Genomic DNA, 55770 nt, shown 5'->3' with positions numbered 1-55770 from the left:
GCGATGAACACCACGATGCGCTCCGAGCCGATGCGGTTGGACAGGTCGATGACGAACAGCTTGAACACGGTGAGCGCGAGCAGCCCGGCGCCCAGCATCCACGCCGGACGCAGCGCCCGCCGGTGCGCCCCGACCATCAGCACCACGGCAATGAGCGTCCACAGGATCGAGTACCCGGCCTGCACAAGGAAGGAGTCGAACAGCGCCTGGGCATCCCAGGCGACACCGGCGAAGTGATGCGCGATGCGCAGCCACACGGTATTGACCGCGATGAAGGCGAGCGCCGCCAGCACCAGCATCACCGCCCGGCCGCGCGCCGCGGCGGCAACGGCCAGGCTGCTGGCCCGGATGCGCGCCAGCCAGGCCGCGCAGGCGGCCAGCCCCAGCGCCACCGCGAGGTCCGTGGGGTTGAGCAGGGGGATGTAGGGCAGCGGCCGGGCGTTGCCATCCGAATGCAGCGCGACCAGCAGCGATCCGAGCGCCACCACCGCCGCCAGCGGCGCCGCCGCCAGCCACAGGTAGGCGCGCGCGAAGCGCTCCAGCGGCCAGTGCGCCTGCGGCTCGCGGAACCAGGCCTTGCGCGAAAGCAGCAGCAGCACCAGGATCGCGGCGACCAGCAGGATCACGCTGGCCCAGGCGGTCTGCCACAGCTGCCCGCGGTCCACCGCGAACACGAGCAGGTTGCCTGCCAGCAGCACGAGCAGCCACGCGCCGCCCGCATGCACCCCGGTCCACCAGCCGGCGGGCGCGCCCCGGTCCAGGCGCCGCAGCATGACGAGGTGCAGCGCCAGTGCGAGCGGCCAGGCGATCCAGCCGCCGGACTCGAACACGTGGTTCATCACCAGCGCGCCGGCGATCGCAGCGGCGAACATCACCGGCAGCCCAGCCCAGGCCGGCGTGGCCGCGATGGGCCACGGCTGGCGGCGCGCGGCGAGCCCGAGGTGGTGAAGCGCGAAGGCGCTGACCATCCAGGCCAGCATCGACAAGTGAAGGCGCGCCCCCGCGCCGAACACGGGCACGGGCAGGCCCTGCGGATCGATGGTGAAGCGCCGGATCTCGCCCTGCAGCGCGAACTGCCACCAGAGGAAGCCGATCCAGAACAACCCGGGCGACAGCCGCGACTCGAACGCCATCAGCGCAGCGTCCATGCCCGGGCGCGGCACGGCGGCGGGCACGCGCGACTGCCAGGCGAGGAACAGGGCCGCGGCCGCCAGCATGGTGCCGCCGATGAACGCCGGATGCGCGAGCGGCCAGGCCGCGCTGCGCTCCCAGGCCTGCGACTGCAGGAAGGCGAAGGCCGCCAGCGCCTGCAGCAGCAGGCCCGCCGCTCGCGCCAGCCAGCGGCCCTGCCGCCGGCCCATCCAGAACACGCCGGCGCCTTCCACCGCCCAGACCGCGGAGGTCCAGCGCGCATCGAGCGCCAGCGGCACGGCCAGCGTGGTGAAGCCCAGCCCGAGGGCGAAGAAACATTCCGCCAGCCACTGGCGCACGGTGGGGTCGGCGCGGCGCGAGCGCAGCAGCCACCCGGTGAGGGCGAGGTAGAGCGCGCCGAGTGCCAGCGCGGAAAGCGCCGCCCCGAATTCGTAGTCGCGCACCAGCGCCGCCTGCAAGCCGAAACCGATCAGCGGCAGGCCGAAGATCATGGTCGCGTCCACCGCACGCGTGCTGGCGAGCGAATGGCGCAGCGCATACAGCAGCGAAGCGGCCAGGTACACCGCGTAGAAGGCGATCAGGAAAGGCTCGGTGCTGGCGAAGTCCTGCGGCTGGTAGCGCAGCACGCCCCAGGCCGTGGCGACCGCGAAGGTCGCGATGAAGCCGAGCAGGTTCAAGGCGCGCCACGCCCGCGCCCAGGCCACGCCCGCGATCGCCACGCCCAGCACCAGGTAGTAGGAGAACAGCGCCACATGGCTGCCCTGGCCGGTGGAGACCAGGATGGGGGCGGCGAAGGCGCCGGCGAAGCCGGTGAAGGCCAGCGCCTGCGCGTTCTGGGCGACCGCGATCACGGCCGAGAACGCGCAGATCAGCGCGAGCGCCGCGAAGGCGGCGCCGGACGGCAGGTACTGATAGAGGCGGAAGGCGGCGAACACCGTCAGGTAGAGCACGGCAATGCCCGCGCCCTGCAGCGTCATGGCGTAGCCGGAGCGGAAGCCGGTCTTGCGCCGCAGCCGGAAGCCCGCGCCGAACAGCGCGATACCGGCCGCGCCGATGGCGGCCAGGCGCAGCTGCGGCGGCAGCAGCGCGTTGTCGATCGCGAACTTGGCGAGGAAGGCCAGGCCCACGAACAGGATCAGCACACCGACGCGCACCACGGTGTTGCCGCCCAGCAGCCAGTCGCGGGCCTTGCCGGCCAGCACGGTGACCAGGTCGGGCCGGGCCGGCAGGGCCGGTTTCGCAGCGGCGGCCGGCGCTTCGCGCGGCAGCGGCGGCGCTTCGGGGGAGGTGTCGGCGAACTCGGGCTCGGGGCCCGCGGCGGGTGGCGCGGTGGCGGCGGGCACGACGGGCTGGGGAGGCGTCACCGCACCTGCCGCCTGCGTTTGCGGCAACGGGGGTGGTGCCGCCAGCGCGCGGCCGTCCAGTGCCTTGCGCAGCTCCTTGCGGATCGCGTTGCGCAAGGTGAGGCCCGCAATGGCGCCGGCGAGGGCGCCGATGAACAGGTGTTCGGTCCAGTCGCCGCCCCGCATGAACAGGGCAAACAGGACCGCGCCGCAAACCGCTCCCCAGATCACCATGGTGATTCCCTTTCGCCCTGGATGGGCGTGATCGTTCTATCGCGGCCCCGCAGGCGGCCGCCGACTGGTCGGGGAAAGTATAGAGAAGTGCTACCGGCAGTAGCGCCGGCGGCCGGGCGTCATTCGCACAGGCGGCGGATCTCCGCGGGGATGGGCACGGCCCGGATACCGCCGCCCTCGCGGTGCGCGGCGAAGATGCGCACCTCGTCGCACTCCATGATGAGCTCGTCGCCCCTGGTCACCCGGTAGCGCTGGACGAAGCTCTTGCCGCGCCACTCCGCGATGCCCACATGGAACGACAGCAGGTCGCCGTAGGTGGCGGACTGGATGAAGCGCGCCTGCGTGTCCACCAGGGGCGTGCCGATCACGCCCAGGGTCTTTTCGGTCTCGGTCCAGGACGGCACGCCGCACTCGACGAAGAACTGGCGCGAGGCGGCGTCGATCCAGCGGAAAAAATTCGGGAACCAGACGATGCGCGCCGGATCGCAGTCGCCGAACTCGACGCGCACCCTGTAGATGACTTCTTTCATGAATGCATTTTGGCCGAGGGTCAGTCGCCGCGAATCTTGCGTTCCTGGATCAGGGCGCCGAAACGGGCGCTGTCGTCCTGGGCGCGCGCCGCGAACTCCTGCGGGCTCATGGGCGCGGGCACGCCGCCGATGGCGTTCATGCGTTCGGTGAAGGCCGGCGAGCGGACGATCTTGTTGATCTCGGTGTTCAGGCGCGTGACCACGGCGGTCGGCGTGCCGGCCGGTGCGTAGAAGCCGAACCAGGTGTCCGCGTCGAAGCCCTTCAGGCCTGCTTCCTCCATGGTCGGCACCTCGGGGAACAGGGGCGAGCGCTTCGGGCTGCCGATCGCCAGCAGCTTCAGCTTGCCTGCCTTTACCTGCTGCAGGCCGATGCCCGGGTCGAACATGAAGTCAACCTGCCCGCCCAGCAGGTCCTGCATCGCGGGCGCCGCGCCGCGGTAGGGAATGTGCGTGGCGTACACGTTGGCCATGGCCTTCATCATCTCGGCCGCCAGGTGCGGCGAACTGCCGTTGCCGGGCGAGCCGAAACTCAGCTTGCCAGGGTTGGCCTTCAGGTAGGCGAGGAACTCCTTCGCGTCATTCACCGGAACCTTCGCGGGATTCACCTCCAGGAACACCAGCACGCGCGCAGCCGCCGCGACCGGCATCAGGTCCTTGACCGGGTCGAAGGACATCTTGGCGTACAGGTGCGGGTTGATCGACACCGTGCCACCCGAGCTCATCAGAAGGGTGTAGCCGTCCGCGGCCTGCTTGGCCACGTAGTCACCGGCGATGTTGCCGTTGGCGCCGGCACGGTTCTCCACGACCACCGGCTGGCCAAGCGCCTGGGCGAGCGGTTCCGAGATGGCCCGGCCGATCTGGTCGGCGGCGCCGCCCGGCGGGAAGCTCACGATCACGCGGACCGGCTTGGCCGGCCAGGCCTGCTGGGCGATGGCCAGTCCGGGCAGGGCGATGCACAGGACGGCGGCAAGCAGGGCGCGGCGTGCGAGCGCTGGAAGGGGCATTGTTCGCATTGGGTCTCCTTCAGGTCGGTGTGGATCGGGTGGGCTCAGGATTCCTTCGCCGCCGGCAGGCCCCGCGGCCGGCGCACCCAGCGCACCGGCACGGCCTTGACCGGGCGTGGCGGCGCGCCGTGCTGCTGCAGCGCCGCGTCGAGCGCCTTGCCGGCATCGTCGGCCAGCGCCGCTTCGCGCGCGGCCCGCACCGCGGCCGCGGCCTCGGCCGGCTCGCCGCGCGGGGCCAGGTGTTCCAGCACGTGCAGCAGGTTGTCCTTGCCGCGCTCGTTGGTCGCGCCATAGCCCTTGATCAGCCGGCCGCACTGCGCGATCTCGTGGCCCAGGCGCCAGTCGCGCTGCGCGGCCGCCAGCACCCCGCCCAGCCAGCGCTCGATCAGGGCCTGCTCCAGCGCGTAGCGGCTGCCGCGCGGGCGCAGCCATTTCAGCCCGGCCAGGAAACGCAGCGACAGCATGCCGAAGACGGAATGGGTGCCGACCTTCAGCGGCAAGGCCCAGGGCGCCGCGCCGCGCGCCACGCGGGCCCGGTCCCAGGCCGTCAGGCGCCGCGCCAGCGCCGCCGGCAGCAGGGCGGCGAACTCCGGCACGCCCGGCTTGAAGTGGTCCCATACGCGCAGCAGGTCGCCCTCGCCGGCCTTGACCTCGCGCCGCACGCGCTGCCAGCGCGCCGCGCGGCCCTTGAGCCAGGCGACGCGCACGATGTCGTCGAAGGCCATCCACAAGGCGAGCCAGCGCGCCATCTCGCGGGTGATCGCGAAATCGTGCCGCCCAGCGGGATCGGCCTGCCGCTCCGCGGCCAGCACGGAGCGCAGGCGCGCGGTGTACAGCGCGGCGTACTCCGGTCCCTGGTATTCGAGCATGCGCTGCACGCCCAGCGTGGCCAGTTGCCGCACGGGCGCGGGCCAATCCGTGGCTTCCTGCGCGCCCGGCGCCGCGGTGGCCTCCAGCCCGGCGTCGCGCAGCCACTGGCGCGGCGCGTGGACGCGCTCGTAGGCGGCGGCGAATCCGCGCAGGCTCGCCAGCGCCCCGGCGCCGTCGCCAGCGCCCACCACCTTCTCGTAGTCCTCGCGCCTGAACGGAAAGAGGCTGCTGCCGGCGATGGCGCCCAGCATGACGGCGCTCACCACCGTGCCGGCCTCCTTGGCCAGCGCCGCCATGTCGTACACGTGGTGCTCCCGGCTGAAGCCCTGCACGATGCGCAGCAGTTCGGCGCTGTCGAGGCGGCCGTCGGCCATCTGCATGCGCTCCTGCGTGGTCAGCGCGCGGCTGGAGGAACTGATCACCAGCGTGCGTTCCGGGCTCGACATGCCGTTGCCGACCTGGCGCACGGTCTCCAGCAGTTCGGAGGAGACCAGCGCGTCGAGGGCGCCCGGCACCGGGCTGAGGCTGAACACCGGCCAGCGGCTGCCCAGTTGCGCCAGCGGCACCGGGAACACCTCGATGTAGTAGGTGGTTGCGCCGGTGCGCTGGGCCACGCCCGGGATCGAGGTGCTCTGCGCGGCGTAGCCGGCCGCGCGCGCCACGTCCATCAGCCATTCGCTGAGCACGCCGCCGCCTTCGCCGCCGAGGGCGCAAACGAGCAGCGAGATGGGTGCCTGGGCGGTCATCGTCGGGCTCATGCGGGTTGCAGCAGGCGGACCACCGCGCCGCGCACGCTGGCCAGCAGGCGCTCATGCCACCTGGGGTTCTGCACCACCTCGGCGCGGTAGAACGAGGGGCACAGCGTCGCGGCGTGCGCGTTCTCGCCGCACAGCCCGCAGCCGACGCAGCCGTCGATCACGGTGGCCACCGGGTCGACCTTGAGCGGGTCGGGGTTGTCCTTGAGCGTGAGCGTGGGACAACCCGACAGCCGGATGCAGGCGTGGTCGCCGGTGCACACGTCCTCGTCCACGCCGTACTTCACGCGGACCACGCGCTCGCCTTTCTTCAGCAGGCCGGCGATCCAGGGCTTGATGCGGCGCTGCCGCTCGAGCTGGCACTCGCCCTCGGCCACGATCACCTTCAGGCCGTCGAAGTCGCTGGTGAAGGCGTCTTTCAGGGTCGCGCGCATGCGCGCGACGTCGTAGCTGTGCACGGTGCGCAGCCACTTCACGCCCAGGCCGCGCAGCGTGGTCTCGATGGTCTGGTTGGTGTGCACCAGGCTCGCGCCCTTGTCGGGCGCGGCATGCCGGGCGGGCTCGGCGGGCGTGGAGATCAGCTCCTGGGTGCCGGTGGCCGAGGAGTAGCCGTTCTTGAAGATCAGCAGCACCGCGTCGTCGCCGTTGAACAGGGCCGACTGCACGCCGGTCAGCAGGCCGTTGTGCCAGAAGCCGCCATCGCCCATGATGGCCAGCGTGCGGCGCTGCATCATCGGCGAGACGCCGGCGCGGCTGGCCAGGCTCATGCCGTAGCCCAGGATCGAATGGCCCATGGAAAACGGCTCGAAGGTGCCGAAGGCGTGGCAGCCGATGTCGGCGGCGATGTGGACCGGCCCCATCTCCTGCTGCGCGAGCTTCAGCGCCGAGAACACCGGCCGCTCCGGGCAGCCGATGCAAAAGCCCGGCGGGCGGGCGGGGAGTGGTTTGGACAATTGCGCGGCGACGGCCGCGCGGCGCTCCTTCAAGGCGGCTAGCCATTCACTCCCTCTCCCCTCCGGGGAGAGGGTGGGGGTGAGGGGCGCTGCGGACGCCGAAGCGCCCCCACCCCCACCCTCCCCCGGAGGGGGAGGGAGGAAGGCCAGCAGGCCCTGCGCGAGCACTTCGACCGTGTACTCGCCGCCCGACGGCAGCAGGTCCTTGCCGTGCAGCCGTGTCTGGATGTCGCGCCGCCGCAGCTGCGTGGCGATCTCCTGCTCGATGTATTCGGGCTGGCCTTCTTCCACCACCAGCACCGCGCGTTTGCCGACGCAGAACTGCGCGACCTGCTCGGGCACCAGCGGGTAGGTGACGTTGAGCACCAGCAGCGGGATCTCGGACTCCCCGAAGGCATCGGCCAAACCGAGTTGCTGCAGGGCGCGGATCAGCGCGTTGTGCAGGCCGCCCTGCACGATGATCCCCAGGTCCTCGCGCCGGCCGGGCATCAGCTCGTTGAGGCCGTGCTCGGCGATGTAGCGGCGCGCTGCCGGGATGCGCTCCTCGCCCTTGAGCTTTTCCTGCCGGAAGGTCACCGGCGGGTGCGCCAGCCGCATGTAGTCGAAGCCCGCGGGCTCGGCCATCAGCGCGCGCGTGGACACCGGCCGCGCCAGGTTGTCGCCGGCCACGAAGCTGCCGCGCACATGGCAGGCGCGGATGCGCAGCTCCAGGATGGCCGGCATGTTCGAGCACTCGGACAGCCGGAAGCCTTCCTCGACCATGCGCACCATCGTCGGCAGGTGAGGGCGGGGATCCAGCAGGCACATGCCGGACTTGAGCGCGAAGGCGTGCGTGCGCTCCTGGATCACGGAAGCGCCCTCGCCGTAGTCTTCGCCGACCACGATCAGCGCGCCGCCCTTCACCCCCGGCGACGACAGGTTGGACAGCGCATCCGAGGCGACATTGGTGCCGACGATGGACTTCCAGGTGACGGCGCCGCGCAGCGGGTAGTGGATGGAGGCGCCCAGCATGGCGGCGGCCGAGGCCTCGTTGGCGCAGGCCTCCACATGCACGCCCAGCTCATCCAGGTAGGGCCGGGCCTGCACCATGACGTCCAGCAGGTGCGAGACCGGCGCGCCCTGGTAGCCGCCGACATAGGCCACGCCCGACTGCAGCAGGGCCTTGGTGATGGCCAGGATGCCTTCGCCATGGAAAGCCTGGCCCGCCCCCAGGCGCAGCGATTCGATCTCCTTGCTGAACGAAACTTCCATGCGTGCGGCCCCCTTCCGGCCCGGGAAACCGATGCAGTGTCCCGCAGGCGCGGGGACAGATCAATTCGTGCGTGTGCTAACTGATATGCGCTGCGCGAATGTCCGGCCGGGGTCGAGCTCCGGGTCCCCGGGCCTACTTGCCCCCGCCGGGAAAGCGGGCTGCGTAGTACGCCAGGGTGTCCAGGTCCTCGACCGGCACCTGGCTCACAGCCGACACCATCGCCTGGGTGTAGCCCGGGCGGTTGCCCGACTTGAAGCCTCGCAGGCTCGCCTGCAGGTACTCTTCCTTCTGTCCGGCGATGCGGGGCACCTGCTGGCCACCGTCCAGGTTGGCGCCGTGGCAATTGACGCACATGTGCTGCTGCGCCAGCGACCGGCCCCTGGCCATGCGCGCGGCATCGGGCGCCGCGGCCGCAGCCGGGGCGGGCACCGGGGGCAAGGTCCCGATGTAGTCGGAGAAGCCGCGCATGTCGTCATCCGTCAGCGTCTTGGCCACAGCCGTCATGTCCTTGTTGTCGCGCCGGCCTTCGCGGAACAGGAACAGCTGGGTGATCGCATACAGCGATGGCTGGCCGGCCAGCACCGGCGTGCCCGCCATGTCGCTGCGGCCATTGGCGCCATGGCAGGCAGCGCATGTGGTCGCGAAGCGCTGCGCGTAGTCGACCTTCTCCGGCGTCTTGGCGGCAGCGGTGCTGGCCGCGGGTGCGGCGCCCTTGCGGGCCTTGTCCTGCGCTGTGGCGTGTGGCGGCAAGGCCGCCACCGCCAGTACCGAGACGCAGGCCGCCACGGCGGCAGCCCAGCGTCGTCGCATGCTCACTTGCCGCCGGTGTAGGTGATGCGGTAGATGGCGCCGGCGTGGTCGTCGCTCACCAGCAGCGAGCCGTCCTTCATCACCAGGAAGTCCACCGGGCGGCCCAGGTAGTTGTTGTTCTCGACGAAGCCGGTCATGAAGGTCTCGGTCTTCGCGCCGCCCTTGCCGTCAGGCCACGCGACCGTGATGTCGGCGTACTTGGTCGTGCGGTTCCAGGGACCATGGCGCGCGATGAACATCGCCCCCTGGTACTTGGCCGGGAACATCTTGCCGGTGTAGAAGGTCATGCCCAGCGATCCGGCATGCGGGCCCAGCAACGCGGCGGGCTTCACGTAGTCGGCGCACTTCTTGCCCCAGCCGAATTCGGGATCGGGGATGTTGCCCTGGTGGCAGAACGGATAGCCGAAGTGCTGCTGGCCCGGCTTGGTCACCACATTGAGTTCGTCGTTGGGCAGTTCCTCGCTGAACCAGTCGCGCCCGTTGTCGGTGAACCAGAGGTTGCCGGTCTTGGGATCGAAGTCGAATCCCACCGTGTTGCGCACGCCCGAGGCAATCGTCTCGATGTTGCTGCCATCCAGGTTCATGCGGTAGATCTTGGCGTATTCGCCGGGATCGCAGATGTTGCAAGGCGCGCCGATGGCGTAGTACAGCTTGTCGCCCTTGATCCGGAGGTACTTCCAGCTGTGGTCGGTGCCGCCGGGCAGCTTGTCGTAGAGGACCTTGGGCTCGCCGGGCTTGTCGAGGTTGTCCTCGATGTTGTCGTAGCGCAGGATCTTCGTGTTCGTTGCCAGGTACAGGCTGCCCTTGTTCAGGGCGATGCCGGTCGCGAAGGGCATGTTGTCGATCACCACCTTGGCCTTGCGGTCGCCCTTCTCGGGGACCACGTAGACCTTGTTGGCGACGAACAGCGAACTCACGAAGATGTTGCCCTTGTCACCCTGGCGCAGCCCGCGCGCATCGAGTATGCCTGACGCCCAGGTCTCGACCTTGAAGCCGGGCGGAAGCTTGAACTTGGCCGTCGGCAGCTTGTCCGGCGCGGTGGGGATCGGGAATGCCGGCACGGGGGCCATCTTCATCGCATCGTTGTTGCTCTTCGGGCGGCCCTTGGCCCAGCCCGGCTCGTCGGCCGGCGCGGGCGCCGGGGCCGGTGCGGCAGGCGTCGTTTGCGCCAGGGCCGGCAAGCCCACGCAGCAAAGCACCGCAAGCGCGATGCAAGTGGGGATTTTCTTCATCGCCATGTTTGTGTCTCCTGTTTAGGCGCCGCCGGGCCAGTGCTGACGGCTGGGCCAGTGTGCGCCTGTCGCAACAGGAAATGCGTGCGAAGCAATGTCAAATCAATGCATATCGCAACGGTGCTCATCAGGGCGTTGATGAGCAGGGCCGCGATGCGGCCAGATCAAACCGCCTGGGGTTGCGCTTGCGCTGCGCCCTGCCAGTCACGGCGCGCCAGCGCGAGCAGCACGACGGCGGCGGCCAGCGGCACCAGGTAGAGCAGGGTGGTGGCCAGCGCATGCAACGCCGGCAGCGCCTGCAGCTTGACCAGCCAGTGCCGGCCGTACATGGCCAGCAGCAGCGGCGCGGTCCAGAGCGCCGCGCGCCGCCAGCCGCCCGCGGCTTCGCCCAGCACCTCGCGCCCCGCCAGCAGGAACAGCGCGGACGCCACGAACACCAGCGTGTAGAAGGTGCCGATGATGGGCTGGGCGCTGCCGAGCAGCTCACGATTGGGCCAGTACAGCAGCCATGAGAGGCAGGCGAGCCCGAGCACCAGCGAGGTCTTGCGCGCGCGGCTTTGGGCCAGCGCGTCGGTGAAGCTCGCCTGCCGCTTCATGGCCGGCAGCAGCAGGATGCACAGGGGCCCGGTGATCGCATCGATGATCAGCGTGGTCTGGTAGCCCCAGGCCTCGATCGCCACGCCCTGCCAGCTGGCGGCGAAGGCAATCGCCAGGTTCATCATGGCCATGTAGGCGGTGAACTGGGTGGCGGCCACGCGCGGGTTGGTGATGTCCATCATGATGGCCGAGCGCGTGCCGTACATCAGCCCCTGGAATACCGCATAGGCCATGCAGGCGATCCAGAACGGCGCGATCAGCTCGGCAATCGGTGCGCCGCCCGGCGCGCGCGGCATCACATAGCCGTATTGGTGCAGCACCTGGTACAGGTACAGCACCGGCAGGCTCATGCCGGCCAGGTACAGGGCCAGCGTGCGGCGGCGGCCGAACTTGTCCGACAGCCAGCCGCCGGCCACCATGGCGGCGGCCGACACAATGTTGGTCCAGAGGTTAAGCGCGCCGACCTGGTCGTCGTCCATGCCCAGTTCCACCGCCAGGTTGGATTGCAGCGCCAGCCCCAGTGACATCGCACCGGCCGGCAGCAAGGCGAAGAACACGCCGCGGAACGCGCCGCTGGTCCCGATGAAGGAGCGGAAGGAATCCACCGCGAACTCGCGCATCTGCGCCCCGGCCGCACGCAGGCGGCTCACGCCCTCGGGCAGGGCCAGCCGCTCCATCACGGCCTCCTTCATCGGCAGCACCACGAAGCCGGTGACCGCGCCGATCGCCGCGGCCACCAGGATGAAGCTCGGTTGGAACCCGGTGTAGGCCACCAGAAACAGCACCCCGCTGCCGCCGATCGCCTGGCCGATCGCGGCGCCGGCGAACATCAGCCCGTTGGCCAGCCCGCGCTCGTCCTCGCTCAGCGTGTTCACGGCCAGCGAGTCGATCGCCACGTCCTGGATCGCGCCGAAGGTGTTGTGCACGAACAGGATGGCGGTGAAGAGGGCCAAGCTGCCCGGCAGCGGCACGGCGATCAAGGCCAGCACGGTCACCGCCATCATGATTTGCGTGAACAGGATCCAGCCGCGCCGGTGCCCGAAGCGCTGTGAGCGGAACACGTCCACGAAGGGGCCGAATGCCCACTTGAAGGCCCAGGGCAGGTACAGCGAGGCGATGAAGGCGCCGATCTCCGCCGGGCCGATGCCCTGCCGCCGCAGCTGCGTCGCGATCGCCGTGGCGGCGAACCCTAGGGGGATGCCCTCGGTCACGTACAACAGGAAGAAGGCCGCGAGGCGTCCGCGGCGGCTGGCGAGCAGGTTGGGCAGGCGCATGGGAGCGATCTTAGGGCCAGCCCTGGTCATTCCTGCATCGGGAATCCGCATGGAAGACCCTTGGACTTGCCCCAAGTCCAGCCTTGCGTGCATCGGTGTTTGCACGGTGGTCCTTTGGAGCGGCTTGCGACCATCCTAGGGCCTGGTAACGCTATGGGAGGGCTCGCGTGACCCAGGAAACGGGTGCCATCAAGGCGCAAAGTGCAGCCGGGGTGGCGCCCCGGCGAGCATTTGCAACGCCGAGGGCGCCCGTTTCCTGGGTCACCCTTCGGGCCGGTGGCTGGCAGGCCGCAGGGCGTCGTTGCGGCCTCGTTGTGTGCGCAAGCACACGGCCTCGGCCGCGCCTAGTCCTGCAGCCTGCCAGCCACCGGCGCGAGCCCTCCCATAGCGTTAACAGGCCCTAACCTTCTCACCGAGGAGAACCCGCCATGCAGGAAAGCCAGATTCGAGATTCGATCGAGGAAGTGCGCAGCGGCCGGTTGCCGCGCCGTGATTTCATCCAGAAGTTGGTCGCCGCAGGCCTTACGGCGCCGATGGCCTCGATGCTGCTGATGCACGCCGGCGTCGCCCAGGCCCAGGCCAATCCCGTCTACAAGCCCACCAAGCGGGGGGGCGGCGGCGCGTTGAAGCTTCTGTGGTGGCAGGGCGCCACGCTGCTGCAGCCGCACTTCGCCAACGGCACCAAGGACCAGGAAGGCTCGCGCATCTTCTATGAGTCGCTGGCCGTCTGGGACAACGACGGCAACTTGGTGCCCATCCTCGCTGCGGAGGTCCCCTCGCGCGAGAACGGCGGACTTTCCGCGGACGGCAAGTCGGTCACGTGGAAGCTCAAGCGCGGCGTGACTTGGCACGACGGCCAGCCCTTCACGGCCGACGACTGCGTCTTCACCTGGGAATTCGCCAAGGACCCGGCGACAGCCGCCGTGACGTCCGGTGTGTACAAGGACGTGATGGTCGCGAAGGTGGACTCGCACACCATCCGTGTCACCTTCGCCAAGCCCACGCCGTTCTGGGCCACGGCGTTCGTGGCGGCGGAAGGCATGGTGATCCCCAAGCACCTGTTCGGCCCCTATATCGGCGGCAAGTCGCGCGAGGCGCCGAACAACCTGAAGCCGGTGGGTACCGGCCCCTACAAGTTCGTCGACTTCAAGCCCGGCGACATGGTGCGCGGCGAGATCAACACCAGCTATCACATGCCCAACCGGCCGTATTTCGACACCATCGAAATGAAGGGCGGCGGCGATGCCACCTCGGCTGCCCGCGCGGTGCTCCAGACCGGCGAGTACGACTACGCCTGGAACCTGCAGGTCGAGGACGAGGTGCTCAAGCGCATGGAAGATGGCGGCAAGGGCCGCGCCCACATCATTCCCAGCGGCGACATCGAGTTCATCATGCTGAACCAGACCGACCCGTGGACAGAGGTCGACGGCGAGCGGGCCAGCATCAAGTCGAAGCACTTCGCGTTCAGCGAGCCGGCAGTGCGCCAGGCCATGTCGCTGCTGGCCGACCGTGCCGCCATCCAGCAATTCATCTACGGCCGCACCGGCGTCGCCACGTCCAACTTCCTCAACAATCCGGCCAAATTCCGCTCGCCGAACACGAAGTTCGAGTTCAACGTGGACAAGGCCAATGCCCTGCTGGAAGGCGCGGGCTGGAAGAAGGGCGCCGACGGCATCCGCGAAAAAGGCGGCAAGAAGATGAAGTTCGTCTACCAGACGTCGGTCAACGCCATCCGGCAGAAGGAGCAGGCCGTGATCAAGCAGGCGGCCCAGAAGGCCGGCATCGAGCTGGAACTGAAGTCGGTGACCGCGTCGGTCTTCTTCTCGTCGGACGTCGCCAACCCGGATACCTACGGCAAGTTCTGGGCCGACCTGCAGATGTACACGACGACCATGACCCAGCCCGACCCCGAGCGCTTCATGGACCAGTACCGCACTCACGAGATTTCGTCCAAGGCCAACAAATGGCAGGGCCGCAACATCTCGCGCTGGCGCAGCGAGGAATACGACAAGGTCTATGCGCAAGCCGAGGGCGAGCTCGACCCGGTCAAGCGCGCAGCCCTGTTCATCCGCTTGAACGACCTGGTGGTGGCCGACAACGCCATCATCCCGCTCATCAGCCGGCCGCGGGTGCGCGGCGCCGGCGTGAAGCTGGTGACGTCGCTTTCGGGCTGGGACCTGGACCTCTCGGTGCTGCACAACTGGTACAGGGAAGCTTGATCGCAAGGAGTTGTGGAGGCTAGAGCGCCGTGGGTTCCTACCTCCTGCGGCGGCTGCTGATCGCGCTGCCCAGCCTCCTGGGCATCAGCGTGGTGTTGTTCACCGTGCTGGCGCTGGCGCCGGGCGACCCGTTCGAGGAACTGGCGACCAACCCCAACGTGCCGGCCGAGGTGCGGCAGATGCTGCGCGTGAAGTTCGGCCTGGATGACCCCATCTGGCAGCGCTATTTCCGGTGGCTGGCGGCCATGGTGCAGGGCGATTGGGGCTTCTCGTTCATCAGCCGGATCGACGTGGACCGGCTGATCCTGCAGCGCGTGCCGGTCACCCTGGCCGTGATCGGCGCGTCGCAGGTGCTGGCGCTGATGGTGGCCTTGCCCGTGGGCATCTATTCGGCCATGCGTCCCTATTCGTGGTTCGACCGCATCGCCAGCACGCTCGCCTTCGTCGGCTTCTCCCTGCCCACCTTCTTCACCGGCCTGCTGCTGATCCTGCTGTTCTCCATCAAGCTCGACTGGCTGCCCTTCGTCTATCGGGCCGATATCTCGGCCACCGGCTGGCAATGGTGGTGGGAGCACCTGCGCCAGGCCATCATGCCGGTGATGGTGCTCGGGCTGTTCCAGGGTGCGAGCTGGACGCGCTACGTTCGTTCGGCGATGCTGGACGTAATCCGCCTCGACTACGTCACCACCGCGCGCAGCAAGGGCCTGAGCGACTGGGACATCGTGATGAAGCACGTCGTGCGCAACGCGCTGATCCCGGTCGTGACGCTGGTGGCGCTGCAGATGCCGGCGATCTTCGGCGGCGCCATCGTGACCGAGCAGATTTTCCGCATCCCCGGCATCGGTTCGCTGCTGATCGACGCCATCCTGCGCAACGACACGCCGGTGATCATGGGTGTCACCTTCGTGTTCTCCTGCCTCGTCATCCTGTTCAACCTGATCGCCGATCTGCTCTATGGCTGGCTCGACCCTCGCATCACCTATCGCTGAGGCACCGCGCCCGCGCTCGCTGTCGCCTTGGGGCGAGGGCTGGCGGCGGTTCCGCCGCCACCGAATGGCCGTGGTCAGCCTCGCGGTGCTGGCGCTGATGGTGCTGCTGGTGCTGCTGGGCCCCCTGGTGTGGAAGGTGGCGATCAACGAGATCGACTTCAGCGCGCGGCTCAAGCCGCCCACATGGCGTCATCCCTTCGGCACCGACGACCTGGGCCAGGACATCTTCGCGCGCATGCTGTACGGCGGCCGCATTTCGCTGGCCGTCGGCCTGGCGGCGATGGGCATGGCGATCGTGGTGGGCGTGACCATCGGCGCCATCGCCGGCATCTCGCGCGGGGTCATCGACACCGCCCTGATGTGGGTCACCGACCTGTTCCTGTCGCTGCCGCAGTTGCCCCTGCTGCTGCTGCTGATCTACCTGTTCCGCGACGCGCTGAAGGCCGTGTTCGGCCCCGAGGTGGGCGTCTTCATGCTGATCGTCGTGGTGATCGGCGGCTTCCGCTGGATGCCGGTGGCACGGCTGGTGCGGGCGCAGTTCTTCTCGCTGCGCGAGAAGGAGTTCGTCGAGGCCGCGCGCGCCCTGGGCGCCACCACCGCGCGCCAGGTGGTGCGGCACATCCTGCCCAACGCGCTCGGCCCCGTGATCGTCGCGGGCACCATCGACGTGGCGGCGGCGATCATCGCGGAATCGACGCTGTCCTTCCTCGGCCTGGGCTTTCCGCCCGATATCCCGACCTGGGGCCGCATCCTGTACGACAGCAAGGAGTACCTGGACATCGCGCCCTACTGGGCGCTGTTCCCCGGCGCCGCGATCTTCCTGGCGGTGCTGACGATCAACTTCATCGGCGACGGGCTGCGTGACGCGCTCGACCCGCGCAAGGTCTTGTAATGGCACTGCTTGACATCCGCGGCCTGAAAACCCATTTCCAGACCGACGACGGCTGGCTGCACGCCGTGGACGGCGTCGACCTGACGGTGGAGCGCGGCGAGACGGTGTGCGTCGTCGGCGAATCCGGTTGTGGCAAGACGGTGACGGCAATGACCGTGCTCAAGCTCATCCCCATGCCGCCCGGACGCATCGTCGCCGGGCAGGTGCTGTGGCAGGGCCGCGACCTGGTCCCGCTGGACAACGCGGGCATGCGCAGGGTGCGGGCCAAGGAAATCGCAATCGTGTTCCAGGAGCCGATGACCTCGCTCAACCCGGTGTACACGGTGGGCGAGCAGATCGCCGAATCGGTACGCCTGCACGGCGGCTTCAGCCGGCGCTCCGCGCTGGACCACGCCGTCGAGATGCTCAAGTTGGTCCATATCCCGATGCCGGAGCGGCGCATCCACGACTATCCGCACCAGTTTTCCGGCGGCATGCGCCAGCGCGTCATGATCGCGATGGCGCTGGCCTGCAATCCGCAGCTGCTGATCGCCGACGAACCGACGACGGCGTTGGACGTGACCATCCAGGCGCAGATCCTGGACCTGCTGGAGGAACTGAAGTCGCGGCTGGGCATGTCGATCCTGCTGATCACGCATGCCATGGGCGTGGTGGCCGAGATGGCGCAGCGCGTCGTGGTGATGTATGCCGGCAAGGTGGTGGAGGAGGCGAGCGCGGCGGAGCTGTTCGCGCGGCCGAGGCACCCCTACACGCAGGGCCTCATCCGTTCCATCCCGCGCATCGACCGCGCCGCCACGCACCGCGTACGGCTGGAGTCGATTGCGGGCAACGTGCCGAAGCTGATCGAGCCGGCCGAAGGCTGCCGCTTCGCGCCGCGCTGCAAGTACGCCATCGCCGCCTGCACCGCTGCGACGCCGCGGCTGCGCGAAATCAAGGCCGCACACAAGGTCGCGTGCATACGCGCCGAGGAGATCGGCGCATGAGCCGCCCGGCCGCTCCGAAGGCTCATAGCACCGCAGCCCGCAGGGCGGAGGTTATCCAATGAGCCGCCCGGCCGCTCCGAAGGCTCATAGCACCGCAGCCCGTAAGGGCGGAGGTTGTCGAATGCTCCGCCCGGCCGCTCCGAAGGCTCATAGCCCCGCAGCCTGCAGGGCGGAGGTTATCCGATGACCGAACCCTTGCTGCGTGTGCGCGAACTGGTCAAGCACTTCCCGATCAAGGGCGGGGTGTTCAGCCGGCAAGTCGACAAGGTGCATGCCGTGGACGGCGTGAGCTTCGACATTGCCGCCGGCGAGACGCTGGGCGTGGTCGGTGAATCGGGCTGCGGAAAAAGCACCACGGGGCGTTGCATCCTGCGCCTGATCGAGCCGACGTCCGGCGAGGTCTGGTTCGACGGGCGCAATGTCACCGCGATGGGCAGGGACGAGCTGCGGGCGCTGGCGCGCGACATGCAGATCATCTTCCAGGACCCGTATGCCTCCCTCAATCCGCGCATGACCGTGGGCGCCATCATTGGCGAAGCCCTCACGATCCACAAGCTGGCGCCGGGTCCGGGCGAGTACCGCGACCGCATCGCGCAGCTGCTGGAGATGGTGGGCCTGAGCCCTGACTACATGCGGCGCTACCCGCACGAATTCTCGGGCGGGCAGCGCCAGCGCATCGGCATCGCGCGGGCGCTGGCCGTGAACCCGCGGCTGGTGGTGTGCGACGAACCGGTGTCGGCGCTGGACGTGTCGGTGCAGGCGCAGGTGGTGAACCTGCTGGAGGACCTGCAGGCCAAGCTGCAGTTGACCTATATGTTCATCGCGCATGACCTGTCGGTGGTGGAGCACTTCAGCGACCGCGTCGCCGTGATGTACCTCGGACGCGTGGCGGAGATCGCGCCCGCCCGGCGCCTCTACGCCCACCCTCTGCACCCTTACACCGAGGCACTGCTGTCGGCGGTTCCGATCCCGGACCCGCAGGTCAGGCGCAAGCGCATCATGCTCGAAGGCGATGTGCCCAGTCCGGTGAGCCCGCCCGCCGGCTGCCGATTCCACACCCGCTGCCCGATCGCACAGTTCCCGATTTGCAGCAGCGAAACGCCGGCGTTGAAGGAGTCGGCCGGTGGCCACTGGGTGGCCTGCCATTTCCGTGGCTAGCCAGGTGGCGCAGCCCTATGTTCGGTGGATTCAGCGCCTCAGCATCTGGAATGGGTGCTACGGTAGTCCTCGGCCCATTGCGCCGTTTGCCCCCGGTCGAGAAGATGGATGGACCTTGTGCGCCACACAAACTGCAAAAGCAGATCCTGGCCCTGGTCATACTTCTCGATGAGCCGCTGCTGAAGCCGCGGGAGCGTGGCGTCTGCGCAGGGGGACGACGCGACCTGCCCCGGCGTTGTGTCGGCCTGGGCGACGACGGTCCTGGGCGCGTCGGCTTTGGGCGGTTCATCCGCCGCGAAGGCGGCAAGAGGGATCGCGGCTGCAGCCAGCAGGCTCAAGGCAATGATTCGAGCGGCCACCTTTTCCGTCGTCTTCATAGCAGCTTCCTTTCGCATTGGCTCCTGCGAAAAGCAGCAGGAGCCAATGCAGCTTAGTCGCGGCAGGCGCCAGCCGAAAGGAGCCAAGGCTCTCGAAAGGTCTTAGGGGAAATGGCTTATTGCCCTGCTGCTTTCCGTCGAACCATTGGTGACGTTTCACGATCTGGCTTGTGGTCAGGGCAATGCGGAAGCGGTGCCTGAATCAGGGATAGAGATAACGGAGGTCGATGTTCGCGTGCTAGCCTTCCTTGATGCTGTCCACGCGGCACAGGAAGCAGTTGAACTTCGATCGAATGTGAACGTAGGCCACTTCCGTGCGCCTGAGGATCTCTTCACACGCAGCCGCCAGCGCGCTGCCCGGGACCACCTGGCCGGTCTCGTAGCGAATCCGATCGTCATGCCCATAGCCCCGGATGATCGCTGGCTGCAGGTGCGCAAACCACGCAGGCAACTGGTCGCCCTCGTACCGCTCGCAGGCTTTCTCGTGCAGGAAGATCGGCCCGACTTCGGCGTAGGGCTGCAATCGGCCGAAGGGGCGGTAGGCGAGGACAAGTTTCCCTTCGCCCTCGGCAATCAGCCGCAGGCAGTGCCTGCACGGGTTGGCCCCGCCCATGGCCACTTCTCTCAGCGCGACCTGCCCGTTGGCGTCGCCCGCCCCGCGCCGGAAGGCATCCACCTGCACGGTGTCGATACCACGAATCATGAATCTCATCGCTTTTCTCCTTGGGTGACTGCTTTCGCCACCTCGAGTCCCCATTCCACCTGGCACGAGGCCGGCGCGCTCGCCGTTTCCGGCCATGCCCTTTCGGCTGTTGAAAATGCAGGCTGAGGTGCGGCGGTGTTCGTGCGAAGCGGGAGCATGGGACCATCGTCCAATTGCTGCTGGCGACGGCTACCGGCAACCTCGGCAGTTCCTGCGCTCATTGGAACTGGCATGAAATCTTTCCTGGCGGCTAGCGGGCTGCTCCTGGCAGCGACATTGCTCACCGGCTGTGCCACCGCTCCTGGCGCGGCAAGCGCCAAAGACACCGTGGCCCGCCTCGGTGAGACCAAGAGCCTCACCCTGGGGTACCGTGAAGACTCGAAGCCCTTCTCGTTCAAGGATGAGAAGGGCAGTCCCGCCGGCTACTCGGTGGAGTTGTGCAAGCGCGTCGCCGCGCAAATCCAGCAGCAGCTCAAGCTGCCCCAGCTTGAGCTCAAATGGGTGCCGGTCACCGTGGCCTCCCGGATGCAGGCGGTTCGCGACGGAACCGTCGACCTGGAGTGCGGCAGCACCTCGCGCACCTTCGACCGGGAGGCGACCGTCGACTTCAGCAACACGATCTGGGTCCAGGACTCCTCGTTCGTGTCCTTGGCAAGCGCCCCGGTGGTGCGCGTGGCCGACCTGAACGGCAAGAAGGTCGGCGTGATCGCCGGTTCCACGACCGAGGCCGCGCTAAAGGCGCTGGCGCCGGCCGGCGTGGTTCCGGTGTTCGTGCTGGTGCCTACGCACTCCGATGGCGTGGCGGCCGTGCGCGACGGCCGGGCCGATGCCTATGCCACCGACCGGCTCATCCTCGTGGGCGAAGTGCTGGGCGGCCCGCCGGGCGCGACGCTGATGATGAGCGACGAGTCCCTCAGCATTGAAACCTATTCGCTCATGATGCGGCGCGATGCCGACTTCCGCCTCGCGGTCAATCGCGCGCTGGCCGAGATCTACCGCAATGGCGAGCTCGGCAAGGTGTTCCAGCAGGTCTTCGGCGCCAACGTCCGGCCCTCGCGCCTGCTCGAGGCGGCACTGCTGCTCAATGCGCTGCCCGAGCGGTGATCGCCGCGCCTTCGTACCCGGCCACTTCGGTTTTTCCTGAGTAGCCGGCAGGTTTACTCTGCTTTTTTAATTTGACCTTCGCCCTTATGTTGTCGGCTGCAATGTTGCAACTCGACGAGTGAGGATTTCATGAAGAAGGCAGTGGCTCTGATGGCGGTCGTGCTGTCGCTGGGCATGACCGTGGCGATGGACGCGGAAGCGAAGCGCCTGGGCGGCGCACGCTCCAGCGGCATGCAGCGGCAACAGGTGACGCCGCCGGCCACGCCGGCGGCGGCCCAACCCCACGCGCCCGGCGCGCCGGCGCAGGCGGCGCCGGCCGCGGCCGCGACGACCGCGGCGGCCGCACCGGCCGCCGCAGCAGCCAAGCGCAGCTGGGCCGGACCGCTGGCCGGCCTGGCGGCCGGCCTGGGCCTGGCGGCGTTGGCCTCCTACCTGGGCTTCGGCGAGGCGCTCGCCAACGTCATGCTGATCGCGCTGATCGGCATGGCCGTGCTGGCGCTGGTCGCCTTCGTGATGCGCAAGCGCGCGGCGAACCAGCCGTCTCCCGCCTTCGCGGGCGCGGGAGCTGGTGCGGGCTCGGGCTCGGGCTTGGGTTCGGATTCTGGTGCGGGCGCAGGTGCAGCCGGCGGCGGCCGTCCGCTGCTCGGCACCCGCATCGGCTCGGCGCTGACCGGCCCCGTCGCTGCGCCGCAGGCCTCGGCCCTGCCGGCTGACTTCGACGCAGCGGCGTTCTCCCGCAATGCCAAGTCGCAGTTCATGGAGCTGCAGTCCGCCAACGATGCGGGCGACCTGCAACGCCTGCGCGACTACCTCACACCCGAGATGTTCGACGTGGTCCGCGACGAAGTCGAGTCGCGCGGCAACGTGCCGCAGCGGACCGAGGTGTTCGGGCTGGAGGCGCAGGTGCTGGAGGTGGCCGAGGAAGCCGAGCGCTACATCGTCAGCGTGCGCTTCACCGGCAGCGTGCGCGAGCAGCCCGGCGCGGTGCCGGAGGACCTGGACGAGGTCTGGCACCTGGCCAAGCCGCGCACCGGCATGGCTGGCTGGGTGGTGGCGGGCATCCAGCAGGTGTCCCCGGACAGCAAGGACCGCTGATGCCGTTTCCTGGTCCGCGCCTTCGCTCAGCCGAGCAGGCGCTGGACCAGGGGATGCTGAATGCGGCGCTCGGCCGAGACCAGGTAGAAGGTCTCCACCAGGTCCGGGGTCTCGCCCAGCAGCACCACGGCCGGATCCGACTGCAGTTCCTCGCGCGACCAGCGCGAGGCCGGAAAGGCGCCCATGCCGCTGCGGCCGAACGCCGCCAGCAGGGCGCTGTCTTCGAATTCGCCCGCCACGCGCGGGTGCAGTCCCTCGCGTTCCAGCCACTGGTCGATGCGCGGCCGCACGGCGGCATGGGAGGTTGGCAGCAGCAGGGGCATGCCGGCCAGGCATTCCGGGAAGCGGCGCGCCTTGCGCCCCGCCAGCGCGGCCGGCGCGAACCACGACAGCGGCGCATCACCGAGCTTGTGGCTGTAAAGGCGCAGGTTGGGATTGGACGGCGCGGTGCGGTCCGACAGCACCGCGTCGAGCCGGTGCAGCGCAAGGTCGGCCAGCAGCCGGTCGAATTCGTCCTCGTGGCAGAGCAGCCGGGTGGTGCCGCCTTCCAGGGCGGGTTGCAGCAGGTGCCGCACCACCAGCTTCGGCAGCCCATCGGAGATGCCCACGCGCAGGCGCAGCCCCTGCCCGGTGGCGGCGTCGCGCACGGCGGCAGGCAATTCCTCGCCCAACTGGAAGATCTGGTCGGCGTAGCCCATGGCCGCTTCGCCGGCTTCGGTGAGGGCCAGGGCCCGGCCGGCCGGCTTGAACAAGGCGTGGCCGAGCGACTGCTCGAGCGCGCGCACCTGCGCGCTCACGGTCTGCACCGCCATGCCCAGGCGTTCCGCGGCACGCGCAATGCCTCCTTCCTTGGCGACGACCCAGAAGTAATAGAGGTGGCGGAAATTGAGCGGAGCTGCCATCGGCCGGACAACGCCTTTCTAGTTGAGTTTGCAGAATCATGACCATGACCGGCACGCCGACCATGTGGGCCCTGTTCGCCGCTTTCGTGGCGGCGGCCCTGGTGGTGGATTTTGTCAGCCTGAGGAAGCAGGGCGCGCACGCCGTCGGCATGCGCGAGGCGGCGCTGTGGTCCGTGCTGTGGATCGTGGTGTCCCTGCTCTTCGTCGGCTGGCTTTGGTGGTACCTGGGGGGCGCGTCCGGCGACCCGGCCCGGCAGGCACTCGCCAGCAACAAGGCCTTCGAGTTCATCACCGGTTACCTGGTGGAGAAGGCGCTGGCGGTCGACAACATCTTCGTCTTCCTGATGCTGTTCACGCATTTCGGTGTCCCGGCGGAATTCCAGAAGCGCGTGCTGATGATCGGCATCCTGGCCGCGCTGGTGCTGCGCGCCGGGATGATCCTCCTGGGCGCCTGGCTGATCACCGAGTTCCACTGGCTGCTGTACGTGTTCGGCGCCTTCCTGGTCGTCACCGGCGTCAAGATGTGGTGGGCGGCCGGGCAGGAGCCGGACCTGGACAACAACCCCTTGCTGCGCTGGATCCACCGGCACATGAAGGTGGCGCCCGGCTACGACGGCGAGCGCCTGTTCACCCGGGTGGATGGCGTGCGCACGGCGACGCCGATGCTGGTGGTGGTCGTGCTGATCGGCGTGGTCGATGTGATCTTCGCGGTCGACTCCATCCCGGCCATCTTCGCGATCACCACCGATCCCTTCATCGTGCTGACCTCCAACGTGTTTGCGATCCTGGGCCTGCGCGCCATGTACTTCCTGCTCGCGGGCATGCAGGAGCGCTTCCACCTGCTGTCTTACGGGCTGGCCATCGTGCTGGTGCTGATCGGGCTGAAGATGCTGCTGGTCGACCTGTACAAGGTCCCGGTCGGGTGGTCGCTGGCGATGACCCTGGCGGTGCTGGCGGGATCGATGCTGCTGTCGTTGCGCACCCCGCCCCAGGGCGCGCGCGGGGCTGCCTATCCGTTCTCGCCCAAGCGCCGGGAGCGGCCGCGGCCGCCTTGAGGGCTATCGACGACCGTAGTCGCGCTTGGCGTTGACGCAGGACGGGTCGAAGGACATCACGTTGGATACGCCGACGTTGCCGGGTCCCTGCACCTGGCTGACCGTCCAGGTCTCGCCGGCCCGCAGCACCCGGCTGGGCTGCTGGTCCGTCCAGGCGCACTTGTCCACGCTGCCGCGGTTGACCAGGTTGCTCACGGTGTAGGCCACGCCGTCCGGGCTGTACTGCCACCAGACCTCCATGGCGACGCCCGGATGCTGCTGGAACTGGTAGGCACTCTGCAGCGTCGGGCCGACACACCCTGCCAGGCACGCCGCCAGGGAGGCGAGGCAGGTGAAGCGGGTGCGGGCAGTGGACATCATGCGAACTCCTCGAGAGAAGCCTGCGTCAGATCATCCCGGCGCAGCGGGCCGCCGGGCATTGGACCTTGGTCCCAGCCGCTTCAGAGGCAGCCCGCGCCGGTGCTAGGCCCCAGCAGTGCCTGTGGGTCGAAGAAGCGCGCGCCGCATGAGTTGCCGCGTTGCAAATCTCTGGCACGAGCACGGCAGCAGGCTCCGAACGAATTCCCTAGCGCAGCAGCACGGACGAAGCCGTCAAGCCGTACACCAGCATCCGGCTGCGCCGCTCGCTGGTGTAGCTTTCACCGGCTTCCAGCACGACATCCTTGCAATCGCCGTCGTGCGTGATCCAGACCGTTCCTGTCGCGCAGATCAGCGAGATGCCCGCGGGGCGAGGCAGGACCAGCGTCGCGCCCTCGTGGATACGCTGCTGGCGCGCGAGCGACTCACGCGCCACGGTTGGGGAGGCTCCCCTGTCAGCGGACCACAAGCCGTGCAACAGGGCGAACGGGCTGGCGGGATGGGCGGCTTGCATGGCGGGCTCCGGTGGCATGTCGATGGAGCCAGTCTGGTCGCCGCCACCTCTGGGCGACAGTGTGCCAACTACGGTCCCTGGGGCCTGCGGCTACGGTATCGATACCGTAGCCGCTGCTTGAAGCGGGTCCGCGCCGCTGGCACACTGGCAGCGCCATGACCACCGACCAGCAGATCGGGCACCCGGACATCAGGTTCTGCCGCAGCCGGGACGGCACACGCCTGGCGTTCACGGTCTGCGGCACGGGCCGGCCCATCGTCATGGTGCCGCTGCACTTTGGCGAGGATCTGGACGCTCCGAGCTTATTCAACGCGCGGCACTGGGTGGAGGGCCTGTCCGGGCAGGCGCGCGTCGTTCGCTACGACGTGCGCGGCTGTGGATACTCCGACAGCAACTTCGAGCCCAGCACGCTGGAATCGTGGGCGGATGACCTCGATGCGATCGTGCGGGTCTTCGCTCCAGAACCCGTGACCCTGCTCGCGATTTCGCACGGCGCGCTGCCGGCTGCCCGTTATGCCAACCTTCATCCGCAGCAAGTCAGCCATTTGATCGTGGTCGGCGGGTCGGCACGCGGTCGATCCAGACGCGGTCCGAATCCGGCCCTGGAGCAGGAAACGCGGGCACAACGGGAAGCCATGGCCTCGGGTTGGGGCTTCGACCAGAACTTCAGCGCCGCTTTCCGGCGGGTGTTCTATTCGCGGACATTCCCCGGCGCCACCGACGCCCAATTGGCGGAGATCGACGCCACGATGCACCGGCGCTGGTCCGCCGATTGCCTCTTGGCTTACTCGACGGCCGTGTGGCAAGCCGACGTGTCGGCTGACGCGAGCAAGCTTTCTTGCCCTTCACTGGTGCTTCACTCGCGTGACGACCAGGTGGTTCCGTTGGACGAGGGACGCCGGCTTGCCGCCTTGATTCCCGGCGCCAGATTTGTGACCCTCTCCAGTGCGTATCACATGCTGCCCGGATACGACGGCGAGTGGCCAAGGGTATTGGCTGAAACCAAGAGCTTTCTTGGGCTGGCAGACCAGTTCAACGACTTGTCCGCATTGACCCCGCGCCAGATCGAGGTGCTTCGGCTGGTCAGCAAGGGCCACACCGACAAGGAGATTGCCCGGAACTTGCAGCTTAGTCCTCGCACGGTGGAAATGCATGTGGGCCGCGCGCTGGCCGCACTGCAGTGCCACACCCGGGCCGAGGCGGTTCGATTCGCCGCAGAGCGCGGCCTGTTCTCGATGCCGGACTGACCCCGCGTCGGCGCGGCGACATTCAGCTCCGCGCCCGCCCGGCTTGCCGCCCTGTGCGGAATTTCAGGCCGGCCGGAAATAAGTGCGCTTGTCCTCAGCCCAATTGAACCGTGCGCGACAAGGCGGGATACATCGTGCACCACGATGAAATTCCAGCAGTTCCTGGCGATCACAGTGTTCGCACTTGCCGCACTCACGGGCTGTGGTGGCGGTGGCGGTGGCGCCATGGGCACGGCACCGGCGCCGGCGCCAAGTCCCACGCCGCCGAGTTCGCCTGCGCGCACCGGCACCCTGGTCTTCGGCGTCAACACGCACCAGGGCGCCGACAGCGCCACCAACGCCAAGGTGGCGGCCGTGATGAAGGAGCGCAACCTGAGGAGCTCGCGCATGGACCTGTGGGCCGGCGACCTCGCGCCCTTCCGTGACCAGGTCCAGCAAATCCGCGCGAACGGCGGCAGCGTGCAGGTCGCGCTGCAGGTTTCCTATCAGTGGGACCACAGCTGCAATCCCAACCTGGCGTTCGTCGAGCAGGATGCCTACGACCAGGCGGCCAGGCTCGTGAACGCGGTCAAGGACATCGTGCACGACTTCGAGCTGCTGAACGAAACGCAACTGCGCCCCGAAATCAGGCAGGAGGTGCCATGGAACAGCGTGGGCACCGACCCGGCACCCTACGCGGGCAAGCCCTGCGTCGCCACGCTCGCGGCAGTGCTGCGTGGCATGGCGCGCGCGATCCGTGACGTCGCGGCCAGTTCGGGCCTGCCGCTGCGTGTGATCCTGGGCACGGTGGGCCGGGACTTCGGCTTCCTCACTTTCATGCAGCAGCAGGGCGTACCCTGGGACGTGACGGGCTTCCATGTCCTGCCGCGCCAAGGCGATGCGAGCCTGCTCAGCGATCCCTGGTGGGGCCCGGGCGGGCCGCTGGCACAGCTGGCCCGCTTCGGCAAACCGGTTCACCTCAACGAATTCAATTGCGGGGAGGTCTTCGACGGTGTGGATGACGGCACGACGCAAGCCTGCCTGCGAAGCCTGGCGAGACACCTGAAAGAGCTGCGGAGCCAGGCCATCGTCGACCTGGAGTCCATCCACTTCTATGAGCTGCGCGACGAGCCCGAGAAGCCGGCGCCGGAGAACCGGTTCGGCCTGATGGTCGACCTCGACCGGCCCAAGGTGCTGCTGTACCTGGCAGCCGCGTTTGCGGGCGGCGCCCTGTCCGCGCCGGAGCGGGCCGAGCTCACAGCCCGCAACCTGCTGACCGATGCCGAGATCACGGCCATGCAAGCCGCGGCTAACGGGCGCTGAAGCCTCCTTGCACGGCACGCACGGAGGCGGGCACGTCGCCGACGCTCAGCATGAAGAACGCGCCCGAGGCCTGGATGGCGCCGCAGCGATCGAAGCCTTGCACCACCAGGTCGGCTGCCATGCCTGCCGCGAGGCGGAAATCGCCCACGAGGCGCAAAGCAGGCGGCACCCGCAGCGGCGCCATCGTTCCGTCCTCGAGGCGCACGGCGCCGTCGCCGGCCACGCGCAGGCGGACGTCGACGGCGTCCGCCGTCAGCGGCGGCAGTTGCAGCTTTTCGAGCACGCCGGTGCCCGGATCCAGCAGGTCGATGACGCGCGGCGGGGACAGTGCCACTGTGACTTCGCCGGCGCCGGCCGGTTGGATACGTATCTCATCCACCGGCACTTCGGCGCGGATGGTGACGCAGGCGCGCGCGGGAGCTCCCTGCTGCAATCCACCCGTATCGAAACTCACGAAGACGAACTCGGCCCCACCACCACAGGCGGTCAGTAGCGCGGCTGCACCCATCCGCAGGCTTCGAAGGCGCCACGGCACGGTCAAGCGCTTGCCCATCTGGAAGTCCTCGTGAGCGTGTACCCTGCCACCACGCTAGTCCTGAATTCGTCCGGATACAAGGGCCCTGCGCGTTGCATCAGCTGATCAAGCCGCTGTCCTGCAGAGCCAAATCTGCGTTGCGGCTGGACAGCGGCGTCTGCGGCCTGCGCACCGGGCCCGGCTGCGGGAGCATCCCGGCCATGCGGTGACCGTCGTTCACGGCGGCCCGACACTCGACAGCAACGGCGCGATGAACGGGACGCTCCTCATCATCGCGGCCCGACAGGAGTCGCAGGTCCGCGAGTTCCTGGCCGCCGACCCCTACATACAGACCGGTCTCTTCGCCGAGCTCGTCGTGCGCGAATGGACCTGGAGCCTGCGGACGCGGGAGTTCACTGCGGCTCCAGCCCCACCTTCTTGACTAGCGCCGCGTACTTCGCGAGCTCGGAGCGGAACGCGGCCTGCGCCTGCTCTGGCGTACCGATATTGATGGTGTTGCCCTGCTTGGCCATCGCCTCCTTCACGGCCGGGTCGTTGAAGGCTGCGACCACCGCCTCGTGCGCCTTATTCACGTTCGCCGCGCTCAGGTTCTTGGGCCCGATCACCGCGAACCAGGCGTCCACGGAGAAGTTCGTGAGGCCCTGCTCGGCGAGGGTCGGGATGTCGGGGGCGGCGGGTGAGCGCTGCGGCGACAGCATGCCGATGGCGCGCAGCGAGCCGCTCCTGATCTGACCCTGCACGCTGGGCAGGGCGACGGTCGCGAATTCGATCTGCCCGCCCATGAGGTCGGTCACCATCGGACCCACGCCCTTGTAGGGGATGTGCCTGGCGGTGGCGCCGCCGGCTTCCAGGAAGAGCTCCGTCGCCAGGTGCAGGATGGTGCCGTTGCCGCCTGAGCCGAAGTTCAGCTGCCCGGGCTTGCTTTTCAGCAGCGCGATGAAGTCGCGGGCGCTGGTCGCTGGCACCTTGGCGGGATTGACCACCAGCACCATGGGCGTGGCGCCCACCACGGCGATCGGCGTGAAGTCGCCGGGCATGTCGAAGGGCAGCGACTTCAGCACGCTGGGGAAGATCACCACGTTGTTCGACACCACCGACAGGGTGTTGCCGTCGGGCGCCGAACGGGCCAGCGCCTGCAGTCCCACCACGCCGCCGGCGCCGGGCTGGTTGTCGACCACGACCGAGGCGTTCAGCGCCTTCGCCAGCGCAGGCTGCGCAGCCCGGGTGATGGCGTCGATGCCGGAGCCGGTGGCATTCGGCAGGATGAACTTGACGGTGGACTCGGCCCGCGCCAGCAAGGGCAGGCCTCCTGCTGCGAAAGCGGCGAGGGCGGCGCCCAGGCAGGTGCGGCGCGTGAGTTGGGTTTCCCGGTTCATGGCTTGTCTCCGATTGTGGGTAGTTCAGCTTTCAACAAACGATGGCGCGTTCGCGCAACTGCGCGATCTGCTCTTCGCCGTAGCCGGCTGCCAGCAGCAGTTCGCGGCTGTGTTCGCCCAGCCGCGGCGGCTGCAGCCGCACGCCCAGCCGGCTGCCGTTCATGGTGATCGGAAAGAGCGTGGTCTTCACGCGCTGCCCCGCCTTGTCGCCGTCGGACAGCACGACCTCGGCCAGGCCGCCGGTGGCCAGCAGGTGCTCGTCTTCCAGCAGGTCCTCGGGGCGCCGGATCGGCGCGAAAGGCAGGCCGGCTTTCTCCATCGCGGCGGTCAACTCGGCAGCGCTCCGGTCCGCCAGCCTCTCGCGCAAGGTGGCCAGCAGGCGCGGGCGCTGCTGCACGCGCTGGTTGTTGGTGGCGAGCTCTGGTTCGGCCTTCAGGTCGGCAAAGCCGAGCGCCTCGCAGAAGGTCTGCCACTGCGGGTCGCTCACCGCGGCGAGGAAGATCTGTTCGCCGTCCTTCACCGTGAACACGTCGTACACGGCCCAGGGGTTGTCGCGGGCCGGCATGGGCTGGGGGTGGCGGCCGGTCATGGCGAACTGAAGCATGTGCTGGCCCATGAGGAAGACGTTGTTCTCGTACAGCGCCGATTGCACTTCCATACCCTTGCCGGTGATGCCGCGCTGGATCAGCGCGCCCAGGGCGCCGATGGCGCCGAACAGGCCGCCCATGATGTCGTTGACGCTGGTGCCGGCGCGCAGCGGGTCGCCGGGGCGCCCGGTCATGTAGGCCAGGCCGCCCATCATCTGCACCACTTCGTCCAGCGCGGTGCGGTGGTCGTAGGGGCCCGGCAGGAAGCCCTTGTGGCTCACGTAGATCAGGCGCGGGTTCGCCGCGGCGAGCGACTGGTAGTCGAGGCCGTACTTCTCCATGGTGCCGGGCTTGAAGTTCTCGGCGACCACATCGGCGCTCGCGCACAGCCGCCGCGCCAGCTCCGCGCCTTCGGGCTGGTGCAGGTCGATGCCGATGCTCTTCTTGTTGCGGTTGAACATGGGGAAGAAGCCCGAGCCGGCGCCCAGCAGGCGGCGCGTGCGGTCGCCATCGACCGGCTCGATCTTCACCACCTCGGCGCCCATGTCGGCCAGCACCATGCCGCAGGTCGGGCCCATCACCATGTGTGTGAACTCGATGACGCGCAGGCCCTGCAAGGGCTGGGGCGCCGGTACCGTGGAATGCGCGTTCATGCAGTCACCTCCTCGCCTTGCATCGTCTTGGGCAGGCCGGCGCGCCAGATGGCGCCGTGCAGCGTTTCGCCCTGAAGCCATCCGGCCAGCTTGCCGCGCAGCGCCATGAGGGCGTCGAAGTCCAGGCCGGTGGCAATACCCATGCTGGCCAGCATGTAGGCCAGGTCCTCGGTGGAGACATTGCCGCTGGCGCCCGGTGCATGCGGGCAGCCGCCGATGCCGCCCAGGCAGGCGTCCAGCCGCGTGATGCCCATCTGCAGCGCGGCGTAGCAGTTGGCCAGCCCCAGCCCGCGGGTGTCGTGAAAGTGCGCCGTGGCCACGCGATCGCCCGCCACCCGCAGAACCTTCTCGAACAGGCGCGACACCATCGCCGGATCGGCGTAGCCCACGGTGTCGGCCAGGCCGACGCTGTCGGCGCCCGCATCGAGCACCTTCTGCACCAGGCGCACGACCTCGTCGTCCTCGACGCGGCCCTGCAGCGTGCAGCCGAAGGCCGTGCTCATGCCCACTTCCAGCCGGGTCGCCGAACCGGCCGCATCGCGCGCTGCGCGGATGCGGCCGATCTCGGCCACCACGTCATCCGGCGTCTTGCGCAAATTCGCCAGGCTGTGCGCATGGCTGGCCGACAGCGGCACCAGCATCGCGTCCGCCTCTTCGGCGATCGCCCGCTCGGCGCCCTTGAGGTTGGGTACCAGCACCGAGGCCACGAGCCCCGGCAAGCGCTTCGCATAGGCCAGCACTTCGGCGGTATCGGCCAGCTGCGGCATCAGCCGCGCCGGCACGAAGGAGCCCACCTCCAGCTCGCGCACGCCGGCCACGTGGGCCGCACGGATCCACTCCAGCTTGACGCTCGTGGGCACGATGGTGGGAATGATCTGCAGGCCGTCGCGCAGGCCCACTTCCCGTATCACGACGCGCTGTGGCAGCGCAGGCAAAGGTCTTGTCTCCATGGATTGGAGTCTAGAATTTCCAGAGCGGGCAAGAAGCGATCATTTGGAACGTAGTTCGTTCCGGTCTGGAAATTCTGAAGCTCATGCGCGACCTCGACCTCACCACCTTGCGCCTCTTCGTCGCCGTCTGCGAAGAGGGCAACATCGCGCGCGCCAGCGAGCGCGCGAACATCGTCGGGTCAGCCATCAGCAAGCGCCTGGCGCAGCTCGAGGACCAACTGGGCACGCCGCTGCTGGCACGCAAGCGCTACGGCGTGGTGCCCACGACGGCCGGGCAGACCCTGCTGGAGCACGCGCGCGCGATCCTCGACAGCGCCACGCGCATCCAGTCCGACATGCGCAACTTCGCGGGCGGGGCCCGCGGCCAGGTGCGGGTGCTCGCCTCCGTATCGGCGATGACGGAGTCGCTGGCCGAAGACGTTGCCGCGTTCCTGTCCGAACCCGAGCACCGTGCCATCCAGGTGGACCTGGAAGAGCGCGTCAGCCCGGAGATCGTGCGCGGTGTGCAGGAAGGCATGGCCTCGCTCGGGGTCTGCTGGGATGCGGCCGAACTGAACGGCCTGCAGTCCCGGCCCTATCGCAGTGATCACTTGTGCGTGGTCGTGCCGGGCCGGCATCCGCTGGCCGGACGCCGCAAGGTGCGCTTCGCCGACACGCTGGACTACGAACAGGTCGGCCTGCCGGTCAGCAGTGCCGTGCAGGTTCGGTTGCAGCAGATCGCCGCCGGCCTGGGCCGGGCGGTGCGCCACCGGGTGATCGTGACCAACTTCGAGGCCGCGCTGCGCGTCGTGCGCGCGGGCCTCGCCATCAGCGTGGTGCCGCGCGAAGTGGCCCAACCCATGGCCGGCGCGTACGGCCTGAAGCTGCTCGCCCTGGACGAGCCCTGGGCCGAGCGGCGCTTCATCGTCTGCTTTCGCGACGCGCAGACGCTGACGCCCTCGGCGCTGCTGCTGCTCGACTACCTGGCCCAGCTCGGAGCAGCGGGCAAGGGAAGTTCTTTGTGATAGTGCGCGACCGACTGGCGGCTGCGATGTCGACAGGGCGCCACACCGGGCGCATCGAACGATGCCGGCCCCGGAGTCTGCTTAAAAAATACTCAAGCTGCTGCAGGCCGCGCCGGGACTGGCTTTGACCAGGGTGTCAATGCCTTGTCCACAGCCTTGTCCCCGCAGACTGTGAGCTACCGTCCGTCGCGCTTGTGGTAGGGGAAGCGCCGCCCAAGCGCGTGTCGACCGGCGTATAAGGGATTTGGGCGCTCGTGTGCCCGCAGCCGACCATGGATTCACGCACCACAGCCGCGGCCTGGCCACCCCTGCCGCTTTCCGAATGGGAAGGCACGCATGCCGCGCTGCACCGATGGATGCAGGTGATCGGGAAGCTGCGGCTCGCCGGCACCGCCTGGACCAATCACTCCTGGCACGTGGCCCTGCCGCTGACCGGGCGCGGGATCGGCACGGGGCCGCTGCCCTGCGGCGATCGTTTCTGGCAAGCGGACTTCGACTTCCTGGACCACCGGTTGCAGATCAGCGCGAGCGACGGTGCCAGCGCCGCCTTGCCGCTCGAGCCGCAGTCCGTCGCGCAGTTCCACGCTGGCGTCAAGCAGGCGCTGCAGTCGCTCGGCATTCCGATGGATATCTCTTCCCGGCCCTGCGAGATTCCCGATGCCCTGCCGTTCGAGCGCGACACCGAACTGCGTCCTTACGACGGTGACGCGGTCCGCCGCTACTGGCGCATCCTGCTGCAGGTCGACCGCGTGCTACGCACCTTCCGGGCCCGCTTCCGCGGCAAGAGCAGCCCGGTGCACTTCTTCTGGGGCGCGATGGATCTCGCCGTGACGCGCTTTTCCGGGCGCGCGGCGCCACCCCACCCGGGCGGCGTCCCCAACCTGGCCGACTGGGTCGTGCGCGAGGCTTACTCGCACGAGGTCAGCAGTTGCGGCTTCTGGGCAGGCCCGGGCCTGGGCTATCCCGCCTTCTACGCCTACGCTTATCCGGAGCCCGAAGGTTTCTCGGCGGCGGCGGTGCAGCCGGCGGCGGCTTTCTACAGCCAGTCGTTGCGCGAGTTCATCCTGCCCTACGACGCCGTGCGGCAGGCACCGGATCCCCAGGCCGAGCTGCTGCTGTTCCTGCAATCCAGCTACGCGGCGGCGGCCGACCGGGGCCAGTGGGATCGCGCGGGCCTGGAATGCACGCTGCCCCCGAGCTCAGCAATCCCATCAACGGCTGGGCCTTGATGCTGAGCCGGCCCGCTGGCACACTGCAACGCCACCTCGACGGTTTCGGCCGACGCGGCTGTCACTTTGCCGGCCACAGGCGGAGAATGATTGCCGGGGCTTTTTTCACAGGCTGACCACGGACATGATCGACAAGATCGCATCATCGGTAGCCGAGGCCCTGCACGGGCTGGCCGACGGCAGCACGGTGCTGATCGGCGGTTTCGGCACGGCAGGCATCCCCAACGAACTGATCGACGGCCTGATTGCGCAGGGCGCGCGCGAGCTGACCGTCGTGAACAACAACGCCGGCAACGGCGACACCGGCCTGGCCGCGCTGCTCAAGGCCGGGCGGGTCCGCAAGATCATCTGCAGCTTTCCGCGACAGGCGGACAGCCATGTGTTCGACGCCCTGTACCGCTCCGGCCGCATCGAGCTGGAACTGGTGGCGCAGGGCAACCTGGCGGAGCGCCTGCGCGCCGCGGGCGCGGGCATCGGCGCTTTCTTCACACCGACCGGCTACGGCACCGAGCTGGCCAAGGGCAAGGAGACGCGCGAGATCGGCGGGCGCCTGCATGTCCTGGAGTACCCGATCCACGGCGACCTGGCCCTGATCAGGGCCGAACGTGGCGACCGTTGGGGCAATCTCAACTACCGCAAGGCGGCGCGCAACTTCGGGCCGGTGATGGCCACCGCGGCGCGCAAGACCGTGGCCAGCGTGCACGAGATCGTGCCGCTCGGCGTGCTCGACCCGGAAACGGTCGTTACCCCGGGCATCTTCGTCACGCACCTCGTGCAGGTGCCGCGTACCGCCACGCAGGGCGGCGGTTTCCGGAAGGCGGCTTGACATGGCCTGGCAGCGCAGGACCAAGGACGAACTCGCCCGCCGCGTGGCACGGGACATCCGCGACGGCGCCTACGTCAACCTGGGCATCGGCATGCCGACACTGGTGGCCAATCACCTGCCGCCCGGGACCGAGGTGATTCTCCACAGCGAGAACGGCATACTCGGCATGGGCCCCGCGCCGGCCGAGGGCGAGGAGGACTACGACCTGATCAACGCCGGCAAGCAGCCGGTGACGCTGCTGGCCGGCGGCGCCTACTTCCACCATGCCGACAGCTTCGCGATGATGCGCGGCGGCCATCTGGACATCTGCGTGCTGGGCGCCTTCCAGGTGTCCGCCACCGGCGACCTCGCGAACTGGCACACCGGTGAGAAGGACGCGATCCCGGCCGTGGGCGGTGCGATGGACCTGGCGGTCGGCGCCAAGCAGACCTGGGTCATGATGGATCTGCTGACCAAGGACGGACGCAGCAAGCTGGTGGAGCGCTGCGCGTATCCGCTCACCGCCATCGCTTGCGTCAAGCGCGTCTACACCGACCTGGCCACCTTCGAGTGCACGCGGCAGGGGCTGCGCCTGGTCGACACGGTGGACGGGCTGAGCGCCGCCGAACTGGAGAAGCTGGTCGGGTTGCCCCTGGCCGCGCCGGCACCATGAGACCCTTCACCTACACGGCCCAGGCCGCGCGCGTGGTCTTCGGCCGCGGCGCGCTGGACCGGCTCGGCGACGAGGTCCGCAGGCTCGGGGTGCGGCGCGCGCTCGTGCTCGCGACGCCGGGGCAGCACGCCCTGGCGGAGCGGATCGCCGCCATGCTCGGACCGCTGTCGGCGGGCATCTTCGCGCGTGCCCTCATGCATGTTCCCATCGAGACGGCACGGGAGGCGCGCGAGGCCGCGCGTTCGCTCGGCGCAGACAGCGCGGTCGCGATCGGGGGCGGGTCCACCACCGGGCTGGGCAAGGCCATCGCCCTCGAATCGGGACTGCCCATCCTGGCCATCCCGACCACCTATGCCGGCAGCGAGATGACGCCGATCTACGGCATCACCGAAGGCGGGGCGAAGAAGACCGGGCGCGATGCGAAGGTGCTGCCGCGCACCGTCATCTACGATCCGGAACTGACGCTCGAGTTGCCCGCGACGCTCAGCATCACCAGCGGCATCAACGCGATCGCGCACGCGGCCGAAGGGCTCTACGCGGCCGACGGCAATCCGGTGATGGACCTGATGGCGAAGGAGGGCATCGCTGCATTGGCGCGCAGCCTGCCGGCCATCCGGGCCAACCCGCGCGATATCGAAGCGCGCTCGCAAGCGCTCTATGGCGCATGGTTGTGCGGCACGGTCCTTGGCAATGTCAGCATGGCGCTGCACCACAAGCTGTGCCATACGCTCGGGGGCAGCTTCAACTTGCCGCACGCGGAAACCCACACCATCGTGCTGCCGCATGCGCTGGCCTACAACGCGCCGGCAGCGCCGGTCGCCATGCAGCGCATCGCAATGGCACTGGGTGTCGCGGACGCGGCGCAAGGCGTCTTCGACCTTGCGCAAGCCAATGGCGCGCCGACGGCGCTGCGCGACATCGGGATGCGCGCGGCCGACGTGGACCGGGCCTGCGAGCTGGCCCTGCAGAGCCCCTATCCGAACCCGCGGCCCCTCGAGGCCGGCGCCATCCGCCGGCTGTTGCAGGATGCCTTCGAGGGCCGGCGGCCGTGACGCACCGCGGCCACACGCCAACTCAGCAGGCGTTACAGAGTTAACGAAATTCCCAGCCCAAGGCCGGATGGCCTGCGGCAAGGATGAGTGATTCCTCCCAAGCAGCAAGCCGAAGCAGGGCTATCGCGCCAGCCGGCACTGTGTGTCACGCAGACATAGGTTGAAACACGGAGTCGCGCCGTTTCGTGAATTCTTGCCGCTGAGCCAGCCCGCCGCCCTGCGGTTCGCCCTTGCATGTGGCTCACATCCCGCCCGCGCAGGCGAACTCAGGAGAACCCATGAAGCGTCGATGGCAAGAAGGTTTCACGTTGATCGAATTGATGATCGTGGTGGCGATCGTCGGCATCCTGGCCGCCGTGGCCCTGCCTCAGTACCAGGAATACACCAAGCGCGCCAAGGTCTCGGAGATCGTGCTGGCGGCGTCGGCCTGCCGCCCGGTCATCACCGAGGTCTACCAGTCGGGCAGCGCAAGCAATGCGCCGGCGGCGAATGGCTGGGGCTGCGAAGCCGGCATCGGCACGCCCAACCCTGGCGTGAGCTCGAAGTACGTCGCTTCGGTGAAGACGGACGCCGACGGCAAGGTGATCGTCACGGCGCAAGGCTTCAATGACGCCGCCATCGACGCCAAGGTGGTGACGCTCACGCCGCTCAAGGACTCGACCAACCGGGCGATCTACGCCAACCATGCCGGCTCGGACCTGTTCGGCTGGCGTTGCGGCGCGAGCACGGACGGCACGACCATCCCCTCGAGGTTCCTGCCCGGCAGCTGCCACGGCTGAGAACCCTAGCCCGCCGCGAGCATCCCCTTGCGCTCGATGAAGGCGACCACCTGGTCCAGCCCGGCCAGGGTCTTCAGATTGGTCATCACGAAGGGGCGCTCGGGGCGCATGCGGCGGGTGTCCGATTCCATCACCTCCAGGCTGGCGCCCACATGCGGCGCCAGGTCGGTCTTGTTGATGACGAACAGGTCGCTCTTGGTGATGCCGGGGCCGCCTTTGCGCGGGATCTTCTCGCCGGCAGCCACGTCGATCACGTAGATGGTCAGGTCCGACAGCTCGGGGCTGAAGGTCGCGGCCAGGTTGTCGCCGCCGCTTTCGACGAACACGATGTCGGCGTCGGGAAACTCCACCAGCATGCGGTCGATGGCCTCCAGGTTGATGGAGGCATCTTCGCGGATGGCGGTGTGCGGGCAGCCGCCGGTCTCCACGCCCATGATGCGTTCCGCCGGCAGCGCGTCGCTGACGGTGAGCAGGCGCTGGTCTTCCTTGGTGTAGATGTCGTTGGTGATCGCCACCAGGTCGTAGCGCTCGCGCATGGCCTTGCAGAGCTTTTCCAGCAGGGTGGTCTTGCCCGAGCCGACGGGCCCGCCGATGCCCACGCGCAGCGGCGGCAGGGGTTTGGTGCGCTTCGGGATGTTGTGCAGGTGCGTCATTGGATTGCCTCCGCCCTGGCGGGCTGCGGTGCCATGAGCCTTCGGAGCGGTCGTGCGGCTCATGAGCGGAACAGGCGTGAGTACTGGTTTTCGTGACGGGCCGACAGGATGGCCAGCATGGGGCTGAAGGCTTGCGGCTCGGTCTCGGCGGTGAGCGCGGCATCGACCGCGGCGGGAATCTCGCCGGCCAGGCATGCGAGCACCCGCTGGCCGGCGCTCTGGCCGAGCGGCACGGCGCGCACCGCGGCCTGCACCATGTTCTCGGCCCAGCCAAAGGCGAAGGCCTGCAGGGCGTCGCGCGGCGCGCACGCCAGGCCGGCGGCGGCCAGCGCCCAGGCCACCGGATAGCACAGCGGGAAGGGCGCGCGCGCCGCCACCGCGGGTTGCACGGCTTTCAGCCATTCAACCAGCGAGCGCCCCATCTGCTCGGTCTGCTGGCGAAGCTCGGAAGTCTCGCGGGTGCGCAGCGCCCAGTCGTTCAGTTCGGTCACGCGGGCCAGGTCGCCGTCGCGCCAGGCGCGGATCGCGCGATGCACGATGGGCAGTTCGGCGCGCGCCAGCGTCAGGTGCAGCTGCGCGGCGAGCCAGCGCGCGCTATCGGCTTCGCCTGCCACCAGCCCGGCATCGACGGCCGCTTCCAGGCCCTCGGAGTACGAGAAGCCGCCCACCGGCAGCGCCGGCGATGCCAGCCACATCAGCTGCAGCAGGCTTTCAGTGGCCGTGGTGGTCGTGCGGGTGCGCGTGTCCATGGCCGTGGCTGTGATCGTGATCGTGACTGTGGCCGTGCGCGCTGCCGGCGGCATAGGCGCCGCCTTCCGGCTCGAAAGGCGCGCGCGTTTCATTGACCGTGAGGTGCATGGCGCGCAGCATGTCGGCCAGCACGTGGTCGGGTTCGATCTTCAAGTGGTCGGGCCTGAGCTCGATGGACACGTGGCGGTTGCCCAGGTGGTAGGCGGCGCGCATCAGGTCGAAGGTGTTGCCGTGCTCGGCGCAGGCGGTGATCACCAGCACCGGCTGGTCGGTCGCGACCACCCGGATCAGGGTGCCGTCCTCGGCCACCAGCACATCGCCGCCGCGCACCACGTTGCCGCGCGGCAGGAACACGCCGATGTGGCGTCCGCCGCTGTCGGTGAAGTCGAAGCGGCTTTTCTGCCGCGTGTCCCAGTCGAGCAGGACCGTGTGCGCGCGTTTGAGCAGGACGGGCGCCAGGCCGGCGCCACCGGGCAGGAGTTTGGCAGCGTGAATCATCAGAACAGGAAATACCGCTGCGCCATCGGCAGCACCTTGGCCGGCTCGCAGGTGAGCAGCTGGCCGTCGGCGCGCACCGCGTAGGTCTGCGGATCGATCTCCATCGTGGGCAGCAGCCCATTGTGGATCATGTGTTGCTTGCGCAGCTGGCGCAGTTTCCTAACCGCGCTCACCGGCTTGGCCAGCCCGTAGCGCTCGCGCACGCCGGCCGCCGCCGCGGCCTGCGAGACGAAGGTGAAGGAGCCGCGCGCGATGGCGGTGCCGAAGCCACCGAACATCGGCCGGTAGTGCACCGGCTGCGGCGTCGGAATGGAGGCATTCGGGTCGCCCATGGCGGCCATCGCGATGAAGCCGCCCTTGAGGATCAGCGAGGGCTTGACGCCGAAGAAGGCTGGTTTCCACACCACCAGGTCGGCCCATTTGCCCGGCTCGATGCTGCCCACCTCGTGGCTGATGCCGTGGGCGATCGCCGGGTTGATGGTGTACTTGGCGACGTAGCGTTTGGCGCGGACGTTGTCGCTGCGGGCGCTGTCCCCGGGCAGGGCGCCGCGCTGTACCTTCATCTTGTGCGCGGTCTGCCAGCAGCGCAGGATCACCTCGCCCACCCGGCCCATGGCCTGCGAGTCGCTGGTGAACATGCTGATCGCGCCCAGGTCGTGCAGCACGTCCTCGGCGGCGATGGTCTCCTTGCGGATGCGGCTTTCGGCGAAGGCCAGGTCCTCGGCGATGGAGGCGTCCAGGTGGTGGCACACCATCAGCATGTCCACATGCTCGTCCAGCGTGTTCACGGTGTACGGCATGGTGGGGTTGGTGGACGAGGGCAGGAAGTTGGCTTCGCCCACCACCCGCATGATGTCCGGCGCATGGCCGCCGCCCGCGCCCTCGGTGTGGAAGGCGCACAGGGTGCGGCCCTTGGTGGCCGCGATGGTGTCCTCGACGAAGCCCGATTCGTTCAGGGTGTCACTGTGGATGGCCACCTGGGTGTCGGTGTCTTCGGCCACCGCCAGGCACTGGTCGATGGCCGCGGGCGTGGTGCCCCAGTCCTCGTGCAGCTTGAGGCCGATGGCGCCGGCCTCGATCTGTTCGCGCAGCGCCTGCGGCTGGCTCGCGTTGCCCTTGCCGAGGAAGCCCAGGTTCATGGGGAAGGCGTCGGCGGCCTGCAGCATGCGCTCCATGTTCCAGGCGCCGGGCGTGCAGGTGGTGGCCAGCGTGCCGGTCGCCGGGCCGGTACCGCCGCCCAGCATGGTGGTGATGCCCGAGGCCAGCGCCTCCTCGATCTGCTGCGGGCAGATGAAATGGATGTGGGTGTCGATCCCGCCGGCGGTGACGATGGCGCCCTCGCAGGAAACGATTTCGGTGCCCGGGCCGATCACGATGTCCACGCCCGGCTGCGTGTCGGGGTTGCCGGCCTTGCCGATGGCGGCGATGCGCCCGTCGCGAACGCCGATGTCGGCCTTGACGATGCCCCAGTGGTCGATGATGAGCGCGTTGGTCAGCACGCAGTCCATGGCGCCCTGGTCGCGCGCGCGCTGGCTCTGCGCCATGCCGTCGCGGATGGTCTTGCCGCCGCCGAACTTCACTTCCTCGCCATAGCCGCCGGCACGCAGGGTGTAGTCGTCCTCGACCTCGATCACCAGCTCGGTGTCGGCAAGGCGCACGCGGTCGCCCACCGTGGGGCCGAACATCTCGGCGTAGGCACGCCGTCCTATCGTTGCCATGCTGTTCCTTGTGCAGAAGGGGCGGAAGGCGCCGCGCCGGCGGGCCGGCGGTCCTGAAGCAGTTCGCGCATCGAGGCGAAGGCCAGCGCCCGCGCGCAGAGCCCGAGCAGGAAGGCGGACACGAGCAGGGTCATCGCGCAGCCTTCATAGCTTGCCTTGCACCAGGGCGCGGAAGCCGTAGACGGCGCGGTCGCCGGCATAGTCCACCAGCTCCACCGTGCGCTGCTGCCCCGGCTCGAATCGCACCGCGGTGCCCGAGGCGATGTTCAGGCGCATGCCGCGGGCGGCCGCGCGGTCGAACTGCAGCGCCGCGTTGGTTTCATGGAAGTGGTAGTGCGAGCCGACCTGGATCGGGCGGTCGGCCGTGTTGCGCACCACCAGGGTCAGGGTGCGCCGGCCCGGGTTGAGCGGATGCGGCGCGCCGTCGGTAAAGAGTTCGCCCGGAATCATGGCGGCGCTCACTTGCCGCGACCGGACAGCCAGATCGCCACGGCCGCCATGCCCAGCACGAGGATCAGGCCCAGCACGTCGGTCGCGTGCCAGTGGGACGCGGTCGGCATGCCATGGCCGTCGTGGGCCCAGGCGCCCGAGGCCGCCAGCCCGGAAAGAAGAAGGGTGGTTCGCATCCAGGTTTTCTTCATGTTTCTCTTTCTGGTGTCAGGACAGGGGCTGGTGCACGGTGACGAGCTTGGTGCCGTCGGGGAAGGTGGCTTCGACCTGGATATCCGGGATCAGGTCGGCCACGCCGTCCATCACGTCGGCACGCGTGAGGACCTGGCGCCCTTCGGCCATCAGCTGCGCCACGGTTTTGCCGTCGCGCGCGCCTTCCATCACCGCCGCCGTGATCAGGGCGACGGCTTCCGGGTAGTTCAGCTTCAAGCCGCGTGCCTTGCGGCGTTCGGCCAGCAGCGCCGCGGTGAACACCAGCAGCTTGTCTTTCTCGCGGGGACTGAGCTCCATCTTTCCTCCTGCCGGATTCCTGCACCGCCGAATATCGCAATTCATGTGCCACGCTGCAAGTCAGTGCGCGGGCGTGCCGCAAAAGCGTGCACAACTCTTTTTGGTGCAGTCCTTGCGCGATTTAGGGGCGACTGCGCCATCAAAACGTGCGCCTTGCCCCTGCGGCCGCAGGAAAGTGAGTCCATGCCTGTGTTTGGCACATCCTTTGCGTAGGCAACTTCCGACCCCATGGTGGGGTCGCCTCTAAACAAATCGGAGCTGCCAAATGAATCGTCGAGGGAACCTCAAACTCCTCACTGCTTCCATCGCCCTCGGCTTGGGCATGACGGGCGTTTCTTATGCGCAAAGCAAGGACACCATCAAGGTGGGCGTCCTGCACAGCCTCTCGGGCACCATGGCCATCTCGGAGACGGTGCTCAAGGACACCGTGCTGATGGCGATCGAGGAGATCAACGCCAAGGGCGGGGTGCTGGGCAAGAAGCTGGAACCCGTGGTGGTCGATCCGGCCTCCAACTGGCCGCTGTTCGCCGAGAAGACCAAGCAGCTCCTGACCCAGGACAAGGTGGCCGTGATGTTCGGCTGCTGGACCAGCGTGTCGCGCAAGTCGGTGCTGCCGGTGGTGGAAGAGCTGAACGGCCTGCTGTTCTATCCGGTGCAGTACGAAGGCGAGGAGCTCTCCAAGAACGTGTTCTATACCGGCGCGGCGCCCAACCAGCAGGCGATCCCCGCGGTGGAATACCTGATGAGCAAGGAAGGCGGCGGCGCCAAGCGCTTCGTGCTGCTGGGCACCGACTACGTCTATCCGCGCACCACCAACAAGATCCTGCGCGCCTTCCTCAAGAGCAAGGGCGTGAAGGACAGCGACATCGACGAGAAGTACACCCCCTTCGGCCACAGCGACTACCAGACCATCGTGGCCGATATCAAGAAGTTCTCCGCCGGAGGCAAGACGGCGGTGATCTCCACCATCAACGGCGACTCCAACGTGCCTTTCTACAAGGAACTGGGCAACGCCGGCCTGAAGGCCAAGGACGTGCCGGTGGTGGCCTTCTCGGTCGGTGAGGAAGAGCTGCGCGGCGTCGACACCAAGCCGCTGGTGGGTCACCTGGCTGCCTGGAACTACTTCATGTCGGTGAAGAACCCGACCAACGACGAGTTCACCAAGAAGTGGGCCGCCTACGCCAAGTCCAAGAACATCGCCGGCCACAAGGACAAGCCGCTGACCAACGATCCGATGGAAGCCACCTACATCGGTGTCTACATGTGGAAGCAGGCGGTGGAGAAGGCCAAGTCCACCGACGTGGACAAGGTGATCGCCGCCATGTCCGGCCAGACCTTCAAGGCGCCTTCGGGCTTTGTCGCCAAGATGGACGAGAAGAACCACCACCTGCACAAGCCAGTGTTCATCGGCGAAGTGAAGGCCGACGGCCAGTTCAACGTGGTGTGGAAGACCCAGGGCCCGGTCAAGGCCAAGCCCTGGTCGCCCTTCATCGACGGCAACGACAAGAAGAAGGACGAGCCGGACGGCAAGAGCAAAACCTAAAAATCGCTGCGCGATTTTTAGGTTGAGTTGATCAGTGCAGTGAGGACCGGCAAAGCCGGACCCTCACTGCAAAGGGGACCACGCTGCGTGTTACTTCGCGCGGTCCTTGTGCCGCTAGCGGGTTGGTCCAGGGCCGGCTTGCGGAATGGGTGGCGGGCCGTTCATTCCACAGGGTCTTACATGAAACGAATTCTTGTACTGCTTGCCGTATGCGTCAGCCTCCAGGCTCACGCACTCACGCCGGATGAGGCGCGGGCCATCGCCATCGGCGAGTCCGACGCCCGCATCGAGGCGCTGAACAAGGCGGTGGCGGCGGCCGACGATCGCACGATGGCGTTCATCCAGGCGCTGGCCGACGACGCGGTGAAGTTCGCCGGCGACAAGGTGTTCATCGTCAAGGACGGCAAGGGCTTCGATCCGGTCACCGGCGCCGAAGCGGCGCTGCCGGCCGACGCCGAGGACGTGATCAGCAACAACCGCATGCGCGGCGAGCTCGATAACGCACTGGCCGCGCTCAAGTTGTTCTCCAAGGACGACGCCCTGCGCGCTGCCGCGGTTCAACAGCTGCAGAAGGAAGCGGACGAAGGCAAGCTGCCCATCATCGAGAAAGCCTTCGAGGCCGAGCAGAACGCGGCGATCCGCGAACAGCTCGGCCTGGCGCGCGCCGCCATCCTGCTGGGCAGCAGCGACAAGGCCAAACGCCTGGAGGCCGCGCGCGCGCTGGGTGCCAGTCGCATGGCGGCGACCAAGACGCTGCTCCTTGCGCGGCTGCAGCAGGAAAGCGAGAACGACGTGAGGGCGGCGCTGGAAATCTCGCTGCGCAAGGTCGATTCGGCGCTGGCCTGGGGCGACCGCCTGGGTGCCATCTTCTCGGGCGTGAGCCTGGGCTCCATCCTGCTGCTGGTGGCGCTGGGGCTGGCCATCACCTATGGCCTGATGGGCGTGATCAACATGGCGCACGGCGAGCTGATGATGATCGGCGCCTACGCCACCTACGTGGTGCAGAACCTGTTCCGCCAGTTCGCGCCCGGGGCCTTCGACTGGTACCTGGTCGCGGCCGTGCCAGTGGCGTTCATGGCTTCGGCCCTGGTGGGGGCGGTCCTGGAACGCGGCGTGATCCGCTTTCTCTATGGCCGGCCGCTGGAAACCCTGCTGGCCACCTGGGGCATCAGCCTGGCGCTGATGCAACTGGTGCGCAGCGTGTTCGGCGCGCAGAACGTGGGCGTGGAGAACCCGAGCTGGATGAGCGGCGGCATCGCCGTCATGGGCAACCTGCAACTGCCCTGGAACCGCATCATCATCATCGCCTTCGCCCTCAGCGTGCTGGCGGCCATGTCGCTGCTGATCGCGCGCACCCGGCTGGGCCTGTTCGTGCGGGCCGTGACGCAGAACCGGCCGATCGCTTCCTGCATGGGCGTGCACACCGCACGCGTCGACACCTACGCCTTCGCCCTCGGTTCGGGCATCGCCGGCCTGGCCGGCTGCGCGCTCAGCCAGATCGGCAACGTCGGCCCCGACCTCGGGCAGGCCTACATCGTCGACTCGTTCATGGTGGTGGTGCTGGGCGGCGTGGGCCAGCTGGCCGGCACCGTGTACGCGGCGCTCGGCCTGGGCGTGCTGAACAAGTTCATCGAGGGCTGGGCCGGCGCGGTGCTGGCCAAGATCGCGGTGCTGGTGCTGATCATCGTGTTCATACAAAAACGGCCGCAGGGACTGTTCGCGGTCAAGGGAAGGAGTGCGGAGGCATGAACCGCCCGGCCGCTCCGAAGGTTCATAGCACCGCAGCCCGCAGGGCGGAGGTTTTCGAATGAGCGCGGTATTGCCACCGGCGGGGTTGCCCCTGGAACCCTCCCCCACCGGGGGAGAGCAGGGTGGGGGCGCTGTGGACACACCTCACACCGATGTGTCGATCGTCCCCAGCGCCCCCACCCCAGCCCTCCCCCGGAGCGGGAGGGAGGAACTTCTTCTCCCGGCGCGGGCGCCGCTCTTCACCAAGACCGGCTGGACCGCCTTCCTCGTCGCCCTGATCGCGGTCTGCGCGGTCGCGCCCGTGCTGAACCTCGTGGTGCCAGCCGGCAGCGTGTTCCACATGAGCGACTACGCCGTGGCGCTGATCGGAAAGATCATGTGCTATGCGATCTGCGCGCTGGCGATGGACCTGATCTGGGGCTACACCGGCATCCTGTCGCTGGGGCACGGCCTGTTCTTCGCGCTGGGCGGCTACGCGATGGGCATGTACCTGATGCGCCAGATCGGGCGCGAGGGCCACTACAAGAGCGAGTTGCCGGACTTCATGGTGTTCCTGGACTGGAAGACGCTGCCCTGGCACTGGACCTTCTCCGACAGCTTCCTGGCCACGGCGATCTACATCGTGGCGGTGCCGGGGCTGCTGGCCTTCGTGTTCGGCTTCTTTGCCTTCCGCTCGCGCATCAAGGGCGTGTACTTCTCGATCATCACGCAGGCGCTGACCTATGCGGCCATGCTCCTGTTCTTCCGTAACGAGACCGGCTTCGGCGGCAACAACGGCTTCACCGACTTCAAGCGCATCTTGGGCTTCCCGGTCGCCTCGGAACACACGCGCATGGCGCTGTTCGTGGCCACCGGCGTCGTGCTGCTGGGCTTCCTGCTGCTGTCGCGCTGGCTGGTGGCCAGCAAGTTCGGCCGCGTGCTGCAGGCGATCCGCGACGCCGAATCGCGCGTCATGTTCTGCGGCTACAACCCGGCCGGCTACAAGCTGGCGATCTGGACGCTCTCGGCCATGATGTGCGGCGTGGCCGGCGCGCTGTACGTGCCGCAGGTGGGCATCATCAATCCCAGCGAGATGAGCCCGGCGCAATCGATCGAGATCGCGGTGTGGGCGGCGGTTGGCGGCCGCGCGACCCTGGTCGGCCCGATCGTTGGCGCCTTCCTCGTCAACGGCGCCAAGAGCTGGCTCACGGTGACGGCGCCCGAGTTCTGGCTGTATTTCCTGGGCGCGCTGTTCATCGCCGTGACGCTGTTCCTGCCCAACGGCGTGGTGGGCCTGTTCAGGTCCCGCGCGCGAAAGGAGGGCAAGGCATGACGCCCGACCTGTTGGATGAAGGCGCGGCACGCGCGCAGGCCCATCGCAGCCGCGTCGCAGCCACCGGCAAGACCGAATCGGGCGGGCGCGCCGCCGGCTTTCGCCGCAAGGTCGAACCCGGCGAGGTCGATCTCGCGCACGGCCGCATCCTCTACCTCGAAGAGGTGAGCGTCAGCTTCGACGGCTTCAAGGCCATCAACAAGCTGTCGCTGGACATCGCGCCCGGCGAGCTGCGCTGCATCATCGGCCCCAACGGCGCGGGCAAGACCACGATGATGGACATCATCACCGGCAAGACGCGGCCCGACTCGGGCACCGTGTTCTTCGGCAGCACCATCGACCTGCTGCGCCACAAGGAAGCCGAGATCGCGCAGATGGGCATCGGGCGCAAGTTCCAGAAGCCCACGGTGTTCGAGCAGCTCACGGTGTTCGAGAACCTGGAGCTGGCGCTCAAGACCGCCAAGGGCGTGGCCGCCTCGATGTTCTTCCGGCTCGATTCGCGCGACGCCGACAGGCTGGCCGAAGTGCTGCGCACCATCCACCTGTCCGAAAGCGCCACCCGTCTCGCCGGCACCCTCAGTCATGGCCAGAAGCAGTGGCTGGAGATCGGCATGCTGCTGATGCAGGACCCCAAGCTGCTGCTGCTGGATGAGCCGGTAGCCGGCATGACCGACGAGGAAACGGCGCGCACCGCGGAGCTGTTCCTGTCGCTCAAGGGCAAGCACTCGCTAATGGTGGTCGAGCACGACATGAGCTTCATCCAGGCCATCTCGGAGAAGGTGACCGTGCTGCACGAAGGCTCGGTGCTGGCCGAAGGCACGCTGGCGCAGGTGCAAGGGGATCCCCGCGTGATCGAGGTGTACCTTGGGCGCTGATGGTCGAGACGCCCTCCCCCTCCGGGGGCGGGCAGGGGTGGGGGCGCGGCGTCGGACGGAGCGCCCCCACCCTAACCCTCTCCCAGCGGGGGAGGGAATGGAGGGTTCATGCTGACGGTCAAAGACATCAACCAGTACTACGGCGGCTCGCACATCCTGCGCGGCCTGAGCCTGGAAGCGCGGCCCGGCAAGGTCACCGTGCTGCTTGGGCGCAACGGCGTGGGCAAGACCACGCTGCTCAAGTCCCTGATGGGTCTGGTGCCCATCAAGTCGGGCAGCATCGAATTCGAAGGCAAGACCATCCACCAGCGCACGCCCTACGAGCGGGCCCGGGCCGGCATCGGCTTCGTGCCGCAGGGCCGCGAGATCTTCGCCCGGCTGACGGTGGAGGAGAACCTGCGCATGGGCCTGGCGTACAAGAGCGCCAGCGAGCCGATCCCGCAGGAGCTGTTCGAGCTGTTCCCGGTGCTGGCGCAGATGCTCAAGCGCCGCGGCGGCGACCTGTCGGGCGGCCAACAGCAGCAGCTGGCGTTCGCACGGGCACTGGCGGCGCGGCCGCGTCTGCTCATGCTGGACGAGCCGACCGAAGGCATCCAGCCCAGCATCATCAAGGACATCGGCCGGGTGATCCGCCGGCTGGCCGACCGCGGCGACATGGCGATTCTGCTGGTCGAGCAGTACTACGACTTCGCACGCGAGCTGGCCGACGACTTCCTCGTCATGCAGCGCGGCGAGTTCATCAGCCGCGGCGCGGGGGCCGACATGGAGACGCTGGGCGTTCGAGAACTCGTGGCGATCTGAGGCAACGCTGAACAAGCCCCTCGCGGGTCGCGCATCCTCGCTTTGGGCGGTCTGCGGCGTTGCAAATGCTCGCCATAGCTCCTGCTATGGCGGCGCTTTGCGCCTTGCATCCCATCCCAAACCGAGGTCCGCCCCCTCGCGGGGACTTGTTCAGCGTCGCCTGCTCAGACCGACCAGACCCGCGGCGCCGTCGCCGGCAGCTCCCAGAGCAGGGGCCGCCACGCGGCGCGCACCGCCCGGAGCAGCGTTGCGGCCGGCTCCACCATCGTGGCCAGCGCGCGCACCACGATCACATTGGGCGCCGGCGCGGTGACGCCGGCCACGACGCCGCCCTCGGCCTGCTGCGCGATCACCTCGTGGGCCAGCCCCAGGGCCTGCTCGCGGCGCGCGCGCGCCAGGGGCTCGTGGCTGGCGAAGAACAGGGCCCCGAAGCAGCGGTGGCCCGCCAGGCCCAACGGGCCGTCCAGCAGGCGCTCATCGCCGGCGGCGATGCGGCCGCGCTCGAGCCAGCTGCCGGTGACTTCCAGGTGCTGCAGCAGGCTGCCTCGCGTGAAGGGCAGCTCGGATGCCGGCAGGCCCAGGGCGGTGATGTCCCAGCCCATGAATTCCGCGCCGGGGGCAAGGTCGATGATGAGGTGGTTCTCGGCGATGCAGCCGCTATAGCACAGCGTTTCCTGCGGCAGCCACTCCAGCCGCGCGCCGGGCGCCAGCGCGACTTTCGCGCGCTGCACAGCCATCGCGCCCTCGCTGCGATAGAAGCGCGCCGCGCCGGGCGTGGTGATCAGCCCGTGCGAGCCGGCGCCAGCGCGCACCGTGATGTCCAGCAAGTCCCCGCCGACCAGGCCCGAGGGCGGATGCACCAGCACGTTGTGCGCGATGGCATGGCCTTCCGGATACAAGGTTTGCAGGATCCGCAGCGGCCCCTCGTGCGCATGCCGCGCCACGGTGCGCGCGCCGTCCGCGGAATAGTCGAGATCGAGCCGTGCTTGCCATGTCATGAAGCACGAGCTTAAAGCAAGGCGGACTGACCGCGCCTGCGCCAGGCTCCACGCGAGGGGCAAGCCGCCTCAAGCGAAGATCCGCCGCTGCTTCTCGGCCAGCTCGCGCTGCCGCAGCATGATGCGCGGCACATCGGGATGCAGCGGGTTGATCTCGCGCAGCGCCCACCTGTAGAACGCCAGCGCCACCATGACGTGGATGAGGTTGAGGATCTTCATGCCTTGCATGTTGCGAAGCTGCTGAGGCACCTTGTGTAGGCAGCTGGCGCGTCAGCTGGCGCCGATTTCTGACACCGCGTGTCGGACGCTGCGGATGACCGCGGCCACGCAGCTGCACGGCATCAGAAGGCCGGCTTGGTCTTGCCCGCCGGCCCGCGCCGGGCGTCCCCCAGCCAGCGCAACAAGGGCCTTTCCACGCAGGCATAGGCCAGGCAGCCGAGGGCGAGGGTCGCGGGCAGCACCAGCAGGTAGACCGCTTCGCCGCCCATCCATGCGAACAAGCGCGTCTTCATCGTGATCTTGAGCAGCAGCCCTGCCAGCGACTCATGCGTGAGGTAGATGGAGTAGGAGGCGTTGCCCATGTACACCAGCCAGCGCGGGCAGGAGAACCAGCGCGCGTCCTCGAGCTTGGCGATGCCGGCGACCGCCAGCGCGAACCCGGTCACCAGCAGGAGCGGCCACAAGCGGTGTTCCATGTTGACGGCGGCGGCCACGCCGACGATCGCCAGCCCGACCACGGTGGCCCACCAGCCGCTGGCCATGCGCCAGTAGAGCAGGCAGGCGCCCATGCCGAAGAAGAACCACAGGTTCGACGCGCCGGTGTAGGTGTTCCAGGGCGTAGGGGGCCGCTCGGCGAGGGGATGGTAGAAGACCACGCACAGCAGCGCCCAGATGACGAACGCCGCGATGCCGGCGCGCCGGTTCACCATCAGGACCAGGAACATGGCATAGAACGCGATTTCGTGGAACAGCGACCATGCCACCGGCAGCGGCGGGATCACTTCCGAGAAACGGACCAGGGTCCAGGAACCCAGCCAGTCGACGAATCCACTGGGGACCGTCGCGTCCGTGCCGCCGGCAACTGCCAGCAGCGCGACGAAGACGCCGGTGTAGAGCCAATACACGGGATACAAGCGCACGAAACGGCGCTTGAGGTAGTCGCGCCAGGCCCCCGGTTTCTCGATCTGTGCGGCGTGCGCGAACAGGATGATGAAGCCCGACAGTACGAAGAAGAAGTCGACGCCGAGATAGCCTCGGCTGGTATAGGCGGCGAACATCTCCCGGCCGCCGTAGCGGTCCTCACCCATCATGATCGACAGGTGGAAAGCGGCGACGCCACCGGCGGCGAGCGCACGGGCAACCTGGAGCGACTGGAGCAACTGCGTTCCCCTCTTGAAGGTCGCTGCAACGTGCGCAGCGCAGTTCGACACAGGAAAATTCTGTCAGCCGCCCGCGTACCACACCGATACGAACTGCAAAAGTTCGACCGTGCATGCCGCAATGAGGAATCTGCCACTGATGCTGCTCTTCCTCGCCTGGCTTGCACTGCCGGCGCCAGGCAACGCGGAAGATGGCGGGCAACCGATGGTGGGAGCGCTCGGAAGCGCGTGCCGCTGGTTGCGAATCAAAGCCCGGTGCATCCGCGCTGCCGCCGTCCCCCGCTCTCGATGAGGGTGCGCGCTGACCGGCCCGTGGACAGGCCCTAGGCCAATGCCGCCAGCACGTTCTCCGGCGTGGCGGGCGCGCGCATGGCCACCGGCCGGCGGTCGCCGCGCGCGCCGCTCACCGCGTCGCGGATCGCTTCCCACACGCTGATCGCCAGCATCAGCGGGGGCTCGCCCACCGCCTTGCTGCCGCCGACGTTGTCCTCGCGGTTCGGCTCCGGCCAGAGCTGCACGTAGAAGTGCGCGGGCACGTCGCCGGCCGTGGGGATCTTGTAGGTGCTGGGCGCATGGGTGGCCAGCTGGCCCTGCTCGTTCCACACCAGCTGCTCGCTGGTCAGCCAGCCCATGCCCTGGATGAAGCCGCCTTCGATCTGGCCGATGTCGATGGCCGGGTTCAGGCTGGTGCCCACATCGTGCAGGATGTCCACCTTGAGCACGCGGTGCTCTCCGGTGAGCGTGTCGATCGCCACCTCGGTGCAGGCCGCGCCATAGGCGAAGTAGTAGAACGGGCGGCCGCTGAGCGTGGTCTTGTCGTAGTGGATCTTGGGCGTGCGGTAGAAGCCGTCGCTCCACAGCTGGATGCGGTTGGCGTAGGCCGTCTTGACCACTTCGTCGAAGCTGCGCGTGGCATGGGGCGAGATCACCTCGCCGCCCTGGAAGCGCACCGCGCCGGCGCCGCAGCCGTCCAGCCCGGCGACGAAGGCGGCCAGGTTGTCGCGCACGTTGCGTGCCGCGTACTGGGCCGCCCGGCCGTTGAGGTCGGTGCTGCTGGACGCCGCGGTGGCCGAGGCGTTGGGCACCTTGCCGGTGTCGGCGGCGGTGGAGCGCACGCGCTCGAAGGGCACTCCCAGTTCGTCGGCGACGACCTGCGCGATCTTGGTGTTCAGGCCCTGGCCCATCTCGGTGCCGCCGTGGTTCACCTGCACGCTGCCGTCGGTGTAGACATGCACCAGCGCGCCGGCCTGGTTGAAGAAGGTTGCGGTGAAGCTGATGCCGAACTTGACCGGCGTGATCGCCAGGCCCCGGCGGATCACCGCGCTGGTCGCGTTCCAGGCCGCGATGTCGGCGCGGCGCTTGCGGTACTCGCTGCTCTCCTCCAGCCGGGCGAGCAGGGGCGCCAGGATGTTGTCTTCCACCTTCATGCCGTAGTGGGTGACGTTGCGGTCCGCGATCCCGTAGAGATTGCGCTTGCGCACGTCCAGCGGGTCGAGCCCCAGGGTGCGCGCGATGTCGCCGAGGATGGCCTCGATCAGGATCATGCCCTGCGGCCCGCCGAAGCCGCGGAAGGCGGTGTGGCTCTGGGTGTTGGTCCTGCAGCGGCAGGAGACGATCTCCACGTCCGACAGGAAGTAGGCGTTGTCGGTGTGGAAGATGGCGCGGTCGGCCACCGGGCCCGAGAGGTCGGCCGAGAAGCCGCAGTTGGCCAGCATGGTGAGCTTGAGCGCCGTCAGCAGGCCGCTGTCGTCGAAGCCGGCCTCGTAGTCGTACTCGAAGGGATGGCGCTTGCCGGTGATCATGAAGTCGTCGTCGCGGTCCAGCCGCAGCTTCACCGGCCGGCCGCACTTGCGCGCGGCCAGCGCCGCCCACACGGCCATGTGCCCGGCCTGCGTCTCCTTGCCGCCGAAGCCGCCGCCCATGCGGCGGCATTCGACCGTGACCGCGTTGTTCTCCAGCCCCAGCGCGTGCGCCACCCAGTGCTGGACCTCGCCGGGGTGCTGCGTGCTGGAGTGGATGCGCCACTCGCCTTGCTCCTGCGGGATCGCGTAGGCGACCTGGCCTTCCAGGTAGAAGTGCTCCTGGCCGCCGACTTCGAGGCGGCCCTGCATGCGATGCCGGGATCGCGCCAGCGCGGACTCGGGCTCGCCGCGCCGCACCGTCACCGGCGGCAGCACGTAGCTGCGCTGCGCGTGCGCTTCGCGCGCCGACAGGATCGCCGGCAGCGCCTCGATCTCGAGCCGGACCTGGCGCGCCGCCCGGCGCGCCTGCATCACGCTGTCGGCCACCACCAGGCCGACCACCTGGCCGACATGCTGGACCTCGTCGCGCGCGAAGACCGGCTCGTCGTGCACGAAGGTCGCCAGCACCGGGTCGCCGGGAATGTCGCTCGCCAGCAGCACGGCACGCACGCCCGGCAGGGCCAGCGCCGCCGACGGATCGACGGACAGCAGCCGGCCATGGGCCACGGTGGACAGGATGGGCGCCGCATGCAGGGTGCCCTTGATCTCGGGGATGTCGTCGATGTAGGTGGCGGTGCCGGTCACATGCGCCCGCGCGCTCTCGTGCGGGCGCGAAGTGGCCATCGCCGGATGCGGGCGGGCCGGTGCATGCGGCGAGACGGTGGCCGGCGCGAGGTTGCGTTCGCCCGCATCTGCCGCTCCGGCGGGGCCGCCGCCGGTGGCCGAGGTGAACTCCGCTTGCTCCTTGGCCCGCGGTTTCATGCCAGGGCCTCCAGGTTGAGGTGTTCCAGGTTGATCTGACGCATGCCCTGGCTCTCCAGCCAGAAGCGCCGCATCAGGCTGCCCAGCATGTCGCGCCGGTACGCGGCCGAGGCGCGCATGTCGGAGATGGGCGTGAACTCGCCCTGCAGGCTTTGCCCGGCGGCCGCGGCCGCGGCCTCGGTCCAGGGCTGTCCCAGCAGCGAATGCTCGGTGGCGCGGGCGCGCACCGGCGTGGCCGCCACGCCGCCCGCGCCGATCGAGATGCGCGCGACGCGGCCGTCCTCCAGGTGCAGGCCCATGGCCAGGCACACCGCCGAGATGTCGTCGTCGAAGCGCTTGGAGATCTTGTACACCCGCAGGAACTCCGTGGCCTGCGGCCGCGGCACCTTGATCCAGGCCAGCACCTCGTCGGCCGCCAGCACGCTGCGGCGGTAGCCGGTGTAGAAGTCTTCCAGCGGCAACTCGCGCTGCCCGCGCGTGCTGGCCAGCACGAGGCGCGCGCCCAGGGCGATCAGCAGGGGCATGGTGTCGCCGATCGGCGAGCCGTTGGCGATGTTGCCGCCCAGCGTGCCCGAGTTGCGGATCGGCAGCCCGGCGAAGCGGTTGGCGAAGGTCTTGAGCTGCGGCCGCTGCGCGGCGAGCGCGGCATAGCCGTCGGCCAGGGTCACGGCCGCGCCGATCAGGATGTGGTCGGCTTCCTGTCCGATGCGGCGCAGCTCGCGCACGCGGGTCAGGTCCAGCACCTGCGGGAAGCGCTGGTGCATCTTGGTGACCGCCAGTCCCACGTCCGTGCAGCCGGCGACCAACTGCGCCCGCGGATGTTCGGCGCGCGCCTGCACCAACTCGTCCAGGGATGGCGGCGCCAGGTAGCCCGCCCCGCCGTTGCCCGGCGCCGGCTGCAGCAGCCGCAACTGCTCGCGCAGGCGGCCTTCGTCCACCCGCACCGGCGGCCAGTGCGCCATGGTCTGGGCGGCGTCCAGGATGGGGCGGTAGCCGGTGCAGCGGCAGAGGTTGCCCGACAGTGCCTCCTGCGCCAGCTGGCGGGTGATGCGCTCATCGCGGGCCACGTGGTTCTGGTACATGCCGAACAGGCTCATGACGAAGCCCGGGGTGCAGAAGCCGCACTGCGAGGCATGGCAGGCGACCATCGCCGCCTGCGCCGGATGCAGCGTGCCGTCGGCGGCCGCGATGTCCTCCACCGTCCACAGCGCCAGGCCGTCGATCGAGTGCGCCAGCCGGATGCAGGCGTTGATGGCGCGGTACTCGATGCGCTGCCCATCCTCGGCCAGCTCGCCCAGCACAACCGTGCAGGCGCCGCAGTCGCCTTCGCCGCAGCCCTCCTTGGTGCCGGTGGCGCCCAGGTCCTCCCGCAGCAGCTCCAGCAGGGTGCGGTCGGGTGGTACATTGCCGAGCGCCACGATGTCGCCCCGCCGTATGAATCGGATGGTTCGAGTCTCCATGTCCGTCCCAGTATGGGCATTTTTGGCGCTGGGGTCCAATCGGAGGCCGAGCTTGCGGCGAGAATCCGGCATGGCCAGAACAAGAATGGAGAACGGCGCTTGAGCACCCCCCGGCTCGAACTCGAGCGCATCACCAAGCGCTACCCGGCGGTCGTCGCCAACAGCGAGGTCTCGCTGGTGGTGCAGCCGGGCGAAACGCATGCGGTGCTCGGCGAGAACGGCGCGGGCAAGTCCACGCTGATGAAGGTCATCTACGGCGCCGTCAAGCCGGACGCCGGCAGTGTGCGCTGGGACGGCCGGCCGGTGGCGATCCGCAATCCGCACGAGGCGCGCGCGCTGGGCATCAGCATGGTGTTCCAGCATTTCAGCCTGTTCGACACGCTGACCGTGGCCGAAAACGTCTGGCTCGGGCTGGGCAAGACGGTGAGCCTGGCGCAGGTCACCCGCGACATCGAGGCCAAGGCGGCGGAATACGGGCTCGAGGTGAATCCCTCGCGCCATGTGCACACGCTGTCGGTGGGCGAGATGCAGCGGGTCGAGATCATCCGGGCGCTGCTGACCAACCCGCGCCTGCTGATCCTGGACGAGCCCACCTCGGTGCTGACGCCGCAGGCGGTCGACAAGCTGTTCGCCGTGCTCAAGCAGCTCGCCGCGCAGGGCTGCAGCATCCTCTACATCAGCCACAAGCTGCACGAGATCCGCGAGCTGTGCACCCGCTGCACGGTGATGCGCGGCGGCCGCGTGACCGGCGACTGCGACCCCCGGCGGGAAACCAATGCCTCGCTGTCGCGCATGATGATCGGCGCCGAGCCGCCGGCGCTGGCGCACCATGACCGCAAGCCCGGGGAGCTGGCGCTGCGCGTGGCGGACCTGCGCCTGCCCGCGCTCGACCAGTTCGGCGTCGCGCTCGAAGGCGTCTCGCTGGAGGTGCGCGCGGGTGAGGTGGTTGGTATCGCGGGCGTGTCCGGCAATGGCCAGCAGGAGCTGTTGCTGGCGCTCTCGGGTGAAGACCGGCGCACGCCGCCGGCGGCCATCGAAGTCCTCGGCCGCGCCGCGGGCGCGATGGGGCCGGCGCAGCGGCGCCGCCTGGGGCTGCATTTCGTGCCCGAGGAACGGCTCGGGCGCGGCGCCGTGCCCACGCTCAGCCTGGCCCACAACCTGATGCTCACCCGCACCGAGTCGATCGGCCGCAGCGGCTGGATCGACGTGGGTGCGCTCGGGCGGCAGGCACAGGGCATCATCGAGCGCTTCAAGGTGCGGGCGGGCGGGCCGCAGGCGCCTGCCCAGTCGCTGTCCGGCGGCAACCTGCAGAAATTCATCGTTGGCCGCGAGATCGACGCCCGGCCCAGGCTGCTGGTGGTGGCGCAGCCGACCTGGGGCGTGGACGTCGGCGCCGCCGCCCAGATCCGCGCCGAGCTGCTGGCCCTGCGCGACGCCGGCTGCGCCGTGCTGGTGGTCAGCGAAGAACTGGAAGAACTGTTCGACATCAGCGACCGCCTGCACGTGATGGCCAAGGGGCGGCTGTCGCCTTCGTTGCCGCGCGCGCAGGCGACGGTGTCGCGCATCGGCGAGTGGATGAGCGGGCTGTGGGAGCCGGAGGGTGTCCATGCTTGAGCTGCGGCCCGAACCTTCGCGCTTCTGGAGCCTGGCCTCGCCGCTGCTCGCGCTGGCGCTCACGGTGCTGATCGGCATCGTGCTGTTCGCGGCGCTCGGCAAGGATCCGGTGCGCGGCCTGCAGGTGTTCTTCTGGGAGCCGGTCAAGTCGCCCTACGCGCTGGGCGAGCTGATGGTCAAGGCCACGCCGC

Annotated in this window: 53 protein-coding genes and 1 pseudogene (2 of these 54 only partly in view); 24 read left to right on the top strand and 30 right to left on the bottom strand. The window is 68.6% G+C overall.

Features of this window, described 5'->3' with window-relative positions; all coding sequences use genetic code 11:
- From UC35_RS05125 to UC35_RS05090, 8 genes are all read right to left on the bottom strand, one after another.
- A protein-coding gene (locus UC35_RS05125; RefSeq protein ID WP_061496830.1) for a DUF2339 domain-containing protein crosses the window boundary here: on the bottom strand, positions 1-2729 show its 5' portion. Its footprint begins 97 nt before the window's first position; only the first 2729 of its 2826 coding nucleotides appear in the window; the start codon lies at positions 2727-2729; the stop codon falls past the left edge of the window.
- A 119-nt stretch (positions 2730-2848) separates the two neighbouring features.
- A complete protein-coding gene (locus tag UC35_RS05120; RefSeq protein ID WP_061496828.1) occupies positions 2849-3259 on the bottom strand; it encodes an acyl-CoA thioesterase in 411 nt (136 codons plus the stop codon).
- 20 nt (positions 3260-3279) lie between these two features.
- Positions 3280-4263, bottom strand: a complete 984-nt coding sequence (locus tag UC35_RS05115; RefSeq protein WP_415752702.1) for a Bug family tripartite tricarboxylate transporter substrate binding protein — start codon at positions 4261-4263, stop codon at positions 3280-3282.
- A 44-nt stretch (positions 4264-4307) separates the two neighbouring features.
- Positions 4308-5879: an indolepyruvate oxidoreductase subunit beta family protein gene (locus tag UC35_RS05110; protein WP_061496824.1), complete on the bottom strand. Its 1572-nt coding sequence runs from the start codon at positions 5877-5879 to the stop codon at positions 4308-4310.
- 8 nt (positions 5880-5887) lie between these two features.
- Positions 5888-8092 carry an indolepyruvate ferredoxin oxidoreductase subunit alpha gene (locus UC35_RS05105; protein WP_061496822.1) on the bottom strand — a complete coding sequence of 735 codons (2205 nt, stop codon included), beginning with the start codon at positions 8090-8092 and terminating at the stop codon, positions 5888-5890.
- Between the two features lie 133 nt (positions 8093-8225).
- Positions 8226-8903, bottom strand: coding sequence for a c-type cytochrome (locus UC35_RS05100; RefSeq protein ID WP_061496820.1), 678 nt, complete (start codon positions 8901-8903; stop codon positions 8226-8228).
- A 2-nt stretch (positions 8904-8905) separates the two neighbouring features.
- The gene (locus UC35_RS05095) at positions 8906-10141 is read right to left on the bottom strand and encodes a PQQ-dependent sugar dehydrogenase (RefSeq protein WP_227820451.1); all 1236 of its coding nucleotides are present in this window, start codon (positions 10139-10141) and stop codon (positions 8906-8908) included.
- A 158-nt stretch (positions 10142-10299) separates the two neighbouring features.
- Positions 10300-12006, bottom strand: coding sequence for an MFS transporter (locus UC35_RS05090; RefSeq protein ID WP_061496818.1), 1707 nt, complete (start codon positions 12004-12006; stop codon positions 10300-10302).
- Positions 12007-12434: 428 nt separating this feature from the next.
- On the opposite strand from UC35_RS05090, the gene UC35_RS05085 reads away from it, so the two are divergent.
- The 5 genes from UC35_RS05085 (at position 12435) to UC35_RS05065 (ending at position 18247) form a co-directional block, all read left to right on the top strand.
- Positions 12435-14225 (top strand): peptide ABC transporter substrate-binding protein, encoded by a 1791-nt coding sequence (locus tag UC35_RS05085; RefSeq protein WP_061496816.1) that lies wholly within the window; start codon positions 12435-12437, stop codon positions 14223-14225.
- Positions 14226-14254: 29 nt separating this feature from the next.
- Entirely contained in the window at positions 14255-15214 is a 960-nt protein-coding gene (locus UC35_RS05080; protein ID WP_061496814.1) for an ABC transporter permease, read from the top strand.
- The gene (locus tag UC35_RS05075) at positions 15207-16106 is read left to right on the top strand and encodes an ABC transporter permease (protein WP_415752701.1); all 900 of its coding nucleotides are present in this window, start codon (positions 15207-15209) and stop codon (positions 16104-16106) included. Before UC35_RS05080 ends, UC35_RS05075 begins: the two co-directional genes overlap by 8 nt.
- Positions 16106-17089, top strand: a complete 984-nt coding sequence (locus UC35_RS05070) for an ABC transporter ATP-binding protein (RefSeq protein WP_061496810.1) — start codon at positions 16106-16108, stop codon at positions 17087-17089. The genes UC35_RS05075 and UC35_RS05070 overlap by 1 nt, the downstream gene beginning before the upstream one ends.
- A 183-nt stretch (positions 17090-17272) precedes the next feature.
- Positions 17273-18247 (top strand): ABC transporter ATP-binding protein, encoded by a 975-nt coding sequence (locus UC35_RS05065; RefSeq protein ID WP_061496808.1) that lies wholly within the window; start codon positions 17273-17275, stop codon positions 18245-18247.
- A 38-nt stretch (positions 18248-18285) separates the two neighbouring features.
- Here the strand turns inward: UC35_RS05065 and UC35_RS05060 are convergent, their stop codons facing one another.
- Both UC35_RS05060 and UC35_RS05055 read right to left on the bottom strand, forming a co-directional pair.
- Positions 18286-18624 carry a hypothetical protein gene (locus tag UC35_RS05060; protein ID WP_061496806.1) on the bottom strand — a complete coding sequence of 113 codons (339 nt, stop codon included), beginning with the start codon at positions 18622-18624 and terminating at the stop codon, positions 18286-18288.
- 238 nt (positions 18625-18862) lie between these two features.
- Entirely contained in the window at positions 18863-19336 is a 474-nt protein-coding gene (locus tag UC35_RS05055) for a DUF1203 domain-containing protein (RefSeq protein WP_061496803.1), read from the bottom strand.
- Positions 19337-19558: 222 nt separating this feature from the next.
- Between UC35_RS05055 and UC35_RS05050 the strand changes: the two genes are divergently transcribed.
- A complete protein-coding gene (locus UC35_RS05050; protein ID WP_158513861.1) occupies positions 19559-20431 on the top strand; it encodes an amino acid ABC transporter substrate-binding protein in 873 nt (290 codons plus the stop codon).
- A gap of 129 nt (positions 20432-20560) precedes the next feature.
- Entirely contained in the window at positions 20561-21526 is a 966-nt protein-coding gene (locus UC35_RS05045; RefSeq protein WP_061496799.1) for a Tim44 domain-containing protein, read from the top strand.
- A 26-nt stretch (positions 21527-21552) separates the two neighbouring features.
- Here UC35_RS05045 and UC35_RS05040 read toward each other — a convergent pair whose 3' ends face one another.
- A complete protein-coding gene (locus tag UC35_RS05040; RefSeq protein ID WP_061496797.1) occupies positions 21553-22428 on the bottom strand; it encodes a LysR substrate-binding domain-containing protein in 876 nt (291 codons plus the stop codon).
- A gap of 38 nt (positions 22429-22466) precedes the next feature.
- Between UC35_RS05040 and UC35_RS05035 the strand changes: the two genes are divergently transcribed.
- A complete protein-coding gene (locus UC35_RS05035; protein ID WP_061496796.1) occupies positions 22467-23483 on the top strand; it encodes a TerC family protein in 1017 nt (338 codons plus the stop codon).
- A gap of 3 nt (positions 23484-23486) precedes the next feature.
- On the opposite strand, the gene UC35_RS05030 is transcribed toward UC35_RS05035, so the two are convergent.
- Both UC35_RS05030 and UC35_RS05025 read right to left on the bottom strand, forming a co-directional pair.
- On the bottom strand, positions 23487-23843 hold the full coding sequence (locus UC35_RS05030; RefSeq protein ID WP_061496793.1) for a hypothetical protein: 357 nt from the start codon (positions 23841-23843) through the stop codon (positions 23487-23489).
- 205 nt (positions 23844-24048) lie between these two features.
- On the bottom strand, positions 24049-24354 hold the full coding sequence (locus UC35_RS05025) for a DUF2917 domain-containing protein (protein WP_158513860.1): 306 nt from the start codon (positions 24352-24354) through the stop codon (positions 24049-24051).
- Between the two features lie 155 nt (positions 24355-24509).
- On the opposite strand from UC35_RS05025, the gene UC35_RS05020 reads away from it, so the two are divergent.
- Both UC35_RS05020 and UC35_RS05015 read left to right on the top strand, forming a co-directional pair.
- A complete protein-coding gene (locus tag UC35_RS05020; protein ID WP_061496789.1) occupies positions 24510-25601 on the top strand; it encodes an alpha/beta fold hydrolase in 1092 nt (363 codons plus the stop codon).
- A 144-nt stretch (positions 25602-25745) separates the two neighbouring features.
- A complete protein-coding gene (locus tag UC35_RS05015; protein WP_061496787.1) occupies positions 25746-26903 on the top strand; it encodes a hypothetical protein in 1158 nt (385 codons plus the stop codon).
- Here the strand turns inward: UC35_RS05015 and UC35_RS05010 are convergent.
- Positions 26890-27456 (bottom strand): DUF4382 domain-containing protein, encoded by a 567-nt coding sequence (locus tag UC35_RS05010; protein WP_145979333.1) that lies wholly within the window; start codon positions 27454-27456, stop codon positions 26890-26892. The genes UC35_RS05015 and UC35_RS05010 overlap by 14 nt on opposite strands.
- 46 nt (positions 27457-27502) lie before the next feature.
- Here UC35_RS05010 and UC35_RS05005 point away from each other — a divergent pair, with 46 nt between their 5' ends.
- On the top strand, positions 27503-27859 hold the full coding sequence (locus UC35_RS05005) for a YciI family protein (protein WP_321572384.1): 357 nt from the start codon (positions 27503-27505) through the stop codon (positions 27857-27859).
- Here the strand turns inward: UC35_RS05005 and UC35_RS05000 are convergent.
- From UC35_RS05000 to UC35_RS04990, 3 genes are read right to left on the bottom strand one after another with little or no spacing between them, the layout of a single operon-like run.
- Positions 27831-28814, bottom strand: coding sequence for a Bug family tripartite tricarboxylate transporter substrate binding protein (locus UC35_RS05000; RefSeq protein ID WP_061496780.1), 984 nt, complete (start codon positions 28812-28814; stop codon positions 27831-27833). The genes UC35_RS05005 and UC35_RS05000 overlap by 29 nt on opposite strands.
- A 31-nt stretch (positions 28815-28845) precedes the next feature.
- Positions 28846-30054: a CaiB/BaiF CoA transferase family protein gene (locus UC35_RS04995; RefSeq protein ID WP_061496778.1), complete on the bottom strand. Its 1209-nt coding sequence runs from the start codon at positions 30052-30054 to the stop codon at positions 28846-28848.
- The gene (locus UC35_RS04990; RefSeq protein ID WP_061496776.1) at positions 30051-31004 is read right to left on the bottom strand and encodes a hydroxymethylglutaryl-CoA lyase; all 954 of its coding nucleotides are present in this window, start codon (positions 31002-31004) and stop codon (positions 30051-30053) included. Before UC35_RS04990 ends, UC35_RS04995 begins: the two co-directional genes overlap by 4 nt.
- 83 nt (positions 31005-31087) lie before the next feature.
- On the opposite strand from UC35_RS04990, the gene UC35_RS04985 reads away from it, so the two are divergent.
- The 6 genes from UC35_RS04985 (at position 31088) to UC35_RS04960 (ending at position 36546) form a co-directional block, all read left to right on the top strand.
- Complete coding sequence (locus UC35_RS04985) at positions 31088-32008, top strand: LysR family transcriptional regulator (protein ID WP_061496774.1); 921 nt, start codon at positions 31088-31090, stop codon at positions 32006-32008.
- Positions 32009-32280: 272 nt separating this feature from the next.
- Positions 32281-33237, top strand: coding sequence for a DUF5996 family protein (locus UC35_RS04980; protein ID WP_061496772.1), 957 nt, complete (start codon positions 32281-32283; stop codon positions 33235-33237).
- A gap of 124 nt (positions 33238-33361) precedes the next feature.
- Entirely contained in the window at positions 33362-34063 is a 702-nt protein-coding gene (locus UC35_RS04975) for a 3-oxoacid CoA-transferase subunit A (protein WP_061496770.1), read from the top strand.
- A 1-nt stretch (position 34064) separates the two neighbouring features.
- Positions 34065-34715: a 3-oxoacid CoA-transferase subunit B gene (locus tag UC35_RS04970; RefSeq protein ID WP_061496767.1), complete on the top strand. Its 651-nt coding sequence runs from the start codon at positions 34065-34067 to the stop codon at positions 34713-34715.
- Positions 34712-35767 (top strand): maleylacetate reductase, encoded by a 1056-nt coding sequence (locus UC35_RS04965; RefSeq protein ID WP_061496765.1) that lies wholly within the window; start codon positions 34712-34714, stop codon positions 35765-35767. The genes UC35_RS04970 and UC35_RS04965 overlap by 4 nt, the downstream gene beginning before the upstream one ends.
- Before the next feature lie 278 nt (positions 35768-36045).
- A complete protein-coding gene (locus UC35_RS04960; RefSeq protein WP_061496763.1) occupies positions 36046-36546 on the top strand; it encodes a pilin in 501 nt (166 codons plus the stop codon).
- A gap of 5 nt (positions 36547-36551) precedes the next feature.
- Here the strand turns inward: UC35_RS04960 and ureG are convergent, their stop codons facing one another.
- The 8 genes and pseudogenes from ureG to UC35_RS04925 all read right to left on the bottom strand — a co-directional run bounded on the left by ureG (position 36552) and on the right by UC35_RS04925 (position 41125).
- Positions 36552-37199, bottom strand: a complete 648-nt coding sequence (gene ureG, locus UC35_RS04955) for an urease accessory protein UreG (RefSeq protein WP_061496760.1) — start codon at positions 37197-37199, stop codon at positions 36552-36554.
- Positions 37200-37258: 59 nt separating this feature from the next.
- A complete protein-coding gene (locus tag UC35_RS04950) occupies positions 37259-37948 on the bottom strand; it encodes an urease accessory protein UreF (protein ID WP_173861248.1) in 690 nt (229 codons plus the stop codon).
- Positions 37914-38447, bottom strand: a pseudogene (gene ureE / locus UC35_RS04945) (urease accessory protein UreE); the annotation flags it as partial. The pseudogene ureE and the gene UC35_RS04950, both read right to left, overlap by 35 nt.
- Positions 38447-40165, bottom strand: a complete 1719-nt coding sequence (ureC, locus tag UC35_RS04940) for an urease subunit alpha (protein WP_061496756.1) — start codon at positions 40163-40165, stop codon at positions 38447-38449. The pseudogene ureE and the gene ureC, both read right to left, overlap by 1 nt.
- Positions 40153-40299 carry a hypothetical protein gene (locus tag UC35_RS23855; RefSeq protein WP_158513859.1) on the bottom strand — a complete coding sequence of 49 codons (147 nt, stop codon included), beginning with the start codon at positions 40297-40299 and terminating at the stop codon, positions 40153-40155. The genes ureC and UC35_RS23855 overlap by 13 nt, the downstream gene beginning before the upstream one ends.
- Positions 40300-40309: 10 nt before the next feature.
- Complete coding sequence (locus tag UC35_RS04935; RefSeq protein WP_061503684.1) at positions 40310-40615, bottom strand: urease subunit beta; 306 nt, start codon at positions 40613-40615, stop codon at positions 40310-40312.
- Positions 40616-40623: 8 nt separating this feature from the next.
- Positions 40624-40806, bottom strand: a complete 183-nt coding sequence (locus UC35_RS04930; RefSeq protein WP_061496754.1) for a hypothetical protein — start codon at positions 40804-40806, stop codon at positions 40624-40626.
- 16 nt (positions 40807-40822) lie between these two features.
- Positions 40823-41125, bottom strand: coding sequence for an urease subunit gamma (locus UC35_RS04925; RefSeq protein ID WP_061496752.1), 303 nt, complete (start codon positions 41123-41125; stop codon positions 40823-40825).
- Positions 41126-41390: 265 nt separating this feature from the next.
- Here UC35_RS04925 and urtA point away from each other — a divergent pair, with 265 nt between their 5' ends.
- From urtA to urtE, 5 genes are all read left to right on the top strand, one after another.
- Entirely contained in the window at positions 41391-42668 is a 1278-nt protein-coding gene (gene urtA / locus UC35_RS04920) for an urea ABC transporter substrate-binding protein (RefSeq protein WP_061496749.1), read from the top strand.
- A 180-nt stretch (positions 42669-42848) separates the two neighbouring features.
- Positions 42849-44417 carry an urea ABC transporter permease subunit UrtB gene (gene urtB / locus UC35_RS04915; RefSeq protein WP_061496747.1) on the top strand — a complete coding sequence of 523 codons (1569 nt, stop codon included), beginning with the start codon at positions 42849-42851 and terminating at the stop codon, positions 44415-44417.
- Positions 44418-44577: 160 nt separating this feature from the next.
- Positions 44578-45729, top strand: a complete 1152-nt coding sequence (gene urtC, locus UC35_RS04910) for an urea ABC transporter permease subunit UrtC (RefSeq protein ID WP_061503683.1) — start codon at positions 44578-44580, stop codon at positions 45727-45729.
- Positions 45726-46604 carry an urea ABC transporter ATP-binding protein UrtD gene (gene urtD / locus UC35_RS04905; protein ID WP_061496745.1) on the top strand — a complete coding sequence of 293 codons (879 nt, stop codon included), beginning with the start codon at positions 45726-45728 and terminating at the stop codon, positions 46602-46604. Before urtC ends, urtD begins: the two co-directional genes overlap by 4 nt.
- 108 nt (positions 46605-46712) lie before the next feature.
- Complete coding sequence (urtE, locus tag UC35_RS04900) at positions 46713-47405, top strand: urea ABC transporter ATP-binding subunit UrtE (RefSeq protein ID WP_061496743.1); 693 nt, start codon at positions 46713-46715, stop codon at positions 47403-47405.
- Between the two features lie 164 nt (positions 47406-47569).
- On the opposite strand, the gene UC35_RS04895 is transcribed toward urtE, so the two are convergent.
- The 5 genes from UC35_RS04895 to xdhA all read right to left on the bottom strand — a co-directional run bounded on the left by UC35_RS04895 (position 47570) and on the right by xdhA (position 53965).
- Positions 47570-48403, bottom strand: coding sequence for an urease accessory protein UreD (locus tag UC35_RS04895; protein ID WP_061496741.1), 834 nt, complete (start codon positions 48401-48403; stop codon positions 47570-47572).
- Between the two features lie 69 nt (positions 48404-48472).
- Entirely contained in the window at positions 48473-48622 is a 150-nt protein-coding gene (locus UC35_RS23850; RefSeq protein WP_158513858.1) for a hypothetical protein, read from the bottom strand.
- Between the two features lie 122 nt (positions 48623-48744).
- Positions 48745-49782, bottom strand: coding sequence for an acyltransferase family protein (locus UC35_RS04890; RefSeq protein WP_061496739.1), 1038 nt, complete (start codon positions 49780-49782; stop codon positions 48745-48747).
- A gap of 323 nt (positions 49783-50105) precedes the next feature.
- Complete coding sequence (gene xdhB / locus UC35_RS04885; protein WP_082792652.1) at positions 50106-52505, bottom strand: xanthine dehydrogenase molybdopterin binding subunit; 2400 nt, start codon at positions 52503-52505, stop codon at positions 50106-50108.
- The gene (xdhA, locus tag UC35_RS04880) at positions 52502-53965 is read right to left on the bottom strand and encodes a xanthine dehydrogenase small subunit (RefSeq protein WP_061496737.1); all 1464 of its coding nucleotides are present in this window, start codon (positions 53963-53965) and stop codon (positions 52502-52504) included. Before xdhA ends, xdhB begins: the two co-directional genes overlap by 4 nt.
- A 99-nt stretch (positions 53966-54064) precedes the next feature.
- Here xdhA and UC35_RS04875 point away from each other — a divergent pair, with 99 nt between their 5' ends.
- On the top strand, positions 54065-55579 hold the full coding sequence (locus UC35_RS04875; protein WP_061496735.1) for an ABC transporter ATP-binding protein: 1515 nt from the start codon (positions 54065-54067) through the stop codon (positions 55577-55579).
- Positions 55566-55770: the 5' end (the start) of an ABC transporter permease gene (locus UC35_RS04870; RefSeq protein WP_145979332.1), read on the top strand. 887 nt of this gene lie beyond the right edge of the window; 205 of the gene's 1092 nt are visible here — the first part of the coding sequence; the start codon lies at positions 55566-55568; its stop codon lies off the right edge, out of view. Before UC35_RS04875 ends, UC35_RS04870 begins: the two co-directional genes overlap by 14 nt.

This window comes from Ramlibacter tataouinensis, from assembly GCF_001580455.1.
In the GTDB taxonomy this organism is placed as follows: Bacteria; Pseudomonadota; Gammaproteobacteria; order Burkholderiales; family Burkholderiaceae_C; genus Ramlibacter; species Ramlibacter tataouinensis_B.
The sequence above is the reverse complement of the archived record's forward strand: the minus strand, read 5'-3'. Positions and strand labels throughout refer to the sequence as shown.

Coding starts and splice junctions, on each gene's coding strand:
- UC35_RS04930 (WP_061496754.1), bottom strand. CDS start 40,806: ATGAAGAAAACCTGGATGCGAACCACCCTTCTTCTTTCCGGGCTGGCG.
- UC35_RS04985 (WP_061496774.1), top strand. CDS start 31,088: ATGCGCGACCTCGACCTCACCACCTTGCGCCTCTTCGTCGCCGTCTGC.
- urtD (WP_061496745.1), top strand. CDS start 45,726: ATGACGCCCGACCTGTTGGATGAAGGCGCGGCACGCGCGCAGGCCCAT.
- urtE (WP_061496743.1), top strand. CDS start 46,713: ATGCTGACGGTCAAAGACATCAACCAGTACTACGGCGGCTCGCACATC.
- UC35_RS05045 (WP_061496799.1), top strand. CDS start 20,561: ATGAAGAAGGCAGTGGCTCTGATGGCGGTCGTGCTGTCGCTGGGCATG.
- UC35_RS04970 (WP_061496767.1), top strand. CDS start 34,065: ATGGCCTGGCAGCGCAGGACCAAGGACGAACTCGCCCGCCGCGTGGCA.
- UC35_RS05040 (WP_061496797.1), bottom strand. CDS start 22,428: ATGGCAGCTCCGCTCAATTTCCGCCACCTCTATTACTTCTGGGTCGTC.
- ureG (WP_061496760.1), bottom strand. CDS start 37,199: ATGACGCACCTGCACAACATCCCGAAGCGCACCAAACCCCTGCCGCCG.
- UC35_RS04980 (WP_061496772.1), top strand. CDS start 32,281: ATGGATTCACGCACCACAGCCGCGGCCTGGCCACCCCTGCCGCTTTCC.
- UC35_RS05105 (WP_061496822.1), bottom strand. CDS start 8,092: ATGGAAGTTTCGTTCAGCAAGGAGATCGAATCGCTGCGCCTGGGGGCG.
- UC35_RS05035 (WP_061496796.1), top strand. CDS start 22,467: ATGACCATGACCGGCACGCCGACCATGTGGGCCCTGTTCGCCGCTTTC.
- UC35_RS05030 (WP_061496793.1), bottom strand. CDS start 23,843: ATGATGTCCACTGCCCGCACCCGCTTCACCTGCCTCGCCTCCCTGGCG.
- UC35_RS04950 (WP_173861248.1), bottom strand. CDS start 37,948: ATGGACACGCGCACCCGCACGACCACCACGGCCACTGAAAGCCTGCTG.
- UC35_RS04975 (WP_061496770.1), top strand. CDS start 33,362: ATGATCGACAAGATCGCATCATCGGTAGCCGAGGCCCTGCACGGGCTG.
- ureC (WP_061496756.1), bottom strand. CDS start 40,165: ATGGCAACGATAGGACGGCGTGCCTACGCCGAGATGTTCGGCCCCACG.
- UC35_RS05085 (WP_061496816.1), top strand. CDS start 12,435: ATGCAGGAAAGCCAGATTCGAGATTCGATCGAGGAAGTGCGCAGCGGC.
- UC35_RS05070 (WP_061496810.1), top strand. CDS start 16,106: ATGGCACTGCTTGACATCCGCGGCCTGAAAACCCATTTCCAGACCGAC.
- UC35_RS05100 (WP_061496820.1), bottom strand. CDS start 8,903: ATGCGACGACGCTGGGCTGCCGCCGTGGCGGCCTGCGTCTCGGTACTG.
- UC35_RS04895 (WP_061496741.1), bottom strand. CDS start 48,403: ATGACATGGCAAGCACGGCTCGATCTCGACTATTCCGCGGACGGCGCG.
- UC35_RS05095 (WP_227820451.1), bottom strand. CDS start 10,141: ATGGCGATGAAGAAAATCCCCACTTGCATCGCGCTTGCGGTGCTTTGC.
- UC35_RS05010 (WP_145979333.1), bottom strand. CDS start 27,456: ATGGGCAAGCGCTTGACCGTGCCGTGGCGCCTTCGAAGCCTGCGGATG.
- UC35_RS05050 (WP_158513861.1), top strand. CDS start 19,559: ATGAAATCTTTCCTGGCGGCTAGCGGGCTGCTCCTGGCAGCGACATTG.
- UC35_RS04995 (WP_061496778.1), bottom strand. CDS start 30,054: ATGAACGCGCATTCCACGGTACCGGCGCCCCAGCCCTTGCAGGGCCTG.
- UC35_RS05120 (WP_061496828.1), bottom strand. CDS start 3,259: ATGAAAGAAGTCATCTACAGGGTGCGCGTCGAGTTCGGCGACTGCGAT.
- UC35_RS05055 (WP_061496803.1), bottom strand. CDS start 19,336: ATGAGATTCATGATTCGTGGTATCGACACCGTGCAGGTGGATGCCTTC.
- xdhA (WP_061496737.1), bottom strand. CDS start 53,965: ATGGAGACTCGAACCATCCGATTCATACGGCGGGGCGACATCGTGGCG.
- UC35_RS05115 (WP_415752702.1), bottom strand. CDS start 4,263: ATGCCCCTTCCAGCGCTCGCACGCCGCGCCCTGCTTGCCGCCGTCCTG.
- xdhB (WP_082792652.1), bottom strand. CDS start 52,505: ATGAAACCGCGGGCCAAGGAGCAAGCGGAGTTCACCTCGGCCACCGGC.
- UC35_RS04935 (WP_061503684.1), bottom strand. CDS start 40,615: ATGATTCCGGGCGAACTCTTTACCGACGGCGCGCCGCATCCGCTCAAC.
- UC35_RS05000 (WP_061496780.1), bottom strand. CDS start 28,814: ATGAACCGGGAAACCCAACTCACGCGCCGCACCTGCCTGGGCGCCGCC.
- UC35_RS05015 (WP_061496787.1), top strand. CDS start 25,746: ATGAAATTCCAGCAGTTCCTGGCGATCACAGTGTTCGCACTTGCCGCA.
- UC35_RS05110 (WP_061496824.1), bottom strand. CDS start 5,879: ATGACCGCCCAGGCACCCATCTCGCTGCTCGTTTGCGCCCTCGGCGGC.
- UC35_RS04965 (WP_061496765.1), top strand. CDS start 34,712: ATGAGACCCTTCACCTACACGGCCCAGGCCGCGCGCGTGGTCTTCGGC.
- UC35_RS05090 (WP_061496818.1), bottom strand. CDS start 12,006: ATGCGCCTGCCCAACCTGCTCGCCAGCCGCCGCGGACGCCTCGCGGCC.
- urtB (WP_061496747.1), top strand. CDS start 42,849: ATGAAACGAATTCTTGTACTGCTTGCCGTATGCGTCAGCCTCCAGGCT.
- UC35_RS04960 (WP_061496763.1), top strand. CDS start 36,046: ATGAAGCGTCGATGGCAAGAAGGTTTCACGTTGATCGAATTGATGATC.
- UC35_RS04925 (WP_061496752.1), bottom strand. CDS start 41,125: ATGGAGCTCAGTCCCCGCGAGAAAGACAAGCTGCTGGTGTTCACCGCG.
- urtA (WP_061496749.1), top strand. CDS start 41,391: ATGAATCGTCGAGGGAACCTCAAACTCCTCACTGCTTCCATCGCCCTC.
- UC35_RS23855 (WP_158513859.1), bottom strand. CDS start 40,299: ATGACCCTGCTCGTGTCCGCCTTCCTGCTCGGGCTCTGCGCGCGGGCG.
- UC35_RS05065 (WP_061496808.1), top strand. CDS start 17,273: ATGACCGAACCCTTGCTGCGTGTGCGCGAACTGGTCAAGCACTTCCCG.
- UC35_RS05025 (WP_158513860.1), bottom strand. CDS start 24,354: ATGCAAGCCGCCCATCCCGCCAGCCCGTTCGCCCTGTTGCACGGCTTG.
- UC35_RS04990 (WP_061496776.1), bottom strand. CDS start 31,004: ATGGAGACAAGACCTTTGCCTGCGCTGCCACAGCGCGTCGTGATACGG.
- UC35_RS05020 (WP_061496789.1), top strand. CDS start 24,510: ATGACCACCGACCAGCAGATCGGGCACCCGGACATCAGGTTCTGCCGC.
- UC35_RS23850 (WP_158513858.1), bottom strand. CDS start 48,622: ATGAAGATCCTCAACCTCATCCACGTCATGGTGGCGCTGGCGTTCTAC.
- UC35_RS05060 (WP_061496806.1), bottom strand. CDS start 18,624: ATGAAGACGACGGAAAAGGTGGCCGCTCGAATCATTGCCTTGAGCCTG.